The 44,856-nt window shown below is 48.2% G+C and carries 43 protein-coding genes, 1 tRNA gene and 1 other RNA gene; 42 read left to right on the top strand and 3 right to left on the bottom strand.

Annotation, left to right across the window (positions count from 1 at the left end; genetic code table 11):
- Nucleotides 1–207: 207 nt before the first annotated feature.
- Nucleotides 208–759 (bottom strand): NADPH-dependent FMN reductase, encoded by a 552-nt coding sequence (gene ssuE / locus HI950_RS33775; RefSeq protein WP_169091147.1) that lies wholly within the window; start codon nt 757–759, stop codon nt 208–210.
- Nucleotides 760–949: 190 nt separating this feature from the next.
- Here ssuE and HI950_RS33770 point away from each other — a divergent pair, with 190 nt between their 5' ends.
- From HI950_RS33770 to HI950_RS33650, 25 genes are all read left to right on the top strand, one after another.
- Nucleotides 950–1,897, top strand: coding sequence for a glycosyltransferase family 4 protein (locus HI950_RS33770; protein ID WP_169091145.1), 948 nt, complete (start codon nt 950–952; stop codon nt 1,895–1,897).
- A gap of 171 nt (nt 1,898–2,068) precedes the next feature.
- Nucleotides 2,069–3,211: a PucR family transcriptional regulator gene (locus HI950_RS33765; RefSeq protein WP_169091143.1), complete on the top strand. Its 1,143-nt coding sequence runs from the start codon at nt 2,069–2,071 to the stop codon at nt 3,209–3,211.
- Nucleotides 3,212–3,300: 89 nt separating this feature from the next.
- The gene (locus HI950_RS33760) at nt 3,301–4,422 is read left to right on the top strand and encodes an ABC transporter ATP-binding protein (RefSeq protein ID WP_169091141.1); all 1,122 of its coding nucleotides are present in this window, start codon (nt 3,301–3,303) and stop codon (nt 4,420–4,422) included.
- Nucleotides 4,423–4,567: 145 nt separating this feature from the next.
- On the top strand, nt 4,568–5,158 hold the full coding sequence (locus HI950_RS33755) for an RNA polymerase sigma factor (RefSeq protein ID WP_169091139.1): 591 nt from the start codon (nt 4,568–4,570) through the stop codon (nt 5,156–5,158).
- Complete coding sequence (locus tag HI950_RS33750) at nt 5,103–6,467, top strand: DUF4179 domain-containing protein (protein ID WP_169091137.1); 1,365 nt, start codon at nt 5,103–5,105, stop codon at nt 6,465–6,467. Before HI950_RS33755 ends, HI950_RS33750 begins: the two co-directional genes overlap by 56 nt.
- A gap of 121 nt (nt 6,468–6,588) precedes the next feature.
- The gene (gene hprK / locus HI950_RS33745; RefSeq protein ID WP_169091135.1) at nt 6,589–7,527 is read left to right on the top strand and encodes an HPr(Ser) kinase/phosphatase; all 939 of its coding nucleotides are present in this window, start codon (nt 6,589–6,591) and stop codon (nt 7,525–7,527) included.
- Between the two features lie 21 nt (nt 7,528–7,548).
- A complete protein-coding gene (gene lgt, locus HI950_RS33740) occupies nt 7,549–8,550 on the top strand; it encodes a prolipoprotein diacylglyceryl transferase (protein WP_169091134.1) in 1,002 nt (333 codons plus the stop codon).
- Between the two features lie 17 nt (nt 8,551–8,567).
- Nucleotides 8,568–9,239 (top strand): pyrophosphatase PpaX, encoded by a 672-nt coding sequence (ppaX, locus tag HI950_RS33735; RefSeq protein ID WP_169091132.1) that lies wholly within the window; start codon nt 8,568–8,570, stop codon nt 9,237–9,239.
- On the top strand, nt 9,226–9,762 hold the full coding sequence (locus tag HI950_RS33730; protein WP_169091130.1) for an acyltransferase: 537 nt from the start codon (nt 9,226–9,228) through the stop codon (nt 9,760–9,762). The genes ppaX and HI950_RS33730 overlap by 14 nt, the downstream gene beginning before the upstream one ends.
- Nucleotides 9,763–9,953: 191 nt before the next feature.
- Complete coding sequence (locus HI950_RS33725) at nt 9,954–11,186, top strand: ATP phosphoribosyltransferase regulatory subunit (RefSeq protein WP_169091128.1); 1,233 nt, start codon at nt 9,954–9,956, stop codon at nt 11,184–11,186.
- Nucleotides 11,183–11,827 carry an ATP phosphoribosyltransferase gene (hisG, locus tag HI950_RS33720; protein WP_169091126.1) on the top strand — a complete coding sequence of 215 codons (645 nt, stop codon included), beginning with the start codon at nt 11,183–11,185 and terminating at the stop codon, nt 11,825–11,827. The genes HI950_RS33725 and hisG overlap by 4 nt, the downstream gene beginning before the upstream one ends.
- 291 nt (nt 11,828–12,118) lie before the next feature.
- On the top strand, nt 12,119–13,405 hold the full coding sequence (gene hisD / locus HI950_RS33715; RefSeq protein ID WP_169091124.1) for a histidinol dehydrogenase: 1,287 nt from the start codon (nt 12,119–12,121) through the stop codon (nt 13,403–13,405).
- A gap of 439 nt (nt 13,406–13,844) precedes the next feature.
- Complete coding sequence (hisB, locus tag HI950_RS33710; protein WP_411268189.1) at nt 13,845–14,444, top strand: imidazoleglycerol-phosphate dehydratase HisB; 600 nt, start codon at nt 13,845–13,847, stop codon at nt 14,442–14,444.
- Nucleotide 14,445: 1 nt separating this feature from the next.
- Nucleotides 14,446–15,060: an imidazole glycerol phosphate synthase subunit HisH gene (gene hisH, locus HI950_RS33705; RefSeq protein ID WP_169091120.1), complete on the top strand. Its 615-nt coding sequence runs from the start codon at nt 14,446–14,448 to the stop codon at nt 15,058–15,060.
- An 83-nt stretch (nt 15,061–15,143) separates the two neighbouring features.
- The gene (gene hisF / locus HI950_RS33700) at nt 15,144–15,902 is read left to right on the top strand and encodes an imidazole glycerol phosphate synthase subunit HisF (protein ID WP_169091118.1); all 759 of its coding nucleotides are present in this window, start codon (nt 15,144–15,146) and stop codon (nt 15,900–15,902) included.
- Complete coding sequence (gene hisIE, locus HI950_RS33695; RefSeq protein ID WP_169091116.1) at nt 15,899–16,591, top strand: bifunctional phosphoribosyl-AMP cyclohydrolase/phosphoribosyl-ATP diphosphatase HisIE; 693 nt, start codon at nt 15,899–15,901, stop codon at nt 16,589–16,591. Before hisF ends, hisIE begins: the two co-directional genes overlap by 4 nt.
- Before the next feature lie 126 nt (nt 16,592–16,717).
- Entirely contained in the window at nt 16,718–17,524 is an 807-nt protein-coding gene (hisJ, locus tag HI950_RS33690) for a histidinol-phosphatase HisJ (RefSeq protein ID WP_169091114.1), read from the top strand.
- Between the two features lie 115 nt (nt 17,525–17,639).
- Nucleotides 17,640–18,590, top strand: coding sequence for a ribose-phosphate diphosphokinase (locus HI950_RS33685; protein WP_169091112.1), 951 nt, complete (start codon nt 17,640–17,642; stop codon nt 18,588–18,590).
- Between the two features lie 163 nt (nt 18,591–18,753).
- The gene (locus tag HI950_RS33680) at nt 18,754–20,505 is read left to right on the top strand and encodes a tetratricopeptide repeat protein (protein ID WP_169091110.1); all 1,752 of its coding nucleotides are present in this window, start codon (nt 18,754–18,756) and stop codon (nt 20,503–20,505) included.
- A 20-nt stretch (nt 20,506–20,525) separates the two neighbouring features.
- Nucleotides 20,526–21,473 carry a thioredoxin-disulfide reductase gene (trxB, locus tag HI950_RS33675; RefSeq protein WP_169091108.1) on the top strand — a complete coding sequence of 316 codons (948 nt, stop codon included), beginning with the start codon at nt 20,526–20,528 and terminating at the stop codon, nt 21,471–21,473.
- 185 nt (nt 21,474–21,658) lie between these two features.
- Nucleotides 21,659–22,609, top strand: coding sequence for an ROK family glucokinase (locus tag HI950_RS33670; protein ID WP_169091106.1), 951 nt, complete (start codon nt 21,659–21,661; stop codon nt 22,607–22,609).
- 133 nt (nt 22,610–22,742) lie between these two features.
- On the top strand, nt 22,743–23,630 hold the full coding sequence (rapZ, locus tag HI950_RS33665; RefSeq protein WP_169091104.1) for an RNase adapter RapZ: 888 nt from the start codon (nt 22,743–22,745) through the stop codon (nt 23,628–23,630).
- 12 nt (nt 23,631–23,642) lie between these two features.
- Complete coding sequence (locus HI950_RS33660; protein ID WP_169091102.1) at nt 23,643–24,629, top strand: gluconeogenesis factor YvcK family protein; 987 nt, start codon at nt 23,643–23,645, stop codon at nt 24,627–24,629.
- Nucleotides 24,630–24,635: 6 nt separating this feature from the next.
- Nucleotides 24,636–25,565, top strand: coding sequence for a DNA-binding protein WhiA (gene whiA / locus HI950_RS33655; protein ID WP_169091100.1), 930 nt, complete (start codon nt 24,636–24,638; stop codon nt 25,563–25,565).
- Nucleotides 25,566–25,759: 194 nt separating this feature from the next.
- On the top strand, nt 25,760–26,029 hold the full coding sequence (locus HI950_RS33650) for an HPr family phosphocarrier protein (protein WP_028609180.1): 270 nt from the start codon (nt 25,760–25,762) through the stop codon (nt 26,027–26,029).
- A 159-nt stretch (nt 26,030–26,188) separates the two neighbouring features.
- On the opposite strand, the gene clpP is transcribed toward HI950_RS33650, so the two are convergent.
- Nucleotides 26,189–26,773, bottom strand: coding sequence for an ATP-dependent Clp endopeptidase proteolytic subunit ClpP (gene clpP / locus HI950_RS33645; RefSeq protein ID WP_169091151.1), 585 nt, complete (start codon nt 26,771–26,773; stop codon nt 26,189–26,191).
- A gap of 191 nt (nt 26,774–26,964) precedes the next feature.
- A tRNA-Arg gene (locus HI950_RS33640) sits at nt 26,965–27,039 on the bottom strand.
- Between the two features lie 241 nt (nt 27,040–27,280).
- Between HI950_RS33640 and HI950_RS33635 the strand changes: the two genes are divergently transcribed.
- From HI950_RS33635 to HI950_RS33555, 17 genes are all read left to right on the top strand, one after another.
- A complete protein-coding gene (locus HI950_RS33635; RefSeq protein ID WP_169091097.1) occupies nt 27,281–28,318 on the top strand; it encodes a sugar-binding transcriptional regulator in 1,038 nt (345 codons plus the stop codon).
- A gap of 116 nt (nt 28,319–28,434) precedes the next feature.
- Complete coding sequence (gene gap, locus HI950_RS33630) at nt 28,435–29,439, top strand: type I glyceraldehyde-3-phosphate dehydrogenase (protein WP_053373234.1); 1,005 nt, start codon at nt 28,435–28,437, stop codon at nt 29,437–29,439.
- A gap of 174 nt (nt 29,440–29,613) precedes the next feature.
- Nucleotides 29,614–30,798 carry a phosphoglycerate kinase gene (locus HI950_RS33625; RefSeq protein WP_169091095.1) on the top strand — a complete coding sequence of 395 codons (1,185 nt, stop codon included), beginning with the start codon at nt 29,614–29,616 and terminating at the stop codon, nt 30,796–30,798.
- 38 nt (nt 30,799–30,836) lie between these two features.
- On the top strand, nt 30,837–31,595 hold the full coding sequence (gene tpiA, locus HI950_RS33620) for a triose-phosphate isomerase (protein ID WP_169091093.1): 759 nt from the start codon (nt 30,837–30,839) through the stop codon (nt 31,593–31,595).
- Nucleotide 31,596: 1 nt separating this feature from the next.
- Nucleotides 31,597–33,135 carry a 2,3-bisphosphoglycerate-independent phosphoglycerate mutase gene (gpmI, locus tag HI950_RS33615; RefSeq protein WP_169091091.1) on the top strand — a complete coding sequence of 513 codons (1,539 nt, stop codon included), beginning with the start codon at nt 31,597–31,599 and terminating at the stop codon, nt 33,133–33,135.
- Nucleotides 33,136–33,161: 26 nt separating this feature from the next.
- Nucleotides 33,162–34,454, top strand: coding sequence for a phosphopyruvate hydratase (gene eno, locus HI950_RS33610; protein ID WP_169091090.1), 1,293 nt, complete (start codon nt 33,162–33,164; stop codon nt 34,452–34,454).
- Nucleotides 34,455–34,590: 136 nt separating this feature from the next.
- Nucleotides 34,591–35,358, top strand: coding sequence for a sugar phosphate isomerase/epimerase family protein (locus HI950_RS33605; RefSeq protein ID WP_169091088.1), 768 nt, complete (start codon nt 34,591–34,593; stop codon nt 35,356–35,358).
- Nucleotides 35,359–35,457: 99 nt separating this feature from the next.
- The gene (secG, locus tag HI950_RS33600) at nt 35,458–35,694 is read left to right on the top strand and encodes a preprotein translocase subunit SecG (protein ID WP_169091086.1); all 237 of its coding nucleotides are present in this window, start codon (nt 35,458–35,460) and stop codon (nt 35,692–35,694) included.
- 172 nt (nt 35,695–35,866) lie between these two features.
- Nucleotides 35,867–38,794 carry a ribonuclease R gene (gene rnr / locus HI950_RS33595; RefSeq protein ID WP_169091084.1) on the top strand — a complete coding sequence of 976 codons (2,928 nt, stop codon included), beginning with the start codon at nt 35,867–35,869 and terminating at the stop codon, nt 38,792–38,794.
- A 257-nt stretch (nt 38,795–39,051) separates the two neighbouring features.
- Nucleotides 39,052–39,252 (top strand): cold-shock protein, encoded by a 201-nt coding sequence (locus tag HI950_RS33590; protein WP_028609190.1) that lies wholly within the window; start codon nt 39,052–39,054, stop codon nt 39,250–39,252.
- A gap of 306 nt (nt 39,253–39,558) precedes the next feature.
- Nucleotides 39,559–40,038 carry an SsrA-binding protein SmpB gene (smpB, locus tag HI950_RS33585; RefSeq protein ID WP_169091082.1) on the top strand — a complete coding sequence of 160 codons (480 nt, stop codon included), beginning with the start codon at nt 39,559–39,561 and terminating at the stop codon, nt 40,036–40,038.
- A 263-nt stretch (nt 40,039–40,301) separates the two neighbouring features.
- Nucleotides 40,302–40,667, top strand: a transfer-messenger RNA (tmRNA) gene (ssrA, locus tag HI950_RS33580).
- A 351-nt stretch (nt 40,668–41,018) separates the two neighbouring features.
- Nucleotides 41,019–41,657, top strand: a complete 639-nt coding sequence (locus HI950_RS33575) for a TetR/AcrR family transcriptional regulator (protein WP_169091080.1) — start codon at nt 41,019–41,021, stop codon at nt 41,655–41,657.
- A gap of 19 nt (nt 41,658–41,676) precedes the next feature.
- Nucleotides 41,677–42,426 carry a (S)-benzoin forming benzil reductase gene (locus HI950_RS33570; RefSeq protein WP_169091078.1) on the top strand — a complete coding sequence of 250 codons (750 nt, stop codon included), beginning with the start codon at nt 41,677–41,679 and terminating at the stop codon, nt 42,424–42,426.
- A 334-nt stretch (nt 42,427–42,760) separates the two neighbouring features.
- The gene (locus tag HI950_RS33565; protein ID WP_169091076.1) at nt 42,761–43,741 is read left to right on the top strand and encodes an aldo/keto reductase; all 981 of its coding nucleotides are present in this window, start codon (nt 42,761–42,763) and stop codon (nt 43,739–43,741) included.
- A 22-nt stretch (nt 43,742–43,763) separates the two neighbouring features.
- Nucleotides 43,764–44,165, top strand: a complete 402-nt coding sequence (locus HI950_RS33560; protein ID WP_223285664.1) for a MerR family transcriptional regulator — start codon at nt 43,764–43,766, stop codon at nt 44,163–44,165.
- A gap of 465 nt (nt 44,166–44,630) precedes the next feature.
- A partial coding sequence (locus tag HI950_RS33555; protein WP_169091074.1) for a site-specific integrase occupies nt 44,631–44,856 on the top strand: 226 nt, incomplete at its 3' end.

Raw genomic sequence — 44,856 nt, 5'->3', positions numbered from 1 at the left:
ATTAGCTCAGTTGGTAGAGCACCTGACTTTTAATCAGGGTGTCGTAGGTTCGAATCCTACATGACTCACCATTTTTTCTAACATTTAACTCGTAACCGGGGATCTTAGGATCTTCGGTTTTTTTGATTTTTCTATACTAATAGGAAGGGTGTACGCTTGAAAGCAATCCGTTGCTTCCAGCGTACACCTTTATTTGTTTAATAATCGTTATTTGCTTCGAAGAGAAAGCTCGCGAACCAACTCATTTACCGTTTCCGTTAAACGCAGAGTCAGCTCTTCATTTAACTCAAATACAGGAGCTTCATTAGGTTCTTGGGTACGGTTAATTTGCGAGTCAATTGCGTAAACGCCGCTAACGTATAACTTAGCGCCCATCGAGGCTAATACCGGCTTAAGGGAGTAGTCAATGGAGAGAAGATGAGCAATGGTTCCGCCAATAAATAAAGGAGCAATAATTTTCCCGTCAAGACCCTTTTGTGGAAGCAGATCCAGGTATGTTTTCAATACGCCCGTATAGGAAGCCTTATAGACAGGGCTTGCGATGATGACTGCATCAGCCTCCTCGACTAATTTATTAGCCTCAATTATAGCTGGGCTGCCAAAACGCGCATGAATAAGATCTTCGGCCGGCAATGACACGACCGTAATAAGATTGACCGAAAGCTTATTCTCGATTAATTGCTGTTCAACGTACTGCGTGATCCCATTCAAGCGTGACGAAGCATTCGGACTACCGGAAATAATAACGATATTAGGCATGTGCAGCACTCCTCTTTCGCAATCAAATAGTGGCAGATTAATATATCATTAATCCGATAAGTGTACTTTGAATAAATCGTACCATGAATGATCCATTACGGTCAAACAGGTATGAATTGTTTCTTGTATTTTATCGATATAAGGGAACAATGTATACATACGGTAATAAATAAAAAAAGGGGTAGTTGCAATGATATACGGTTTAGCGGCATTGATTAGCTTTGCGATTGTATTTGCAAGCGTACCACCGCTTCGGAAGCTTGCACTGCGCCATGGTTTTGTGGATCAACCCACTCAAAGGAAGATACATAATAAGCCGATTCCTCTGATGGGAGGAGCGGCTATTTTTGCCAGCTGCATCATTGCGATGTTTACTTTTATTGGCTTTACACCGCTCACTTGGACGATCGTTACAGGGGGTACAGTACTTGTTATCGTTGGGCTTCTTGATGATGGCGCAAAGGCGAAGGGGCGGGACTTTCCCGTATGGCCGCGAGTGATACTCTATATGGGGGCAGCCTCAATCCCGACCTTATTCCATATCGAGATTGCGGGTATCGCTAATCCGTTTACAGATCTGTTTATTTCGTTTCCTGATTGGTTCTCATGGCTGACAACGACGCTGTGGGTTTTTGGCTTGATCAATATGATCAATTTTATAGACGGTGTTGATGGACTCGCGTCCGGTGTCTGCACGTTGTCTGCACTTACGCTATTAACCGTGGCTCTCATAACAGGGCAGCCAAACACAGCTATTCTAGCGGTTATTGTTGCAGGTGCATGCTTCGGGTTTTTAGTGCACAATTTTTATCCCGCACGTATCTTTATGGGCGATGCCGGGGCGACTTTTCTGGGCTATACGTTAGCAGTCATTGCAGTTGATGGAACGTTTAAGAGAGCGACGTTTATCACGCTGCTAGTTCCGATGCTGGCGCTTGGATTGCCCATATTCGATACCACTTATGTGATGCTGCGCAGGCTCATAAGCGGCAAGGGTTTGCACCGGGCAGACAAGCTGCACACGCATCATATTTTAATGAAATGGGGGCTAAGTCAGGTACAAACGGTATCATTTCTTTACTTGATTGCGACGCTGTTTGCGCTGCTGTCAATCATTCTTTTACTCGCATTAGGCTGAATTAGGCTGGCTCTTATGGTACAATGACGAAAAAAAGCGTTATTCTACATAGAAGTAGGAATAAGCTTTTTAAACATTATCCCTGCTTTTATGGAGCTGCTAAACGTAATTGCGTGTCCTGTAAGAGGATGCACTCAGCCGCTAACGCTTGTGGAGATTGGAGATAGAGAAATGAGCACGACAGATTGGTTAAAGCCTCTGCAGCACATTTTGAATTGTCCGGTACATGCTGTTTCGAAATCGATAGCAGAGTGGAGCGATTTAGTAAGCAATGCTTCCGTGGTATGGCTAGGCGATGAAGCGCTTTCTTCATCCAATGAAGGACAGCGCGTTGAAAGCAATGGGAAAACATGGATCGTCATCTCTTCTACTGAATATGAGATTGAACTATTAGAAATCGAGAGCCAGTCGCTGCAAGCAACCGAAAAAGAATTGATCAGCTGGACGCTCCAGCTTAATAGCGGAGCTTTGGCCGAGAAAAAGACAGCGTCGCTTTCTGAAACAGAGAGACAAGCACTTAAGCTAGGCGATTGGATACAGAAGCAGCTGGAGTCGAATGAGCCTGCCTTTTCATTACCGGATCATTTGACCGTTGGCAGCCGTTTGTTCAATGAAATGATTCCATTCTTGCTCGTCACTGAACAGTCAGGCACGAAGCAAGCCACGTATACCGAGCTGGAGAAGCTGCTTCGTTCATTTATGTCTGACGATGTACTTCTTATTCCGCTTAAAGGCCAGGAGTGGCTCATATGGGGTTCGATGTCGTTATTGAAGGACGAGGATTCGGATGCTTTCGACGAGCAGGAGGAAGAGACGCTGGAGGACAGCTTAGCTTCGATTGGGCTCGGGCTCCACGAAATGCTTGCCAGTGAGTGGATCGGGGAATGCCATCTGGCTGTCGCTCATCCCACATCACCGGCTAAGGGGATGGTCGAGACGACCATGCTGCTAAGGGAAACGGTTAATCTCGGCCGCAAGTTTCATGTCGGAACGAGTATTCATTTGCCATGGATGCTTCAGCTGGAGCGTCTACTAAACGCAATACCCGAGGTGCAGCGTTCTAAATATTTGGAGCAATCGTTAAAAAGAGCCGATTTGTTCGTAGAGTCGGAAATGCTGAGTACGCTAGACACTTTTTTTATGCTGGATTGTAATGTAAGTGAAACAGCAAAGAAATTATACATTCATCGCAATACGCTATTATATCGTTTGGACAAGCTTAAACAGGAGACTGGGCTGGATGTTCGCCAATTCCGGGATGCCGTATTAGTCAAAATTATATTGCTATTGTACAAAGTTACGAAAAGAAATTAGTTTTTTTGTAAAGTATGTGCATAGTCACAGCTTCCCTAGTGGGATAAGATATAGGCATATCGAAATTTCTTTTTAGGGGGAAAATTATCATGGCAGGCGTACGTTTAGAAGGCATTTACAAAAAATACCCGGGTACTGACAAAGCATCGGTTACTGACGTTAACTTAGATATTAAAGACAAAGAGTTTCTCGTATTGGTCGGACCATCTGGTTGCGGTAAATCGACAACTCTTCGTATGATTGCAGGCCTTGAAGAAATTTCCGAAGGCAAATTGTTCATCGGCGACCGCCTTGTGAACGACGTAGCTCCTAAAGACCGCGACATCGCGATGGTATTCCAATCCTACGCGTTGTACCCGCACATGAACGTTTACCAAAACATGGCTTTCGGCCTTAAACTTCGTAAATTCAAAAAAGCAGACATCGACAAACGTGTTCGTGAAGCTGCTAAAATTCTAGATATCGAGCATTTGCTTGACCGTAAACCAAAAGCACTTTCCGGTGGTCAACGTCAACGTGTCGCTCTAGGACGCGCAATCGTTCGTGAGCCGCAAGTATTCTTGATGGATGAGCCGCTTTCCAACTTGGACGCGAAACTTCGTGGACAAATGCGCGCGGAAATCAGCAAGCTTACTAAACGTCTTGAAACAACTACAATCTACGTAACGCATGACCAAATCGAAGCAATGACAATGGGTGACCGTATCGTTGTTATGAAAGACGGTTTCATTCAGCAAACAGCTTCTCCTGAAGAGCTGTACAACCACCCTGTTAATATCTTCGTAGCTGGCTTTATCGGCGCTCCTTCGATGAACTTTATCAGCGGTTCCCTTGCAGAGCAAGGCGGCGCGCTTCGCTTCAAAGCTAGCGGCGTTGATGTTGTTGTTCCAGAAGGCAAAGCAGCAGTGCTTCGCACGAAAGGTTATATCGGCAAAGAAGTGATTCTAGGCATTCGTCCAGAGGATCTTCACGAAGAGCCAGTATTCTTGGAAGCTTCCCCACAAACAATCGTGAACGCGAATGTTGAGGTTGCTGAGAACCTTGGTCACGAAATGTATCTATACCTGAACGGTATCGGCACTGACACAGTTATCGCTCGTGTTGATGGCCGCTCCGGTCTACGTGATGGCACAAGCGTTAAGCTTGCGCTTGACATGAACAAAGTACATTTGTTCGATAAAGCAACTGAACTTAACATTTTCGAAGCTTAATAAATAGAATGAAAGAGGAACGATCGGATTATCCGATCGTTCCTTTTTTTTGTGTATTAACGAAAACCGTTTGTACGCCACGTCCGTCTAATAGAGAAAGGAAAGCTGAAGAAGAAAGTGCAGGCTCGTCACAGGGGGTAGGAGTATGAATAAAGAGGAGCTGGCTAAGGCGGCCATTAAAGGCGATGAGGAAGCTTTTTTGCAGCGCGTTGAGCTGGATAAGCACCAAATGTATGGCATTGCCTATTCCTATATGCGGAATGAAACGGATGCGCTGGAAGCGCTCCAAGAGACGGTATGTCGGATGTGGACGAAACGGCGAGATGTAAGAGAACCGCGATTTTTTACGACATGGTCAATTCGAACTTTAATACGTGTATGTATGGATGCTCGGAAGAAACAGACGCGGGAGCGTCCGACTGAGGCTATAGCACAGCAGTATGGCAACGGAATGAAAGCAGACGATGTGGATGCGGCGGCACGGCTGGATATGGCTGCACGGGTGAAGCTGCTTCCAGCTAACTATCGGATGGTCATCACATTAAAGTATTATCGGGACATGACGATTACGGAAATAGCTGAGCTGCTGGAGAAGCCGGATGGGACGATCCGAACTTGGCTGAACAAAGGCTTAAAATGCTTAAGGGCAGATATGACAGAAATGAAGGAGGAGATATGGGATGAACGCGGAAAAGGAACCGGACTACGAGATAGCCAGTCAAAGGCTGCGGAGTGACAAGGAACATGTAGAGATGGAGCTTGAGAAGCTACCTGATCAGCTGCTTGATGATGCGATTCGAAGAGGGCTTGAGCAGGGGCGAAAACGAGTGGTACGCGGAAAAAGGAAGAGAATGAGTCTGACTATGATCGTTTCCGCATTAAGTATATTTTTGCTGCTCACCGCGTTCGTGCGCGTATCTCCTGCTTTTGCAGGTATGTTGAAGGATATACCGGGGTTTACCGGATATGTCGATTTCATTCAAGGCGACAAGTCGTTGCTGTCGGCTGTTGAAAATAAGTTTTTTCAGCCCGTAAATCTCTCTGACGAGAAAAATGGCTACAAATTCACGGTAGAAGATATTTTGGCTGACGACCAACGATTAGTCATTTTGTATACGGCTGAAGGGCCTGGCATAAACAACAATACAGGTTTTCTAGATTTCGAATTAAAAACGAGCGATTGCGCCGATTTGATGGCTTCTATAGGTTCATCGCATTTTCCAAGTGATGATGCCGAGGGCGATAGCGTACCAGTACATGATTATTTGGATGTTTTATTGGGAGATAATGTTCCAATGCCTGAGAGCCTGCAATTCAGCTTATTGTTGGGTGATCAGTGGCTGAGGGTTGAGTTTCCGATTGAGCATGAACGGTTCGCAGGGATGCGGGAGGACATCTCTATCGAGCAGCCATTTGAGGTTGGCGGACAACGATTCACAGTGAAGGATGCGATCATAACACCTCTTCAAATTTCACTATCCTTCGAGGCTGATCCGAACAATAATTTGCGCGCCAATGACTTTATCAATGTAGCTCTAGTTGATGAGAAAGGCAGACGCTATGAAACGGATTCGGGTTATGGCGAACTCAACTCCTCATTAACGCGTCATTTCAAGAGCAGCTATTTCGAGCGGCCGAAAAAGCTGACTTTAGTGGCTGAAGGAGTGTTCTTATCGGAACATAATTTAAGCTTAACGATTGATACGGATAAGATGGAGACGATATCGTCGCCTGATAACAGGCTACAGTTAGTCAGCAAGGAGGAAAAAGCGGAAGGCTATGAAATCAAGCTTGATTTGCTGGGACTAAATGAGATCGACAAGAAGGCTAGCTATAATCTATTTGCGCATGAGGGCATTTTTAAGGATGCTTCTGGTGCCACGTATCCGATCTCGGATAGCCGGGGAGTGGAATGGAACTCTGATGAGGATAAAGTCACCCACGTCTTTCGGATTCCGAAAGCGGACTTCAAGCAGCCGCTAACTTTTGACATCGAGCAGTTTATCGGCTATGTATTGAAGCCAATAAGCATACCCATTAAGTAATCGTAAGGCGCTGAGCAGCGGAGGAAACGTTGCGTTCAGCGTCTTTTTCCTTTACGATGAAGACATTGGAAAATAACATACATACACACACAAACAGTTGTCATATGAGGGAGGCCCTACGATGCCGAAAAAAGTGAAAGTATCTGAGCTCGTCAAACAATTTCAGCTCGAAATTATAGCTGGCGAGGACGGAATGAAGCGTGCCATCACGGTAGATGATTTGTATCGGCCAGGCCTTGAAATGGCCGGTTATTTCCATTACCATCCAAGCGAGCGGGTGCAGCTGCTTGGCCGAACGGAAATATCGTTCTTGAATATGCTAGACAGCGAGGAACGCAAGGATCGAATGGTGCGTCTATGCAACGAGGACACGCCATGCATTATTTTGACCCGGGGACTTGAAGCGCCTCAGGAGCTCATCGAGCAATCGGGCCAGATGCAAATCCCGCTGCTGCGAAGCAACGTGGCAACGACCATTTTATCCAGCAGAATTACTGACTTCCTGGAGAGAAAGCTGGCGCCAACGGCGACGATTCATGGCGTTCTCGTTGATGTTTACGGCGTAGGCATGCTCATTACTGGCGGCAGCGGCATAGGCAAGAGCGAAACGGCGCTAGAGCTTGTCAAACGCGGACACCGGCTTGTGGCCGATGATGCGGTCGAGATCATGCAAACCTCAGACGCACAGCTGCACGGCAGCGCGCCGGAGCTCATTCGTCACCTGCTTGAAATTAGAGGTCTCGGGATCATTAACGTGATGACGCTGTTCGGTGCGGGCGCGGTACGTACGCAGAAGCGGATTGGACTAGTTATCAAGCTGGAAAATTGGCAGCAGGACAAGCAGTATGACCGCCTCGGTCTGGATGAAGAAACAACGCGCATTATCGACACGGATATTCCGCTCGTTACCGTGCCTGTACGTCCAGGTCGTAACTTAGCAGTCATTATCGAGGTTGCGGCGATGAACTTCCGTTTGAAGCGGATGGGCTACAATGCGGCGCTGCAATTTACGAATAAGCTGACGGAAACGATTGCCGATGATATGGACGAATACGATTGAACCTAAAGGGGATATAAAAGAATGAAGACATTGATACTAAATCCAATTGCCTTCACGTTAGGATCGATTGAAGTGCATTGGTATGGCATTATTTTGGGAACGGCTGCGTTAGTGGGGCTGCTGTTTGCTGTGCAGGAAGGAAAGCGATTCGGCATTAAGCCGGATTTATTTATGGACTTGCTGCTGTTAGGCGTTCCTTCTGCCATCATTGGTGCGCGAATTTATTATGTTGCCTTCAAATGGGAAGATTATAAAGGTAACTTTATTGACGTGTTCAAAATATGGAATGGCGGCATCGCGATTTATGGCGCGATTATTGGAGCCTTTATTTGCGGATTCTTCTACTTCCGCTACAAAGGCTATAACTTCTGGCGTCTGGTGGACATTTGTGTACCCGGACTGCTTGCGGGCCAAATGATCGGACGCTGGGGCAATTTTATGAACCAGGAAGCTTACGGCGGAGAGGTTAGCGAGTCATTCCTGCGCGATACGCTGCATTTGCCATCTTTTATCGTTGATCAAATGCTCGTGCAAGGCGTATACCGCCATCCTGCATTTTTGTATGAATCGATATGGAGCTTAGTCGGGATTATCATATTGCTCGTGCTGCGCCGCCAAAAGTTTTTACGTGCGGGTGAGCTGATGGCCAGCTACTTTATCTGGTATTCCATTGGCCGTTTCTTCATTGAAGCGCTGCGTACGGACAGCTTGGCATTTATGGGACCATCTTGGCTTGCTTCATTCATCAATGGGCTATGGACGCCAATGGAAGTTCTGTTTAAGCAAGGTTATTTAGATCCTGCATACGGCAATATTAGAATCTCGCAAGTACTGGCTTTGCTGTTCATTCTTGGAGCTATCGTGCTCATTATTGTACGCCGTAAGACAGGCCTTGCATCAGCACGTTACCTTGATCCAATTGTAACAACGAAGCCGGAGAGAAACGGCGGCTCAGATGCAGCAGCTAAATTGGAAGATGCGGCTACGATCAAAGAGGAAGAAGCCGGCAAACGACAAGAGTAATTCAAGGAGGTTTTACGATGACGGGCAAAATCAAAACGATGCTGTTCGACTTGGACGGCACGATTATCGACACCAATGAGCTCATCATTCGCTCGTTCATAGAATCTTTGCAGGGCGTGACGCCGGAGGGCTTCGGCAGGGAGCATATCATCCCAAGCATGGGCCAGCCTCTTACGGACCAAATGAAGCTATTCTCAGGGCTAGAGGATGTCACGCATCTTGTTGCGGCGTATCGCGAAGTTAATTTGCGCTTGCATGACGAGTATGTAAAAGCATTCGATTACGTCAACGAGGTTATCGAAAGGCTTCATGAGCATGGCATTCAAATCGGCGTCGTTACGACCAAAATGCGTCTGACAACAGAACGTGGTTTGAAATACACGGGATTGTTTGATTACGTGGATGCAATCGTCACAATTGACGATGTCGTCAATCCTAAACCTCATGCCGAGCCTGTGAGCAAAGCAATTGGGCTGCTTGGAGCAGATCCGGCAACGACAATCATGGTGGGCGACAGCACGGTGGATATCGAATCGGCGATTGCGGCCGGTGCCATTGCGGTAGGCGTAGCTTGGTCGCTTAAAGGCGAGTTGAAGCTCAAGGATGCTGGAGCGCATCATGTCATTCAAGATATGCGCGATCTTTATTCATTTGTAGGATTGGAGCGGGAGACGCTTGCGCAAAGTTGATCGATATCCAGTGGAAGGACCAAATGCGCTGTGGCAGGTATATTCGACGGTAAGCCGATGGAAGTCGGTCCGGAATTTTATTTTTATCCAGCTGGCGCGTTACTGTCCGGTTCTTCCGCTCAAAAATTGGATTTACCGCCGAGTGCTCGGAATGAAGGTCGGAGAGCATACCGCTTTTGCGTTAATGGTGATGGTCGACGTCTTCTTTCCCGAACGAATTACGGTCGGCAATAATACGATTATTGGATATAATACAACAATTCTAACCCATGAATATTTGATCAAGGAATATCGGCTCGGCAACGTGGACATTGGCTCTCATGTCATGATCGGCGCAAACACGACGATATTGCCCGGCGTTAATATTGGTGATCATGCGGTAATAGCCGCTGGCTCAATCGTTCATAAGGATGTGCCTGCTTATACATTTGTAGGAGGCAATCCGATACGGGAGATCAAGCGGAGCGAAACAGCTGCGAAGGGCGAGATGGATGAGAGCGTAAGGAACTTTTTAAACGAATAGCTGTTAAAAAAGCCTCGTCCAAACGCGTTCGTTTCGCAGCTGGGCGGGGTTTCTTTTTGGCGCGCAAAGGGCCGTGTTCAGCTTGACGAATTTAAGCTTTTCATGCTAATATTACGATTAAACTCTTTAATTTGTTAGCATGGTAACATGGTATCGCTTTAAACCACTAAAGTAAATGAAGGTGATCATATATGTCAAAACCAAAAGTTTTTGAGAAGCCGACAGGCGTAAAAGATTATTTGCCAGGCGCGGTAGCGAAGCTGCGACACATAGAACGTCAGGTGCTGGCTTGCATGCAGGGCTGGGGCTACGAGCAAATTATTACACCAACGATGGAATACTACGATACGGTGGGCGTTGCAAGCTCCACGTCGGATCAGAAGCTGTTCAAGCTGCTCAACAATCGGGGGACGACGCTGGTGCTGCGCTCCGATATGACGGCGCCAATCGCTCGCGTTGTATCATCGTTATTGAAGCAAGCTGACTTCCCGCAGCGCTTATCTTACCATTCGAACGTGTTCCGCGCTATTGAGGAAGAAGCAGGCCGCGAGGCGGAGTTTTTCCAAACGGGAGTCGAGCTCGTCGGCGACTCTTCGGCTGAAGCGGATGCGGAGGTCGTTGCGCTTGCAATCGCATCATTAAAAGCAGCAGGCGTCGAGCGCTTCAAAATAGCGATTGGGCATGTAGGCTTTCTGAACGGCTTAATGGAAGAAGCTCTTCCAGGCCAGGTGGAAGCGCAAGAGCAGCTTAAGAGCTGCCTGCTCGGACGTGATTTTGTCGGCTACCGCCAGCAGCTGCGCGAGCTGTCTATCGATGAATCGGTGCAGCAGGAGCTTGAAGGGATTTTGCGTTTGCGCGGCGGTCAAGAGATCTGCGATCAGGCATTGCAGCTAAGTGTGGATGATAACGCACGCTCATCGATTCGCCATCTATGCGAAATTTGGGATGTACTGAAGGCATATGGCGTATGCGAGCATGTGCTCATTGACCTGACGATGATTGGAGACTTCTCTTACTATACAGGCATGACCTTCGAAGGGTACGCGGCTGATCTTGGATTCCCGGTTGTGAGCGGCGGTCGTTATGACAACCTGCTGGCTCAGTTCGGCAGACCGGCGCCTGCAACGGGATTTGCACTGAAGACGACGCGTATTTTGGAGCTGCTTGGCGATCAAGCGGAGATTGAAACGGAGCGTACGCTAGTTGTCTATGATGCTGCGGGACGCGGAGGAGCGCTTGTCAAAGCGCAGGAGCTGCGCGCACAGGGGGTTAGCGTTGTTACGGAGCGGTTCGATGAGAAGACCGGCGCTCTTATAGAAGGATTGAAATCGAAGGAGCAGAGCTCATTCGCGCATAAAGGCGTGAATTATACGGCTTTGCTGACGTTTAGCGGAAACGGAATTAAAGGAGGCAGCGCCACATGAGCGGAGAGACAAAGGACATATTGAAAGTGGCGATGCCGAAGGGTCGCATTTATAAGGTGGCATCGAAGCTGTTCCGCGAGGCGGGATTGCCGATTCCGAGTGATTTTGATGATACGCGCAAGCTGATCATTGAGCTGCCCGAGGTAGGCATGGAGTTTATTATGGCGAAGCCGGTCGACGTGCCGACCTATGTAGAATACGGCGTGGCGGATATCGGCATCGTCGGCAAAGACGTGCTCATGGAGGAAAATAAGGATGTCTATGAGCTGCTTGATCTTGGCATAGCCAAATGCCGCATGTCGGTTATCGGCATGCCGGATTGGAAGCCGACTATTAATCCTCGCGTCGCGACCAAGTACCCGAATGTAGCTTCCGCTTATTTCCGCGAGCTAGGTCAACAGGTTGAGGTGATTAAGCTGAATGGCTCGATCGAGCTTGCGCCGATGATCGGACTGGCGGATCGTATCGTCGATATGGTGGAAACGGGCCAAACGCTGCGCGAGAACGGGCTTGTGGAGATGGAGTCAATCTTCGGCATTACGAGCCGCTTGATTGCCAATCGGGTAAGCTACCGGATGAAGAACGAGGCGATTCAGAGTTTGTGTGACCGACTACAAGTTACGTTGGCTGGGCGGGTTTAAGGGGCGAAGTTCAAATCGAGCTTAGTTCGAGTGATTGGACGATCAAATGTAGAGTCTTTGAGCTTAGAGTGATTGATGAGAATGATCGAATGGGTAGTCGAGATAGAGCGAGTGATAAGATAATCGAACGTGGAGTCGAGCTTAGAGCGAGTGTTTGAGACGATCCAATTCATAGTTGAGCTTAGAGCAAGTGATCGAAACATTCAAGGATAGAGCTTGACTGGGATGATACTGGGATACTGGTAAGATCACATAGATGAGTAAGGCGAGTATTTGGAAGGAGCGGATGATATGCGCATTATGCGAGCGGAGCAGTTTGGATTAAAGCGCGAGGTGGAGTATGGAACGCCGGAGCAAAATGAAGCGGCCTTAAGGATCGTCGCAGACGTAAAGGCCGAGGGGGACGCGGCGCTGCTGAGGTACACGGAGCAGCATGACCGCGTTAAGCTGGACGCAGCGTCGCTGCGCGTGACGCAGGAGGAAATTCAGGCGGCGTATGCGCTTGTCGACGCCGACTTCCTCACGGCGATTCGCGAAGCGGCCGTGAATGTTCGGAAATTCCACGAGAAGCAAATGCGGACCTCGTGGATGGACCTGCAGCAGGACGGAACGCTGCTCGGGCAAATTATGCGGCCGCTGAAGCGGGTCGGCGTATACGTGCCCGGGGGCAAGGCGGCTTATCCGTCGTCCGTGCTGATGAATGTCATTCCGGCACAGGTAGCCGGCGTGCCGGAGATCGTCATGGTGACGCCGCCTGCAACTGGCGGCACTGCTGGAATCGACCCGTATATTCTCGTTGCCGCTGCGGAAGCGGGCGTCAAGGAGATGTACCGGGTCGGCGGAGCTCAGGCCATTGCCGCGCTTGCGTACGGCACGGCCAGCATTGCTCCGGTCGACAAAATTTGCGGACCGGGCAACATTTACGTGGCGCTGGCGAAGCGCGCCGTATTCGGTGCCGTCGATATCGACAGTATCGCCGGGCCAAGTGAAATCGTCGTGCTTGCTGACGATTCAGCTGATCCCGCGTACGTAGCCGCGGATCTATTGTCGCAGGCAGAGCACGATGAAATGGCGTCGGCGATATTGGTTACGCCGTCGCAGCAGCTTGCGGAGGCGGTTGCAGCGGAGGTGGAGCGCCAGCTGTCCACGCTGCCGCGACAAGACATCGCCCGCAGCTCCATTGACAGCTACGGGGCAGTGCTGCTCGTCGATTCGCTTGAAGCGGGAATCGACGTCGTTAATCAGCTAGCACCTGAGCACCTTGAGGTGCTGACGGTGGATCCGATGCGTCTGCTCGGCTACATTCAGAACGCCGGCGCTATTTTCCTCGGGCCTTACAGCTCGGAGCCTGTAGGTGATTATTTTGCAGGACCGAATCACATCATCCCGACAAATGGCACAGCACGCTTCTCTTCGCCGGTCAATGTCGACGATTTTCTAAAGAAATCGAGCCTGATCTATTACAGCAAGGAAGCTCTGCTTGCTAATGGCGACAAAATCATGACGCTTGCTCGCCACGAGGGACTTGAAGGCCACGCTCGCGCGATTGAAATTCGTCTGCAGAAGGAACGGGAATAAAACTCTTTTGCTGAGCGATGTTTGGGACTGTTATATACATTTATGTAACATAGTGGTGCAGTGCTAATGTGAAAGTAATCACTTTATGGTCTATATGCCAGCCATGTACGGACACTTTCTCACTATGATATTCAACGGAAGCTTCTGAGCAGGCTACGTTGCAGAAAGTACAACAGAAACCTGACATGAAGCCTCATTTGGGAAGCTACGTTGCAGATAGGCAGCAGAAGTCACCGGTAGTGCAGGATTTAGACTGAAATGGGGCATTCTGTTGCACAAACTGCATTCGGAAACGCAGCTAAACATGAGCTTACGTTGCACAAACAGCAATGTAGCATAAGGAGCTCCAACCGAGCTTCAACTAATCAGATAATTATTTTGCAGAACAGCAACACAGCAAATAAAACTAACACATCAAAGAAAGAAAGAAGGAATGAAAGTGTCGGAAAATCGGGTACGCGAGGCATCGGTGGCACGCAAGACGAACGAGACGGATATTAAGCTTACATTTGCAGTCGACGGAACAGGCGAGACAAAAATTGATACGGATGTGCCTTTCCTTAACCATATGCTTGATTTGTTTACGAAGCATGGCCAGTTCAATCTTGAAGTGGAAGCGCGCGGCGACATCGACATCGACGATCACCACACGGTCGAGGACATCGGCATTTGCATCGGCCAAACGCTTCGCGAAGCACTTGGCGACAAACGCGGCATTAAGCGTTACGCCAGCGTATTTGTTCCGATGGATGAGGCGCTTGCTCAGGTCATTATCGACGTCAGCAACCGTCCGCATTTTGAATACCGTGCAGAGTACCCTTCGGCTCAGGTAGGCAGCTTCTCGACGGAGCTTGTTCATGAGTTTCTGTGGAAGCTGGCGCTTGAATCGCGCATTACGCTTCACGTCATCGTGCACTATGGCCAAAACACGCATCACATGATTGAAGCGGTGTTCAAGGCGCTTGGACGCGCGCTTGACGAAGCAACGAGCATTGATCCTCGCGTACAAGGAGTGCCTTCTACGAAAGGAGTGCTGTAGTATGATCGCGATCATCGATTACGGCATGGGCAATCTGCATAGCGTAAGCAAGGCGGTTGAACGTCTTGGCTATGAGGCTGTTATTACGGACAATCCGGAAACGATCGCTGCAGCAGGCGGTGCTATCCTTCCGGGCGTCGGTGCCTTTGGGGATGCGATGCAAAACCTGCGTGACACGAAGCTTGATGAGGTAGCCAAAGCGTATGCAGCCTCCGGCAAGCCGATGCTGGGCATTTGCCTTGGCATGCAGCTGCTTTTTAGCGAAAGTGAAGAGTACGGCAGGAACGAGGGCTTGAACTTGCTTCCGGGCAAGGTGCACCGATTCTCCGGCGACTATAAAATTCCGCATATGGGTTGGAACAAGCTTTCGTTCCTGCAGGAGCAGTCGCCGCTATTTAGCGGTTTGACTGAGGGGCATGTCTATTTCGTTCATTCGTTCCACGCGAAGCCAGAGCTTGCTTCTGACCTGCTTGCGACGACGGACTATTACCAGCAGGTGACAGCTATTGTCGGTCGCGGCAATGTATACGGCATGCAGTTCCATCCAGAGAAGAGCGGTGAGCTCGGCATGCAGCTGCTGGGCAATTTTCTTGCGCTTACAAGAACCCAAGGCTAAAGCGCTTATAGCTGTATCAACCTATTCAATAATGGCAGACATATAGATCAGGCCCGTTTAACGGGCATAAAGGAGAGGGCAACATGCTGGCGAAACGTATCATTCCGTGTCTTGACGTGAAGGATGGCCGCGTTGTGAAGGGCGTTAACTTCGTGAACCTTCGCGATGCGGGCGATCCCGTCGAGCTGGCGGCTACCTATGACCAAGAGGGTGCCGATGAGCTCGTATTTTTGGACATTTCGGCTTCCGTCGAGGGACGCGCAACGATGATTGAGGTCGTTAAGCGGACGGCTGGAGAAATTACGATACCCTTTACGGTGGGCGGCGGCATTTCCCATGTCGATGACATGAAGCGGCTGCTTCGCGCTGGCGCGGACAAGATCGCCATCAACACAGCGGCTGTATTGAACCCAACCCTCGTCAAAGAAGGCTCACGCAAATTTGGCTCGCAATGCATCGTCGTAGCAATTGACGCCAAGTTCAATGCGGAGTGGGGCGAGTGGGAGGTATACACGCACGGCGGACGCAAAACAACAGGAATCAAGGTGCTGGAATGGGCGCGTGAAGTAGAGCGTCTAGGCGCGGGCGAGATTTTGCTGACGAGCATGGATGCGGACGGAACGAAGGATGGCTTTGATATCAAGCTGACGCAGGCGGTATCGGATTCGCTAGGCATACCGGTTATCGCTTCTGGCGGAGCGGGAAGAGTCGAGCACTTTAACGATGTGTTCCAGCAGGCTCACGCAGATGCAGCGCTGGCGGCTACGATTTTTCACTATAAAGAAATGACGATCCGTGAAGTGAAGGATGATTTGCGGTTGAAGGGAGTAGAGGTACGATGACGGAAAACAACCAGAGCGAGCTTAGCTCAAAAATCAAATGGGACGACGCAGGGCTGGTGCCTGCGATTGTGCAGGACGCGCAGAGTAAAGAAGTGCTGATGATGGCTTATATGAACAAGGAGTCGCTGCAGCTTTCTGTGGAATCCGGCGTAACCTGGTTTTGGAGCCGTTCGCGCAATGAGCTTTGGAACAAAGGAGCCACTAGCGGCCATACGCAGCGCATCGTCTCGATGGCCTACGACTGTGACGGCGACACGCTGCTTGTTAAGGTAGAGCAGAAGGGACCGGCTTGCCATACAGGACGTTATAGCTGCTTCTTCAATTCGGTTGAGGTAAGCGGTAATACAGAAGCATCCTCAGAGGCTGCGGGGGCATCTAGCGACCGCTTCGGTATGCTGGGCCAGCTAGAGAGCGTCATTGCCGAGCGGTACGCAGAGCGCCCTGAGGGCTCTTACACGACATACCTGTTCGACAAAGGGGTAGACAAAATTTTGAAGAAGGTCGGCGAAGAGGCGTCGGAGGTCATTATCGCAGCGAAAAATCAAGATAACGACGAGCTTCGCAGCGAGGTTGGCGATCTGATTTTCCACCTGATGGTACTGCTTCGCGAGCGCGGACTGCCTTTTGATGATGTCATTAGCGAAATTAGCAGCCGTCACGGCAAGCCAACGACTAACAAAATGAGATAATTATATTCCTCTTTAAATAGTTCTCTTTAAGTATTTGTCTTTAAATATTTGTCTTTAAATATTTATCCATAATACTTGTCTACAAAAATTTGCCTATAAATCAATAAAGAAAGGCCGGTATGCACAATGTTTATCGACTATCATACCCACCATGCCCGCTGCGGCCATGCCGTCGGCGAGCTAGAGGAATACGTTAAGAAGGGGATAGAGATCGGACTCGTGCAGCTTGGCCTCTCCGATCATATGCCGCTGCTGCATGTTGATCCAGCAACTTACTATCCCGAAATGGCGATGCCGATGGATGAGCTTCCGCGTTATGTGGAAGAATGCCTTAATCTCAAAGAAAAGTATAAAGGCCAAATCGACATCCGAGTTGGTCTTGAAGGCGATTATATCGAGGGCTGCGAGGAGCAGATCGGATCGATCGTGAATGCTTACCCTTGGGATTATGTGATCGGCTCCGTTCATTTTCTAGGCGAATGGGATATTACCGATTTCCGCCAAACAGGCGGCTGGGAAGGCCGTGATCGCATGGCGGTGTATGAGCAGTACTACGATGCGGTTGGCAAAGCGGCTGCGAGCGGCTTCTATGATTACATCGGGCATATTGACGTGATCAAGCGTTTTGGCTATCAGCCAGAGGGCGACGTCATTCATTTGGAAAATGCTGCACTTGAGGCGGTTAAGCGGAACGGGCTTGCGATCGAGCTTAATGCATCCGGACTCCGGACGCCTGCAGCAGAGATGTTTCCGAGCCGCAGAATGCTTGAATATGCACGGGAATTGGGCATTCCGCTGACGGTAGGATCGGACGCTCATCAGCCTGAGAGGCTGGGCCAATACCTGGATCAAGCGTACGCTGTGCTCAAAGAAGTCGGATATACGCAGCTAGCGACATTTAATTGTCGAAAATTAGTGATGATTGATTTTTGAAATATCGTAAATTCCATGTATAATATAGATGATCAAACAAGCTTTGTCGAATGATCCGACAAGGACGAGTACTTGTTCCGTAAAATTAATTGGTTTTAACGCTCAGGAGGGTATCATGTTAAGCGACAAGGTGCGTATTTTTTCGGGTTCGTCTAATCCGGTATTGGCTCAGAAAATTAGTGCGGAGCTTGGTCTGACGCTAGGCGCGATCAAGATGTCCCGTTTCAAAAGCGGTGAGATTTACGTGCATTACGAAGAAACGATTCGGAATTGCGACGTTTTCCTCGTGCAATCATTCTCGCATCCGATCAACGAGCATTTTGTCGAATTGCTTGTTATGATTGATGCGGCGAAGCGTGCTTCCGCAAGAACGGTCAACATCATCATGCCGTATTACGGCTATGCGCGTCAGGAGCGCAAAGCAGCACCTCGGGAGCCGATTTCAGCGAAAATGCTGGCGGATGTGCTCACGACAGTTGGAGCGAACCGCGTTATCACAATCGACCTACATGCTCCAGCTATTCAAGGCTTTTTCAACATTCCAGTCGATCATATGACTGCGCTAGATCTTATCAGCGATTATTTGAAGTCCAAAAACATCAAGAACCCGGTTGTTGTATCGCCGGATGCAGGCCGCGCATCAACTGCAGAGAAACTAGCGAACTACTTGGATACATCGTTTGCGATCATGATCAAGAAGCGTCCAGCGCACAATCAATCGGTTATTACACACGTAATCGGGGATGTCGAAGGCCAGACTCCGATTATTATCGAGGATCTGATCGACACGGGATCTACGATTGTCAACGTTGTTGAAAGCCTGAAGGAGCGCGGTGCAGAGGATGTATACGTATGCGCTACGCACCCGTTATTCTCCGGCTCGGCCATTGAGCGTTTGGATCATCCCCATATTAAAGAGGTCATTGTTACCGACTCGATCAGCTTGCCTGAATCGACGCCGGAACGATTCAAAGTGCTTTCCGTTGCGCCGCTTCTTGCTGAAGCAACACGCATTATTTTGGAAGGCGGCTCCATCAGTACCTTGTTCAAAAGCAACGGCGTTTAAGTATTCAGCTTGATTGCTCCACATGCGAAATGAATAGTTATGCCGCGAAAATCGCGGGTGGCGCTTCTGCCATCCGCGATTTTCCCACATTTCTTTCGTGTTCTGATGGGTATGGCTATGGTATAATCGTAGAAAATCGGAAGTAACGGGAGGTGCCTTGCCAGTGAAAGAGAAGAAACGAGTTGCCGTAGATCAACAGACGAAAGTCATACCGGTTCAATGGGACGCTACGTTTTTTTTCGAACGTGCGGTTCGGTCACTAGATCGATTCCATTATGACAAGGCACTTAAATATTTTCGTCGCGCCGTAGAATACGAGCCGGAAAACCCGGTAAACCATTGCAATATGGCCGGCATTCTTTCTGAGCTTGGCAATTATGAAGAGTCGAATCGTATTTTAGGCTGGATTGTGGATGAACTCGATCCAACCATGACGGAGTGCCATTTCTATATGGCGAACAATTTTGCCAATATGGAGCAATATGAAGCGGCCGAGGGCTCGCTTATCAAATATTTGGAAGAGGATTCCGAAGGGCAATTTCTTGATGAAGCGGAAGATATGATGGATCTGCTGCATTTTGAGCTGGAGCGCCCTACGCGCCTGACGAACATTAAATCGCGTGAAGGCATGGTTGAGCATGACCTAGCCCGGACGCTACTCGAGGAAGGCAAATTCACCGAGGCCGTTCGCATTTTGGAAAAAATAATCGAAGGCCAGCCGGAATTTCTCGCTGCGCGCAACAATTTGGCGTTAGCCTATTACTACATGGGCATGTTCGATAAAGCCATGGATACGATTCATGAGGTGCTGGAGATCGAATCCGGCAATCTGCATGCGCTTTGCAACCTTGCTATTTTCTATCAGCATAAGAATGATGAGCAAAGCTTGCAGCCGCTTGTTGAGCTGCTTACGAAGACGGTGCCGTTTCATCAGGAGCATGTGTTTAAACTGGCAACCACTATGGGCATCTTAGGAGAGCATGGAGCTGCTCATAAGCACTTCACCAGGCTGCTGAAAGACTCGGAGCAGACTTCGGATCCTAGCCTGTACCATTATGCGGCTGTCGCCGCCTGCAATATTGGGCGTTTGCAGGAAGCCGAGCGGCTGTGGAAGCAAACGATCAAGCTCGATCCGACATCGGGCATTCCTCATTATTATATGGAGCAGCTGGAGCTTGTCCGCAGTGGAGAGCAAACGGCGTCCATCAGCTATCACTACCATCTGCCCTTTGAGGAGCAGTTCAAGCTATGGGAGAAGTCCTCGGACGGCATTCCCGATCATCTCAAGCGCGATCCGCTGGTACGCTCATCGTTTTTCTGGGCATTGCGCCACGGTGACCAGCATACGAAGCTGCAGGTCATTCAAGCACTCGGCATGATTGCCGACAGCGAAGTGAAGGATGTGCTTCAGACGTTCCTGCTGGAGCGGGATGAGGATGATTATTTAAAGCGCATAGCTATTTTCGTCCTTCGCACGATGGGTGTTCAAGAGCCCTTGCGTGTAGTGCTCGAAGGGAAAGAAACGGTCATCGAGCCGAATCGCGTACCTTCAAGACTGCCTGTATGGGAAGATAAATGGCAAGCTGTAGTCGAGACAGCTCTTGGCCGAATGAGCAAGCAATATGATTTGGTTCAGCAGCATGATCTGATGACTTTGTGGGTGGAGTTCTTGTCGCGGGTGTACCCTGACGTTCCGAAGCTGACTAAGCCGGAGGGCTGGGCCGCGGCTTTAGAATATTTGACGGCAAAGATGCACCGCAGAGCCATTTCTTATCACGAGGTTTCGGTGCGCTATGGCACGTCGATTGCTACGGTCAGCAAGAACGTCAAGATGATTGACGAGGTTTGCGGCATCAAAGAGAAGATGAAATCAATCAGCTCTGTATTCGCTACTCAGGAATTGCAGGACGAATAAACTTTTACGAGGTGAAGGTTATGTACAAATCCATTATTATCGGTACCGGCCCTGCCGGTCTTACAGCGGCTATTTACTTGGCTCGCGCCAACATGAGCCCGCTTATTATCGAAGGTCCTGAGCCAGGCGGACAGCTGACGACAACGACAGAAGTCGAGAACTTTCCTGGTTTTCCTGAAGGCATTATGGGTCCAGAGCTTATGGAGAACATGCGTAAGCAAGCGGAGCGCTTTGGCGCTAAATTTATTACCGGCTGGGTGAACAGCGTGGATATGTCCGAACGTCCTTTCAAGCTTCAAGTGGAAGGCCACGGCGAACTGGTTGGGGAGAGCATTATCATCTCTACGGGGGCATCGGCTAGATATCTTGGCATCCCAGGCGAGAAAGAAAATGTAGGACGCGGCGTCAGCACATGCGCGACTTGTGATGGATTCTTCTTCCGCGGCAAAAAGATCATCGTTGTTGGCGGCGGAGACTCTGCGATGGAGGAAGCGAGCTTCCTTACACGCTTTGCCTCGAACGTTGAACTCGTTAATCGCCGGGATGAGCTTCGCGCATCCAAGATCATGCAGGATCGCGCTCGCGATAACGAGAAAATCAGCTGGAGCCTGAACCGCACGCCGGTCGAGGTTGTAGCAAGCGGCATGGGCGTTACTGGACTTAAGGTTCGTGACAATGCGACAGGAGAAGAGGACGTTATTGAAACGGACGGTATCTTTATCGCAATCGGTCACACGCCGAATACGAAGTTCCTTGCCGGACAAATCGATACTGACGATCACGGTTACATTGTGGTGAAACCGGGCACTTCCGAAACGAACGTACCAGGCGTATTCGCATGCGGCGACGTGCAAGACAGCAAATACCGTCAAGCGATCACAGCAGCGGGAAGCGGCTGTATGGCTGCTCTGGATTGCGAAAGATTCCTTGAAGGCGCAATTACTCATGATTGGAGCAAATCGCTTTAATTATTAGCGGACCTGCTTCATAGGATAAAGAAGGGGCTATACCAGCAGAGCGATACGCTTGACGGTATAGCCTTTTCAATAGCCGAGAGCGCTTGATTTACAAGCATTACGCTATCTTGACCAGAGGATGAAGGTCGCTTATAGTGTTACAGAGAAGATTAACATATTGATGAGGTGGACTAGTGATGTCTGAAAAGATTTACGTTGGAGTCGATGTCGGCGGAACTGCTATTAAAGTGGGCATTTGCAATGCGGATGGACAATTGCTTCATACGTATGAAGGGCCGACGGAGGCGAGTAAAGGAACGGACACTATCCTTCAAAATATTGCAAAATACGTGCGGCAAATCGTAGCCGAATCAGACTATGATTGGGAGCGGGTTGACGGGGTAGGCGTCGGTATTGCAGGCTTCCTGGACATTCCAAACGGAATTGTGAAATTTGCGCCAAACTTGAAAATTGAAAATGTCAATTTGAAGGCTTACTTGGAGCAAGAGCTGGACAAAACGGTTAAAGTTAATAATGATGCAAATGTTGCCGCATTAGGCGAAGCTTGGGGCGGAGCGGGTAAAGGCATTGGGCACTGCGTATGCTACACGCTCGGAACAGGCGTAGGCGGCGGTATTATTATAGAAGGTAAAATCGTTGAGGGTTACATGGGCATGGCAGGCGAGCTTGGCCATATGGCAATCGTGCCTGATCTAGAAGCGATTCAATGCGGCTGCGGGAAGATGGGCTGCTTGGAAACCGTTTCCTCGGCAACGGGCATTATCCGCATGGCGAAGGATGCTGTGGAACGCGGCGACCGTACATCGCTCTCGCAGGTAGAGGATATTATGGCGAAGGACGTTCTTGATGCAGCGAAAGCTGGAGATGAAGTAGCGACACGTATCGTTAATCGCGCAGCTTATTATTTGGGTAAATCGATGGCGATGATCGCGATCGTGCTTAACCCGCAATATTTCATTATTGGCGGCGGCGTATCGAAAGCAGGAGATTTCCTGTTCGATCAAATTCGCGAAGTATTTGAAAAGCACACGCAGGATCAAGCTAAAGAGAACGTAAAAATCGTTGCCGCAACGCTTGGCAACAATGCTGGTGTTGTTGGCGCGGCAGGTCTTATTCTAAGAGGTTAGTTGTATCTTTAAGAAGTGACTTTGCATTCGCAAACCTTAGGCATATCCTTACGAAGTGACTTTGCGTTCGCAAAGTCTAAGCATATCCTTACGAAGTAGGTTTGCATTCGCAAACCTTTTGGGAGGTTTATTCATGGAAACGACAGCAGCAGTAGCAAAGCTTGTCATTATAACCGGGATGTCTGGCGCGGGCAAGACCATTGCTGTCCAAAGCCTGGAGGATCTCGGTTTCTTCTGCGTAGATAATTTGCCACCTGTTCTTATACCTAAATTCGCAGAGCTGATAGAGCAGTCGAACGGTAAAATCGGAAACGTAGCGCTCGTAATTGACTTGCGCGGACGAGAATTTTTTACGGCGCTGTCCGAATCGCTAGCTTACATCAAAGAGCATTATACGCTTAGCTGCGAAATATTATTTTTGGATGCAACCGATGCAGTGCTTGTTCAGCGCTACAAAGAGAGCCGTCGCCGCCATCCGCTGGCTCCTGACGGCATGCCGCTTGAAGGCATTCGCAATGAACGCCGCCTGCTTGAGGATTTGAAGGGCTGGGCATCACAGGTTATCGATACGAGTATTTTGAAGCCAGCTCACTTGAAGGAACGGATTATTTCTCACTTCACGAATTTGGAGCAAAACAGCCTGTCGATAAACGTAACCTCCTTCGGCTTCAAATACGGCATTCCGATTGATGCTGACCTCATCTACGACGTCCGCTTTTTGCCTAATCCGCATTATGTCGAGCATCTGCGCCCGAATACCGGCCAAAACCCCGATGTTTACGATTACGTCATGAAATGGCCCGAAACTCAGCAGTTTCTTACAAAACTGCTAGACATGCTGCAGTTCCTTATTCCGCTGTATCGCAAAGAAGGGAAAAGTCAGGTTGTTATCGGCATTGGCTGTACGGGTGGCAAGCATCGTTCCGTTGCTATTGCTGAATATCTGGGACGCATGCTCGGCAGCAGTGATACGGAACGTGTGCGTGTCAGCCATCGCGATGCCGAACGTGACAAGCATTGACGGGGTGAGAGGATGCAGAGTAGACACAAAATTTTGAGACGTCCGAAGATCGTCGTTATTGGCGGCGGTACCGGACTCTCTGTCATGCTGCGAGGGCTGAAGGAAAAGCCGCTCGATATTACGGCTATCGTGACGGTTGCCGACGATGGAGGCAGCTCAGGCATTTTGCGCAATGAGCTGCAGATTCCTCCTCCTGGCGATATTCGAAACGTGCTTATGGCACTGGCTGATGCAGAACCATTGCTCACCGAGGTGCTGCAGTATCGTTTCAAAACGGTGCCAGGGCTTGCGGGACATAGTCTCGGCAACCTCATGCTTGCAGCGATGACTGATATTTCCGGTGACTTCGTCACCGGCATTCGCGAGCTAAGCCGTGTCCTCGCCGTTCGAGGGAGAGTGCTTCCCGCAGCGGGGCGAGCGATTGTGCTTAAAGCGGAAATGGCCGATGGTTCCTTTGTTACCGGGGAATCGATGATACCGAAGGCGGGCAAGGTAATCAAGCGAGTATTTCTGGAGCCTGCCGACGTGGAGCCGCTGCAAGAAGCAGTGGAGGCCATCGAGCAGGCAGACGCTATTTTGATCGGGCCTGGCAGCCTGTATACGAGTATCATTCCCAATTTGCTCGTTCCTAAGCTTGCGAATGCGATTGTGGAATCAGAGGCCGTTAAGTTATTTGTCTGCAATGTGATGACCCAGCCCGGTGAGACTGACAATTACTCGGTTGGCGATCATTTGGATGCGATCCATGCTCATATCGGCCATCATTTATTTGATTATGTCATTGTGAATGACGGCGAAATTCCGCCGCAAATCGAAAGCAAGTATGCTGAGAAGGGCGCGAAAGCCGTTCATTTGGATCTGGATGCGGTTACGCAAAAGGGTTATGAGGTCATTGCGGATCGACTTGTTTTATTTCGTACTTTTTTAAGGCATGATGCTGAACGTTTAAGCCATCATATATATAAGCTGGTAGAGAATTGGATGTTACGAAAGAGGTGATACACAATGTCGTTTGCGGCACAAACAAAGAAAGAGCTGACATTAATTGAAGCGGACAGCTGTTGTGAGAGAGCGGAGCTATCTGCACTCATACGGATGAATGGTTCGGTTAGCGTATCTAGCCGCAAAGTCGTATTGGACATCTCAACGGAAAATGCCGCTATCGCCAGAAGAATTTATTCCCTGCTCAAAAAGCATTATGAGCTGCATGTTGAGCTGCTAGTCCGCAAGAAGATGAGGCTCAAAAAAAATAATGTCTATATTGTCCGTATACCAGCAGGCGTACAGGAAATATTGAGCGAGCTCAAAATTGTATCCGAAGGCTTTATGTTCAATCTTGGCATCGACAAGGAAATCATTCGCAAGCCATGCTGCAAGCGTTCTTATTTGCGCGGCGCGTTCCTTGCGGGCGGTTCCGTTAACAATCCGGAAGGCTCATCTTATCATCTGGAGATTGCGTCGATGTATCAGGAGCACTGCGAGGCGCTCGTTGACCTCGCGAACAAATTTGATCTAAACGCTAGATGCATTGAACGTAAAAAGGGTTTTATCTTCTACATCAAAGAGGGCGAAAAAATAATCGAGCTCCTCAATATTATTGGCGCGCATCAAGCTTTATTCAAGTTTGAGGATGTCCGAATCATGCGCGATATGCGAAACTCGGTAAACCGAATCGTCAATTGCGAGACCGCCAATCTGAACAAAACGATTGGAGCAGCTGTTCGTCAGATTGAGAACATTAAGCTGCTGCAGCGTGAGGTCGGCTTGGATAGCCTGCCTGATAAATTGAAAGAGGTAGCCGAAATTAGGCTGCAGCATCCGGATATGAATCTGACAGAGGTTGGCGAAATGCTTGGAGGAAAGGTCAGCAAGTCAGGCGTGAACCACCGTTTACGCAAAATTGACGAACTTGCGGAAAAAATCCGTGGGGTCTGAGCTTTTATCCTAGTGCATCAGCTGGTATAATGATATAATAATTTAAAATGACTTAATTTAAAAAAGATAAGAAAGCCAAACTATACTTATCTTTGACCGGAAACGAGCTTTTACAGCCAGAAGACGGCAAATCGAGCCGTTAACGCTTTTGCCGCATGCTAATGATTGAGTAAAATATAGGGGGTATGGTTTCCATGACAAGGCTTCCGGTTGTTGTTCGTCTTAAGACGGGACTACATGCAAGACCTGCAGCATTATTCGTACAAGAAGCGAACAAATTTTCCTCCGAAGTATTTGTAGAGAAAGACGACAAAAAAGTGAATGCGAAATCCATAATGGGAATTATGAGCTTAGCAATCAGTTCAGGCACTGAGGTATCCATTAGTGCAGAAGGTTCGGATGCAGAACAGGCTGTAAACGCTTTAGTCGCTTTGGTAAGCAAAGAAGAGTTGGAAAACCAATAAGAAAAAGGGAGAAGTCACGCAGGTTCGTTTCTTATGAGCTTGCGGCGACAGCTCTTTTTTTTGTATAAAAGGGTAAAGATTGTGATACAAAAGCAAAAAGAGCAGGTACGGAGTTTCCTCCGACCTGCTCTTTTGTTTATTCGCGTTGCTAATTTACAATTAGGCCAGCTTCTCGATTACTTTGTCGACCAAGCCGTACTCTTTGGCTTCAGCCGCGCTCATGAAGTAGTCGCGATCCGTATCCTTCTCGATACGCTCAAGCGACTGTCCGCTGCGCTCTGCCAAGATGCCGTTCAGCTTGTCGCGCATGCCGATGATGCGTTTCGCGCGAATGGCGATATCGCTAGCTTGACCCTCTGCGCCGCCAAGCGGCTGGTGAATCATCACTTCGCTATTCGGAAGCGCATAACGTTTGCCGATCGCGCCTGCTGTAAGCAGGAAGGCGCCCATGGAAGCGGCCATGCCGACACAAATAGTGGACACGTCCGGTTTAATGTACTGCATCGTATCGTAGATAGCCATGCCTGCCGTAATCGAGCCGCCCGGGCTGTTAATATAAAGAGAAATGTCCTTTTCAGGGTCGTCAGCTGCCAGGAATAGCAATTGAGCGATGATGGAGTTGGCCACCACGTCATTTACACCTGAACCTAGAAAAATAATACGGTCCTTCAATAGGCGAGAGTAAATATCATACGCACGCTCACCTCGATTGTTTTGCTCAATAACCATAGGAACGAAATTCATATCCAACGTAAGCCCCCTCCTCAAAAACAATGAATGGTTAAATCGTATTCTCATAATAACGGATGAAATGTCAAAAGTCAAAGATAGTCAAACAACTCTGTCCATCCAATAAAAAAACCGTTCCAGTGTATAGGAACGGTTAGTCTGTATCATTATAGGAGTTGCAAGCCTGAATGGCTGATTAGTTGTAATGGCGCGCCCGCAAGGAATCGAACCTAGATCTCAGCCTTCGGAGGGCTGCGTCATATCCATTGGACCACGGGCGCATATGCGTAAAATAGTCGCAAAAATGATTATATGATATTACAGATATTAAAGCAAGGGGCGTTCAAAAATTAAATTTGTGAAAAATGTGTCGGTAACCGTTTTCAAAAGGAAAACCGCTATTGCTTCCATCGTATATTTCCGATAAACTAAAGGTGGGACTTGAAATGATACCGCGGGACATTATAAGTCCAACGTGTTTGAACCGAATACGCTAGAGGCCGATGGAGTGAAGGATGAGAGATGCGTCAGATCGTTGAACTGCAGCAGCAGCTTGTGCCTGATCTGCTCGACGTCATGAAGAAACGGTATTCGATCCTGCATCAGGTGATGCTGTCGGATTTAATCGGACGTCGAACGTTGGCGTCGACATTATCAATGACGGAGCGCATGCTTCGTGCGGAGACCGATTTTCTGAAATCGCAGGGACTGCTCGAGATTCATTCGGGGGGCATGCGGATTAGCGATTCAGGAAAGCTTTTATTAGAACAGCTTGAGCCTTTCTACAAGACGATGTTCGGATTATCCGAGCTCGAGGAAACGATACGACATCATTACGGATTGACGCAGGTCGTCATTGTAGCCGGCGATTCCGAGACGTCCGCTCAGACGAAGCGAGAGCTTGGTCGTGCAGGAAGCCAGGTGCTTAACAAGGTTATGCAGCCACATGACGTTGTGGCGGTAACAGGCGGAACGACGATCGCGCAAGTAGCGAATCAATTGGTAAGCTCCTCGCAGCTAAAAACGAACTGGTTTGTACCGGCTAGAGGCGGCCTTGGAGAGAGCTTGGACTATCAGGCCAATACGATTGCTTCTATGATGGCAAAGCGTACAGGAGCGCAATACAGGCTTCTACACGTTCCTGATCATTTGGGCGAGGAAGCGTTCGCGTCCATCATGCAGGAGCCTAATATTAAGGAAATCGTCGATGTCATCCGCAGTGCTCGCATCGTTGTACATGGAATCGGAGATGCTATGGTCATGGCAAGGCGCAGGCGGCTTGACCGCGAGATCATCGATGCTATGGAGGCTGAAGATGTACTTGCAGAGTCGTTCGGGTTTTATTTTGACCGCAAAGGCGCTGTCGTGCACAAAATGCAGACAGTGGGGTTACGGCTCGAGGATATTGTGAACACTGAAGTTGTTATTGGCGTAGCCGGCGGCAAGAGCAAAGGCGAGGCAATAGCGGCGATTATGCGCTTTGGACACAACGATGTACTCGTTACAGATGAAGCGGCAGCATTGGAAATAATAGCTTTAATCGAGCAAGAGAAGGATTAAGCAGCAAGCAAGCCAGTGGAATCATGATGATTTGCAAGGTGCTATGCTCGCAAACCAGCAAAACATCTTGAAATATATTTTATTAATCTTTTAAAAACGCTTAGGAGGAAACAAAAATGGTTAAAGTTGGTATTAATGGTTTTGGTCGCATCGGCCGTAACGTATTCCGCGCAGCACTGAACAATCCTGATGTTCAAATCGTAGCAGTAAACGATCTTACGGATACTGCAACACTGGCACATCTTCTGAAATATGACACAACACACGGTCAACTTGACGGTACTGTTGAAGCAAAAGAAGGCGCGCTTATCGTTAACGGACGCGAAATCAAAGTTTTCGCAGAGCGTAACCCTGCAGACCTTCCTTGGGGATCCGTTGGCGTTGAAATCGTAGTTGAATCAACTGGTATTTTCACAGCTAAAGAAAAAGCTGAGCTTCACTTGCAAGGCGGCGCTAAAAAAGTTATCATTTCCGCTCCAGCAACGAACGAAGATATTACAGTAGTTATCGGCGTTAACGAAGATAAATACGACCCTGCGGCACACACCATTGTTTCCAACGCTTCATGTACAACTAACTGTCTTGCTCCTTTCGCAAAAGTATTGAACGACAAATTCGGAATCGTTAAAGGTATGATGACAACTATTCACTCATACACAAATGACCAATCCGTTCTTGACGTTCCTCATAAAGACCTGCGCCGCGCTCGTGCTGCTGCAGAAAACATCATTCCTTCTTCAACTGGCGCAGCGAAAGCTGTTTCACTCGTTCTTCCAGAGCTTAAAGGTAAATTGAACGGTATGGCTATGCGTGTTCCTACGCCTAACGTTTCCGTAACTGACCTTGTTGCTGAGCTTAAAGTTAACGTAACGGTTGAAGAAGTTAACGCTGCATTCAAAGAAGCTTCAGAAGGCGCTCTTAAAGGCATCATGAACTACAACGAATTGCCGCTTGTATCAAGCGACTACAACACTGATCCTGCTTCTTCCACAATCGATGGTCTTTCGACTATGGTTGTTGAAGGCAACATGGTTAAAGTTATTTCTTGGTACGACAACGAGTGGGGCTACTCGAACCGCGTAGTTGATCTTGCTGCTTACATTGCTAGCAAAGGTCTGTAAGCAAAGAAGGCGGACGGACCGTTGCTTTCGCGCATGCGGAGCACAAGGTCTTTGATTTGCGGCTTCTAGGAGTCGTGAATCATGGGGGCGTTTCTTCTTTGAAGGAACGCCCTTCTTTTTTTTGTGGTCCTATATCTATACCTTTCCATAACACAGATTCGGGAGGTTTCATTGATGAATAAGAAAAGTGTACGTGATGTAGCAGAGCTAGCTGGTAAACGGGTATTTGTTCGCGTTGATTTCAACGTGCCGCTTGAGGATGGTAAAATTACGGATGACAAACGGATTCGCGAGACGCTTCCTACGATTAACTTCCTTATTGAAAAAGGCGCTAAAGTCATTCTTGCAAGCCACCTTGGCCGTCCGAATGGTCAAGTAGTAGAAGAGCTTCGTCACACAGCTTCCGCAGTACGCTTGTCCGAGCTGCTTGGCAAGCAAGTAACGAAAGCAAACGAAGCAATCGGCGAAGCGGTAGAAGCACAAGTTGCAGCACTTAACAACGGAGATGTGCTTTTGCTTGAAAACGTGCGTTTCTACGAGGGCGAAGAGAAGAACGATCCGGAACTGGCAAAAGCATTCGCTAAGCTTGCTGATTTGTTCGTAAACGACGCATTTGGCGCTGCTCACCGCGCTCACGCTTCGACTGAAGGCATTGCGCACATTCTTCCGGCTGTATCTGGCCTGCTTATGGAAAGAGAGCTTGAGGTACTAGGCAAAGCGCTTAATAACCCTGAGCGTCCTTTCACGGCAATCGTTGGCGGTTCCAAAGTAAAAGACAAAATCGCGGTTATCGATAAAATGCTTGAAATTGCGGACAACGTAATCATCGGCGGCGGCTTGTCTTATACGTTCTTCAAAGCACAAGGACATGAAATCGGCAAATCGCTCGTTGACAACAGCAAGCTTGATTTGGCGCTTGAGTTCATGGAAAAAGCGAAGAAGCTCGGCAAAAACTTCTTGATCCCGGTTGATATCGTAGTTACGGACGATTTCAGCGCTAATGCGAACACGCAAATCGTTGACGTTGACAGCATCCCGGCTGAATGGGAAGGCATCGACATCGGACCGAAAACACGTGAGCTTTATGCGGATGTCATCAAAAACTCCAAATTGGTTGTATGGAACGGACCAATGGGCGTATTCGAAATCGAGCCATTCTCACACGGTACACAAGCGGTTGCCCGCGCATGCGCGGAAACAGCTGGCTACACCGTAATCGGCGGCGGCGATTCCGCTGCAGCAGCTGAGAAGTTTGGCCTTGCAGACAAAATGGATTTCATCTCGACAGGCGGCGGCGCTTCCCTAGAGTTTATGGAAGGCAAAGTGCTTCCAGGCGTTGTAGCTCTTAACGATAAATAATAGCTTTATCCCTATACAAAGAATGAGGAGGATTACGCATGAGCACTAGAACACCAATTATTGCTGGTAACTGGAAAATGTTCAAAACGGTATCCGAGGCTGTTACATTTTTCTCCGAAATTAAAGGCAAGGCTGAGGTTGACGGCGTAGAGAGCGTTATTTGCGCGCCATACACGACGCTTCCGGCGCTTGTTGAAGCAGCAAAAGGAACTTCGATCGCGATTGGAGCTCAAAACGTTCACTTCGAAGACAACGGCGCATTCACAGGAGAAATCAGCGGCGTTATGCTGAAGGATCTTGGCGTAAAATACGTCATTATCGGCCATTCCGAGCGTCGCGCTTATTTTGCGGAGTCGGATGAGATCGTGAACAAGAAAGTCCACGCTTCCTTCAAAAACGGCCTTCTGCCAATCGTCTGCGTAGGCGAGAAGCTTGAAGAGCGTGAAGCAGGACAAACGAAGGACGTATGCAAAGTGCAAACGGAAGCGGCTTTCCAAGGCGTATCTGCAGCACAAGCGGCTGATGTTGTTATCGCATATGAGCCAATCTGGGCAATCGGTACAGGCAAATCGTCAACTTCCGAGGATGCACAGGATGTTATCGGTTATATCCGCGGCGTGGTTGCAGATCTATATGATCAAGCTACTGCTGATGCTGTGCGCATTCAATACGGCGGCAGTGTTAAGCCAAACAATGTGGCTGAGTACTTGGGCCAAAAAGATATCGACGGCGCGCTTGTCGGCGGCGCTAGCCTAGAGCCAGCTTCGTATATCGCACTGGCCCGGGGGGCCAAGTAAGATGGCTGCTCCGAAACCTGTAGCGCTTATTATTCTTGATGGCTTCGGTTTACGCGATGATGTGACAGGCAATGCGGTCGCACAAGCAAACAAACCAAACTATGACCGTTACTGGTCAACATATCCGCATACGACACTGACGGCATCTGGCGAGGCTGTTGGCCTGCCGGAAGGTCAAATGGGCAACTCTGAGGTTGGCCACCTAAACATCGGCGCAGGACGCATCGTGTATCAGGATTTGACTCGTATCAGCAAGTCGATTCGTGATGGCGAATTTTACGAAAATGAAACAATTCTCGGCGCCGTTCGCCATGTGAAAACAAATAGCAAGAAGCTTCACCTGTACGGCCTGCTGTCAGACGGCGGCGTGCACAGCCACATCGAGCATTTGTTCGCTTTGCTTGACCTAGCGAAGAAGGAAGAGCTCAAGGAAGTGTACATTCATGCTTTCCTAGACGGCCGCGACGTGTCTCCGGACAGTGCGAAAGGTTACCTAGAGCGTCTACAGGCGAAAATTGAAGAGGTTGGCGTAGGCCGCATTGCAACGGTACAAGGACGTTACTATGCGATGGACCGCGACAAGCGCTGGGAGCGTACAGAGAAGTCCTACCGCGCTATGGTATACGGCGAAGGCCCTCAATATTTCGATCCGATTCAAGCAGTAGTTGAATCCTACGAGAAATCGGTTTATGATGAATTCGTTATGCCAACGGTTATTGTTGACGGAGCAAACAAGCCAGTAGGTCTTGTTGAATCCGAGGATGCCGTTATTTTCTTCAACTTCCGTCCTGACCGTGCGATTCAATTGTCGCAAGTGTTCACGAATGAGGATTTCCGCGGTTTTGACCGTGGCGAGAACCATCCGGTTAATCTGTATTTCGTCTGCTTGACGCTATTCAGTGAAACCGTTGGCGGATTCGTGGCGTATTCACCAAAGAACCTTGATAATACGCTTGGCGAAGTGCTCGTGCAAAACAATAAGACACAGCTGCGTACAGCAGAAACCGAGAAGTATCCGCATGTAACGTTTTTCTTTAGCGGCGGACGCGATCATGAGCTTCCTGGCGAAACTCGCGTGCTTATCAATTCCCCTAAGGTCGCAACTTATGATCTGAAGCCGGAAATGAGCGCGTATGAGCTTGCCGAGTCGACCGTTCGCGAGATTGAATCAGACAAGCATGATGCAATCATTCTAAACTTCGCTAACCCGGATATGGTTGGGCACTCCGGTATGCTGGAGCCAACGATCAAAGCGGTTGAAGCGACGGATGAGTGCCTTGGCAAAGTCGTTGAAGCAGTGCTCGCCAAAGGCGGCGTTTGCATCATCACAGCTGACCATGGCAATGCTGACATGGTATTCGATGAGAATGGCCGTCCGTTTACGGCACATACGACGAATCCGGTTCCGCTTATCGTAACGAAAGCAGGAGAAACGCTTCGCGAAGGCGGCATCCTTGCTGATATCGCGCCGACGCTTCTTGATTTGCTTGAGCTGGCTAAACCGGAAGAAATGACTGGCGTTACTCTTATTAACAAATAAAAACTTTTAAAGGAGTGTTTTCTCTCATGTCAATTATCGTTGATGTATACGCACGCGAAGTGCTTGATTCCCGCGGGAATCCAACTGTTGAAGTAGAAGTTTCTCTTGAGTCGGGCGGCAAAGGCCGTGCAATCGTTCCATCCGGCGCTTCCACTGGCGCTTACGAGGCTGTTGAGCTTCGTGACGGCGACAAATCCCGTTACCTTGGTAAAGGCGTTTTGAAAGCAGTTGAAAATGTTAACACCGAAATCGCTCCTGAGATCATCGGCCTAGATGCTCTTGATCAAGTAGCAATCGACCGCAAAATGATCGAGCTTGACGGTACACCTAACAAAGCTAAGCTTGGCGCTAACGCGATTCTAGCTGTATCGATGGCAGTAGCTCGCGCAGCTGCTGACGCGCTTGATGTACCTCTTTATACTTACCTAGGCGGATTCAACGCTAAGACGCTTCCAGTTCCAATGATGAACATCATCAACGGCGGCGAGCACGCTGACAACAACATCGACGTTCAAGAATTTATGGTTCTTCCTGTCGGTGCTGAAAGCTTCAAAGAAGCGCTTCGTATCGGCGCTGAAATCTTCCACAACCTAAAAGCTGTATTGCATGACAAAAACCTTAACACAGCTGTAGGCGACGAAGGCGGCTTTGCTCCTAACCTTGGTTCCAACGAAGAAGCAATCACAACAATCATCTCCGCTATCGAGCGCGCAGGCTACAAGCCAGGCGTTGACGTATTCCTCGGTATGGACGTTGCTTCAACTGAATTTTTCAAAGACGGCAAATACGTGCTTGCAGGCGAAGGCAAATCGTTCACACCTGCTGAGTTCGTTGACCTTCTTGCTTCATGGGCTGACAAATACCCAATCCTTACAATCGAAGACGGCTGTTCCGAAGACGATTGGGATGGTTGGAAATTGCTTACTGAGAAGCTTGGCGGCAAAGTACAACTCGTTGGTGACGATCTGTTCGTAACGAACACAGAGCGTCTATCCGATGGTATCGACAAAGGTGTAGGCAACTCGATCCTGGTTAAAGTTAACCAAATCGGTACGCTTACTGAAACGTTTGACGCAATCGAAATGGCTAAGCGCGCTGGTTACACAGCAGTTATCTCTCACCGTTCAGGCGAGAGCGAAGACAGCACAATTGCTGACATCGCAGTAGCTACAAACGCTGGTCAAATCAAAACAGGCGCACCGTCCCGTACGGACCGCGTTGCGAAATACAACCAATTGCTTCGCATTGAAGACCAACTTGGTTCAACTGCTCAATACGCAGGCAAAAAAGCGTTCTACAACTTGAAAAACTTCAAATAAGGCGCTTTTAGCGGCTTATCGAGAAGGGTGTGTCCCATTAGGGCACACCCTTCTTTTTTTTACAGGGATAGATCGCTGCCGCTCGTCGGACATTAACAGAAAGCAAAGCATTAAAAGCGATTAGGCGGTGTCTTGCGTGGCGAAACCGGTAATAGGCATTTCGATGTACTCGCTTAGAGATCAGACGGAGATTGATTTTTTGGGGACGCTTGAAAAAGTGGCAGAGCTTGGTTATAAGGCTGTGGAGTTTGTAGGCTATTTTAAAACGCCGGCTATTGAGGTGAAGAGTAAGATGGGCGAGCTCGGTCTTATCGCATGCTCTGCCCATGTGCCTCTTAACTATAGCGATTCAAAGCATATGGAATCCGATTTTGCGGGTCAGATCGAATTTGCGAAGGAAATTGGCATCCCTTATGTCGTTACACCGTGGGCACCACTTCCAGAGAAGCCGTCGATGGATGATGTGCTGCATCTGGTCGATGTTTTTACGAAGTGCGGCGAGCAAGTAAAGGCCTCGGGCATGCAGTATGTTTACCATACGCATGATTTTGAGTTTAAGCTGGTTGATAAAATGCCTATAATCGATCATATACTGGCACGGGTATCGCCTGATCTTATGAAGGTGCAATTCAATTTGGGCTGGATGCATATGGCTGGCTATAAGCCAGCTGATTATTTAAAAAAATATAAAGGCCGCGTCCCCTTGGTGCATATGAAGGACTTTTTCAAAGGCCGCAAGGATGCGGAAATTGGCAAGGGCGAGGTTGGTTTTGATCGGCTTATGGAAGAATTCGAGCCAGCGGGAGTAGCATTCCTGATTGTGGAGCAAGAGCAGTTCAATGTGAGCTCGCTGAAGAGCGCAGCAAATAACTATCAATATTTAAAGTCATTCGGGTTTGCATAATTATTGGTATGTACAGGTCGTCCTATTGTAATTAGTGCCCAGCTATGGTACACTCAGACTACGTGTTTTTACGGAGCTCCTATGCTGGAGGTGGAATAAATGGAAATCTTATTGAAGATCGTGCTCGTTATATTTTCTGTCGGCCTGATTGCTGTTGTTTTGTTGCAAAAAGGTAAGAGTGCAGGCTTGTCCGGAGCAATTACGGGCGGCGCTGAGCACCTGTTCGGCAAACAGAAAGCGCGCGGTTTGGATTTGTTCTTGCAGCGTTTAACAGTTGTTTTAGCAATCGGCTTCTTCATATTGGCGCTTGTTGTCTCTTACTTCGTAAAACAATAATCGATACACACACGCAGAAAGCGAGGATAATCCTCGCTTTTTTTGTATTTTCATCATAATCGCGGATGCGCGACTGACATTTCGTGTATACTACATGGTATATGATAATCTATCAACCTGTTGCAAAAGACAATCGTGTACGATCACAGGTTTATGAGGAGAAAAAACAATAATGGCCAACTACGAGCAGCAACTGCTTGATTTTATGAGAGAAACGGCTTATAAGCCGATGACATACCAAGAGCTGGAAAAGCATTTTGGTATTGAAGGTGCAGCGGAGTTTAAGGAGTTCCTTAAACTGTTGAATAAGCTGGAGGATGAGGGCAAGATCATTCGTACGCCTAATGATCATTACGGTGTGCCGGAACGAATGAACCTGCTTCGCGGCAAGCTGCAATCACATGCGAAGGGCTTCGGCTTTTTAATTCCGGATGAGAAGGAGCATGGCGACGTTTATCTGCATGCCAATGATCTGAAGAGCGCGATGAATGGCGATATTATTCTCGTTCGCGTCACTACCAGAAGCGAGCATGGCGGACGCATGGAGGGCGAGGTCGTCCGAATTGTGGAGCGCGCCGTTACGCAAATCGTCGGAACGTTCGAGGACCATGATGTATATGCCTTTGTCGTGCCGGATGACAAACGGATTAACCGTGATATTTTTATTCCAAAGGGTGGCTACCAAGGTGCGGTATCCGGCCAGAAGGTAGTCGTTAAAATTGTTTCGTATCCAGAGGGCCGTAATGCGGCTGAAGGGGAAATTGTCGAAATTTTGGGACATAAGAATGACCCTGGTGTCGATATCCTGTCGATTATTCGCAAGCATCAGCTGCCAGAGGGCTTTCCGGATGAAGTAATGGCTGAAGCTGAAGCAGCGCCGGATTCGATTACGGATGAAGAGATTGTGCAGCAGGGCAGACGTGACCTTCGGGGCGAGGTTATCGTAACGATTGACGGCGAGGATGCCAAGGATCTGGATGATGCGGTTCATGTGAAGCGTCTGGAGAACGGCAATTATTTGCTCGGCGTACATATCGCGGACGTCGGCTACTACGTTAAGGAAAATTCCGAGCTCGACCAAGAAGCATACAGAAGAGGCTGCAGCGTTTATTTGGTTGACCGTGTAATACCGATGCTGCCGCATCGTTTGTCGAATGGCATCTGCTCGCTCAATCCGCAGGTCGATCGCCTAACGCTCTCTTGCGAGATGGAATTTGATGCGGATACGCTAAGACGTGTACGACATGATGTGTTTACGAGCGTGATTCGTACGAAAGAGCGAATGACCTATACGAATGTGAAGAAAATTTTGACGGCAACGGAAGAGGAGCCGCAAACCGAGCTTAAAGAGCGTTATGCAGATCTGCTCGGCATGTTTGGGCTCATGGAAGATCTCGCGATGCGTTTGCGAGGCAAGCGCATGAAGCGCGGCGCGATTGACTTCGACTTTCAGGAATCGAAGGTTATCGTTGACGAGAACGGCAAGGCAATTGATATCATAAAACGCGAGCGCTCGGTGGCGGAGCAAATTATCGAGGAATTTATGCTTGTGGCGAATGAGACGGTTGCCGAGCATTTTCACTGGCTGCGCGTACCTTTTCTTTACCGTATCCATGAAGACCCGAATCAGGAGAAGCTGCTTAATTTCGTACAGTTTGCGGCTAACTTCGGCTATACGGTAAAGGGCAAGGGCAATTCGGTTCATCCGAAGGCGCTACAGACGCTGCTTGAGGAAATACGCGGCACGAAGGAAGCGACCGTTATTTCAACCGTTATGCTTCGTTCGATGAAGCAGGCTAAATACGATGCGGAGAGTTTAGGGCATTTCGGCCTAGCGGCTGAGTTCTATTCGCACTTTACGTCGCCGATCCGTCGTTATCCCGATTTAGTTATCCACCGCGTGATCCGCGAGGTGCTGGATGGCGGAGGAATGCTTAAGGAAGCTCGTCATGAGGCGTTAACAGCGCGTATGCCGGAAATCGCCACGCATTCATCGGAGCGTGAGCGGGTGGCGGTTGATGCGGAGCGCGATACGGAGCAGCTGAAAAAATGCGAATTCATGCTCGATAAGGTTGGCGAGGAATTCGAAGGCATCATTAGCAGCGTAACGAGCTTCGGCATGTTCATCGAGCTGGAGAACTCGGTTGAAGGCTTGATTCGCTTAAGCGACATGTCGGATGATTACTATAACTTCCACGAGCAGCATATGATCTTGGTCGGCGAGCGTACCTCTAAAGTGTATCGGATTGGCGATGAAGTGAAAATCCGCGTGACTCGTGTCAGCATGACGGAGCATACGATTGACTTTGAGCTTGTGGATATGAAGCCGCGCAGCGGCTTTAAAGGCGTACCCGGAGCTGGCTTTGGCAGCAATGATCGCGGAGGCAAGAGACGCGGGGGCCCAAGCGATCGTGGTGATTCTCGTGGCGGCGAACGCGGAAAAGGCGGAGCAGCCACAGGAGGACGCGGCGGAAAAGGAGAGCGTACTGCAGGTGCGGGAGGCAAGGACCGTGGTGGGAATAGCCAAGGAGCAGCAAGCGGAGGCAGTCGCGGCGGAAAGGGCCGGGGCGGCAAAAGCGGAGGCGGCCGAGGTGGATTTGGCGGCGGCGTAGACCGCAGCGTGGTCGGCATTGTCGAGCAGGCGAACCCTTGGCGGCTCGATGCTCCTGACAGCGGGCGCGGCGGAAGCAAGCGGCGCGGCCGGGGCGGCGCAGGCGGAGCCGGCGCTGACGTGAACGACGGCGGGGCTTCGCCGGCGGAGCGTGGGCCGGGGCAAGAGGCGAATATGTCGCCGGGCCAAGGCAGTGAGCAGCCGCGCGGAAGCGGACGCGGTGCGCGCACGGATATGTGGGGCTTGCCCATCCGCGGAGGCGGCGGGCAAGGCGGCAATGGACGTGGAGCCGAGAAGCGGCGGAGCGAGGATGGTGGCGCGAGGCGGAAGAATGCGGCGCCGAGCGGTGTGTTTAGCGGCGGCGACCGGAAGGCGGAATCGCCAAGCGTAGAAGCCAGTGAAAGCGGCGGTCAAGGCAAGAGCAAGCGGAAAAAGAAAAGCGGAGGCGGGAACGCTACAGCGGCTTTTGTACGCAAAAAACGTAAATAAATAGGGGTCGGCGACTTCCGTTCTATGGAATAATTGGAAGTCGCCGAGTTCTGGATGATAAGGGAAAAGATATTTAAGCTCGTCACTTGCTTTTTAATTCTGGGTATAGTACACTCAAATCAATCGATAATATGAACCTGAATTCACATATTGAAAAGGGTGTCATTATAGTCATGAAACCCTTTCCAATGTGTGAATTTTTTGTTTAAAGACAAACCAGGCGCATATTAATATTATTTTTTTGGAGGTTTTTACACATGCAACAAGGTACAGTTAAATGGTTTAACGCAGAAAAAGGTTTCGGCTTTATCGAAGTTGAAGGCGGCAACGATGTATTCGTACACTTCTCCGCAATCACTGGCGAAGGCTTCAAAACTCTTGAAGAAGGACAACGCGTAGAATTTAACGTTGTTCAAGGCAACCGTGGACCACAAGCAGAAAACGTTGTAAAGCTGTAGTAGCTTAAGAACGTTGATAAAACCGCCTTTGACCTTCTGGGTTGAGGGCGGTTTTTTTTGTTTCTTAATTAGTTTGTGCCATTATTTAGTTATAGCATGTCCTTTAAGTTGCTTGAGTAATCGCTAATCGCTCATTTGATTAGCGGTCTGAGCTATTATACAGGGGAAGGATCATTCCGTTCCTGTCTGGTACATCTAGTGAGGCACGCAGCAGCTACAGCCTTGATTTCCGCTTCAGAAGTTGTTACAATGAACACCAGTATATGTGAACAAATATTTTAGCTTAATAAATTCGAGGTGACTAGCATGGGTAAGAAAAGTGACGGCAAGCAGCTCGCCCAGAACAAGAAGGCTTCCCATGACTATTTCATTGAGGAAACGTTCGAAGCAGGCATGGTGCTGCTGGGTACTGAAATTAAATCGCTGCGCAATGGTCGAGCAAACATAAGCGATGCGTTTGCGACGATTCGTAACGGAGAAATGTTCATACACAACATGCATATCAGTCCGTTCGAGCAAGGGAATATTCATAATCCTACTGATCCAACACGTGCTCGTAAGCTGTTGATGCACAAAGCTCAAATTCATAAGCTGTTTGGCTTGTCCAAGCAAGAAGGCTATGCAATTGTGCCCTTGAAGATTTATGTGCGCAATGGATATGCGAAGCTGTTGATTGGACTTGGTAAAGGTAAGAAGCAATATGATAAGCGTGATACGGCTGCTAAGCGTGATGCTCAGCGCGATATCCAGCGTGTCCTACGCGAGAAGCAGAAGGTTGCACGTTAAGCTGAAATATTGCCATGGAAGATAGCACCCAATGCTGCCAATAACATTTGTGCACAGAAGCTATCCATTCGTGTTATACTAAAGCAGTAGCAAAGGCAATACAAATAAAGCAAGTGCATTCGTGCTAAACAATCGGACAGCCAACCAGATGTTAAATTTGACGGTTGCTGATCCTTAATCCTAAAGCTTCAATCGAGCTAAACATTAGTGCAGAGCGTCACTCTTAAGGGTGTTGATCAGCAGCTAATTGTTTATGCAAAATTGGGGGCGTTTATGGATTCGACGGGGATTGTACGAGCGCGGGTTGCGGGTAGCAGGGAGTCGTCTGCTTCATCAACGCTAAAGCCTATTAAACGGCAAACAACAAACAAACTACGCTTTCGCAGCCTAAGAAACTGTGTGCGTGCTTCTACCCAGCATCGTCCATGTGACTGGAATAGGGGCTAACAAGTAGTGGAATACGCTGTCTCATCTCCGCCTGCGGTGAGCTGAAGAAGACAATCAGGCTGACCTTGGAAGAAGCCGGTTACGGGGCGTCCTCCTGGGTGACATCAAAACTGTGACTACACCCGTAGAAGCCTGTGTGGCGTGATCTTCGGACAGGGGTTCAAATCCCCTCGCCTCCACCAATACCATGAAAAACCCGACCTCGTGAGGTCGGGTTTTTGATTTCTTATTCATGTTAAGGCACTTCTTTTGTTAAGCTAACGGGGAACGATAGTTCAATAAAAACATGGAAGCAGCCGACCACAATGATCGGCTGCTTCATTACGCTAACGGGCAGGTTAGTTCCAATATGTGTTGGAAACCGTTTCTATCCTATGATACTTTCTTGAAAAAAGGCAAAAATAGCCCCCCCCCCTTTCCCTTATCATCCGAAAAAAGATATGTCTTTATATAAGTTCTGATAGTAAGTGCAAACAATATTTTTTAACGACCGTTCGTTAAATTATTGACCTACATTGGTTTCTGCAAGTATAATGCTTCTTATAGGCTTGGAATGGAGGAGATGTCTTATTAAAAAAAAAGAAATTACATCAACACATCTTATCGAAATGTCTTTTGAGCTGTTTGCCGAGCATGGCTTAGAGAAAGTCAGCTTAGGGATGATTGCAAAAAAAGCAGAGATGACCAAATCGTCCATCTACTATCATTTTGCAACAAAAGAGGAATTGATTAGCGCAACCTTTGATCATATGTTCAAGGAGCATCAATTTTCTACCTATTTTCAAATCCATCTTGCCACGAAAGACAATTATGTAGAATTTCTGTTCCAAGGCGGGTTAAACATGCTGCCTAAGCAAGATTCGAACCATCGTGCCTCTCTTCGTGTATTAAACGAATTTATGACACTTGCAGAGCGCGACGAACAGTACAGACAGAGAATTATGAACATTCAGAGTGATTTTATTAACGGATTCCGCCAACTGGTGTCGTTGGGAGCGGAGTGGGGTATTGTCCCATCAGATCACGTAGAAGATAAAGCAACCTTACTAGCCCTTACAATTGATCAGTTGTCAAGATGCATGATGCTTAAGTTCGAACTAGACTATCCTTCCATATGGAAAGAAGCCGTTAACAGCTTTCTTTATCTTGACAAGCAAACCAATTCATTTTAATTGTAATGGAGGAACTACGATGAAGGCATATATAATTACAGGCACTTCGAGGGGCATTGGAGAAGCCCTAGCGGAGCAATTGCTCATGTCTGAAAATAGCGTATATTGTATTTCTAGAAGTGTAAATGACAAGCTGGAAGAATTAGGTGCCACACGGGGAGCCAAGCTGAGTTATTACACTTACGACTTGAACGAGCTAACCGGCATTGACCATTTAATGAAAAAAATTGTAGGTTCCATTAAACTGGAGGAAGATCTGGAGGCCATCTATTTGATCAACAATGCAGGGATGCTGTCTCCCGTCATGCCTATTGAACAATGTGATACGGAGCTAATTATCCAGAATGTAACGATTAACTTGCTTGCTCCAATGATACTTACTTCACGCTTTATCGAGATGACAAAGGAGCTAGCCGTGGACAAAAGGGTTATGAATGTGTCCTCTGGTTCTGCTAAGTTTTTGCTACCCGCCCAGAGTTGTTACAGCACCGCAAAAGCTGGAATTGATTCGTTCTCTAAAAGCGTTCATCTTGAACAGCAACATGCACTCAATTCCGTTAAAATTGCGTCCGTATATCCCGGAATGATTGATACTCATATGCAAGCCGAAATACGTTCCACAAGTAAGGAAAATTTCCCGTATGTCGACCAATTTATCAAGATGGCGCAGGACGGATTACTTCAGACTCCTGAAAATACAGCTACAAAACTGCTGGAGCTACTATTGAGTGAACATTACGGGCAATCACCGTTGGTTGAACAATTGTAATACCCCACGATTAGTATCATGTACTATGAAAAGGTTTCAAGACAAACTTAATTTTAGCCATCACTAGCTAAAAGCAACAGAGGCTTATCATATGGCACCAAACAAGCCCTCTTTGTAAACCATTATATAAAGTCTCCGTCGTTAAATTTTGCTTTCCATGAGACCAAAAATTGATTCAGCTAACGGGGAACGATAGTTCAAATGACGAAGGGCTGCCACGTGGCAGCCCTTCGCTCAACAAACTGGCATGATAGCTTGACTTGGAGTTAACTCCAAGAAGTAAACTAAATTTAAAGGAAACAATGTAACTGTTAGAAAGCGAGGAATCAATCAAATGGAATATGTGAAACTGGGGAATACCGGTTTGGATGTGTCCCGCCTTTGTCTTGGCTGCATGGGTTTTGGTATAGCAGAGCGTTCGTTTCATCAATGGGTACTTGATGAAGAGGGCAGCCGTCCAATTATTAAAAAAGCACTGGAGCTTGGAATCAATTTTTTTGATACGGCGAACGTATATGCTGATGGAACAAGTGAGGAGATTCTTGGAAACGCACTCAAGGATTATGCCAAACGAGATGAAATTGTCCTCGCGACAAAAGTTAATGGCCGCATGCATGAAGGTCCCAATGGCGCCGGACTGTCTCGAAAGGCAATTATGAGTGAGATTGATAAAAGCCTAAAGCGTTTGGGAACAGATTATGTGGATCTGTACCAGATACACCGTTGGGATTACGATACACCAATCGAAGAGACAATGGAAGCCTTGCATGATGTAGTGAAGGCAGGGAAGGCAAGATACATAGGTGCTTCAGCTATGTACGCATGGCAGTTTTCGAAGGCCCTGCACGTAGCTGGGAAAAATGGATGGACCAGGTTTGTGTCGATGCAGAACCATTACAACCTCATCTACCGTGAAGAAGAAAGAGAGATGCTTCCGCTTTGTAAGGATGAAAAAATAGGTGTGATTCCATATAGCCCGCTTGCGGGAGGAAGATTGACAAGAGATCCGCAGGAAAAAACAAATCGTTCCGAAAGCGATCAAATTGCTAAACAGAAATATGATGCGACTGCAGATACCGATCGATTGATCATCGATCAGGTCGCGGCTATCGCAGAAAAACATGGCGTTACACGTGCCCAAATCGCAATTGCCTGGTTGCTGCAAAAAGAACCCGTCACAGCTCCCATTATCGGCGCTACGAAAATATTGCATCTCGAGGATGCGGTAGCTGCTCTTTCGATTAGCCTGACACCTGAAGAAATTGTATCGTTGGAAGAACCGTATGTACCTCATCGTATAGTTGGTCATCAGTAATGAGTAATAGCAGGTGCCCTCAATGATGACAATCGCAAAAGTAAGCGAAAAATTTAATCTTTCACAGGATACACTCCGCTATTATGAACGCATCGGACTTATTCCGCGTGTGAATCGTAATAAGAGTGGAATCAGGAATTATACGGAGGAAGATTGCAGATGGGTTGAACATGTAAAATGTATGCGAGGAACAGGTCTTCCAGTTGAATTGTTGATTGAATATGTTAGTCTTTATCAACAGGGTGATGAAACCATCGAAGAGAGAAAAGAACTGCTATTCGAGCAGCGTAAACAACTCATGATTAAATTGGAAGAGATGAAGAAAGTACTGGGACGTATGGATGATAAAATTGCAACATATGAACAGACAATACTTGAAAAAGAAAAAAAACTTAACAGATCATTGTATGTTCCATTGAACTAACGGGATACGATAGTTGAATAACAAACATTAATGAGCAGGCGCTGCGGCGGCCTGCTCATTGTATTAAGATAACGGGCAGGATAGTTCCAATACGTGGTAATATTTAGGTTAAGATTTATTTGTCGGAGGTGCAGTTTGAAAATAAAGATTGTGAGGAATGAAAGGCAAATCATTATTGATGATTACTTTTGTATCGGCGGGGCCCCCGAACCAAATAAATATTGTGATACATGTAACAACGGGCTTTACTACTATGATAGGTATGATGCTACCTTCTGTGCGCATTGTAATGTATGGGTTACCCCAAATTGCGAAAAAGAGGACTGTTTTTACTGCAATACTAGACCTAGCACTCCGCTTGAAATTAAAACGTTAGATTAATCATTAAGCTAACGGGAAACAATCGGTCTAAAACCTTCTATTAGAAGCAAACTAGAATTAATTGCTCTAATAGGAGGTTTTATTATGAATTTAAGCGAACTTTGGCGTCATTATGAGGCGGACAAGCGAATCCAAGGGTTTAGTCCAAACACATTAAAAGCTTATGCCCTGCAGCTTAATATGCTGGTTACGAATTTCGGAGATTTAGATATTTCTGAAATAACTCTGAATCAGCTTAAGGAATACCTAGCTAAGCATTCTGATCGATTGAAGCCAAGTAGTCTTGGGCACCGCATCCGTTTTGTACGTT

The sequence above is a fragment of the Paenibacillus sp. PL91 genome (assembly GCF_012935325.2).
GTDB lineage: Bacteria > Bacillota > Bacilli > Paenibacillales > Paenibacillaceae > Pristimantibacillus.
The sequence above is the reverse complement of the archived record's forward strand: the minus strand, read 5'-3'. Positions and strand labels throughout refer to the sequence as shown.

Excerpts from the sequence above, each read along its gene's own strand:
- HI950_RS33560 (WP_223285664.1), top strand. The coding sequence starts at position 43,764 with ATGATGACAATCGCAAAAGTAAGCGAAAAATTTAATCTTTCACAGGAT.
- smpB (WP_169091082.1), top strand. The coding sequence starts at position 39,559 with ATGGGTAAGAAAAGTGACGGCAAGCAGCTCGCCCAGAACAAGAAGGCT.
- HI950_RS33590 (WP_028609190.1), top strand. The coding sequence starts at position 39,052 with ATGCAACAAGGTACAGTTAAATGGTTTAACGCAGAAAAAGGTTTCGGC.
- HI950_RS33565 (WP_169091076.1), top strand. The coding sequence starts at position 42,761 with ATGGAATATGTGAAACTGGGGAATACCGGTTTGGATGTGTCCCGCCTT.
- gpmI (WP_169091091.1), top strand. The coding sequence starts at position 31,597 with ATGGCTGCTCCGAAACCTGTAGCGCTTATTATTCTTGATGGCTTCGGT.
- hisJ (WP_169091114.1), top strand. The coding sequence starts at position 16,718 with ATGTTTATCGACTATCATACCCACCATGCCCGCTGCGGCCATGCCGTC.
- hprK (WP_169091135.1), top strand. The coding sequence starts at position 6,589 with ATGCCGAAAAAAGTGAAAGTATCTGAGCTCGTCAAACAATTTCAGCTC.
- secG (WP_169091086.1), top strand. The coding sequence starts at position 35,458 with ATGGAAATCTTATTGAAGATCGTGCTCGTTATATTTTCTGTCGGCCTG.
- HI950_RS33760 (WP_169091141.1), top strand. The coding sequence starts at position 3,301 with ATGGCAGGCGTACGTTTAGAAGGCATTTACAAAAAATACCCGGGTACT.
- HI950_RS33570 (WP_169091078.1), top strand. The coding sequence starts at position 41,677 with ATGAAGGCATATATAATTACAGGCACTTCGAGGGGCATTGGAGAAGCC.
- lgt (WP_169091134.1), top strand. The coding sequence starts at position 7,549 with ATGAAGACATTGATACTAAATCCAATTGCCTTCACGTTAGGATCGATT.
- eno (WP_169091090.1), top strand. The coding sequence starts at position 33,162 with ATGTCAATTATCGTTGATGTATACGCACGCGAAGTGCTTGATTCCCGC.
- hisD (WP_169091124.1), top strand. The coding sequence starts at position 12,119 with ATGCGCATTATGCGAGCGGAGCAGTTTGGATTAAAGCGCGAGGTGGAG.
- HI950_RS33770 (WP_169091145.1), top strand. The coding sequence starts at position 950 with ATGATATACGGTTTAGCGGCATTGATTAGCTTTGCGATTGTATTTGCA.
- HI950_RS33755 (WP_169091139.1), top strand. The coding sequence starts at position 4,568 with ATGAATAAAGAGGAGCTGGCTAAGGCGGCCATTAAAGGCGATGAGGAA.
- HI950_RS33575 (WP_169091080.1), top strand. The coding sequence starts at position 41,019 with ATGCTTCTTATAGGCTTGGAATGGAGGAGATGTCTTATTAAAAAAAAA.
- HI950_RS33725 (WP_169091128.1), top strand. The coding sequence starts at position 9,954 with ATGTCAAAACCAAAAGTTTTTGAGAAGCCGACAGGCGTAAAAGATTAT.
- ssuE (WP_169091147.1), bottom strand. The coding sequence starts at position 759 with ATGCCTAATATCGTTATTATTTCCGGTAGTCCGAATGCTTCGTCACGC.
- HI950_RS33635 (WP_169091097.1), top strand. The coding sequence starts at position 27,281 with ATGCGTCAGATCGTTGAACTGCAGCAGCAGCTTGTGCCTGATCTGCTC.
- hisIE (WP_169091116.1), top strand. The coding sequence starts at position 15,899 with ATGACGGAAAACAACCAGAGCGAGCTTAGCTCAAAAATCAAATGGGAC.
- hisF (WP_169091118.1), top strand. The coding sequence starts at position 15,144 with ATGCTGGCGAAACGTATCATTCCGTGTCTTGACGTGAAGGATGGCCGC.
- ppaX (WP_169091132.1), top strand. The coding sequence starts at position 8,568 with ATGACGGGCAAAATCAAAACGATGCTGTTCGACTTGGACGGCACGATT.
- whiA (WP_169091100.1), top strand. The coding sequence starts at position 24,636 with ATGTCGTTTGCGGCACAAACAAAGAAAGAGCTGACATTAATTGAAGCG.
- hisH (WP_169091120.1), top strand. The coding sequence starts at position 14,446 with ATGATCGCGATCATCGATTACGGCATGGGCAATCTGCATAGCGTAAGC.
- HI950_RS33650 (WP_028609180.1), top strand. The coding sequence starts at position 25,760 with ATGACAAGGCTTCCGGTTGTTGTTCGTCTTAAGACGGGACTACATGCA.
- gap (WP_053373234.1), top strand. The coding sequence starts at position 28,435 with ATGGTTAAAGTTGGTATTAATGGTTTTGGTCGCATCGGCCGTAACGTA.
- HI950_RS33685 (WP_169091112.1), top strand. The coding sequence starts at position 17,640 with ATGTTAAGCGACAAGGTGCGTATTTTTTCGGGTTCGTCTAATCCGGTA.
- HI950_RS33750 (WP_169091137.1), top strand. The coding sequence starts at position 5,103 with ATGAACGCGGAAAAGGAACCGGACTACGAGATAGCCAGTCAAAGGCTG.
- hisG (WP_169091126.1), top strand. The coding sequence starts at position 11,183 with ATGAGCGGAGAGACAAAGGACATATTGAAAGTGGCGATGCCGAAGGGT.
- HI950_RS33670 (WP_169091106.1), top strand. The coding sequence starts at position 21,659 with ATGTCTGAAAAGATTTACGTTGGAGTCGATGTCGGCGGAACTGCTATT.
- HI950_RS33765 (WP_169091143.1), top strand. The coding sequence starts at position 2,069 with ATGAGCACGACAGATTGGTTAAAGCCTCTGCAGCACATTTTGAATTGT.
- tpiA (WP_169091093.1), top strand. The coding sequence starts at position 30,837 with ATGAGCACTAGAACACCAATTATTGCTGGTAACTGGAAAATGTTCAAA.
- rnr (WP_169091084.1), top strand. The coding sequence starts at position 35,867 with ATGGCCAACTACGAGCAGCAACTGCTTGATTTTATGAGAGAAACGGCT.
- rapZ (WP_169091104.1), top strand. The coding sequence starts at position 22,743 with ATGGAAACGACAGCAGCAGTAGCAAAGCTTGTCATTATAACCGGGATG.
- trxB (WP_169091108.1), top strand. The coding sequence starts at position 20,526 with ATGTACAAATCCATTATTATCGGTACCGGCCCTGCCGGTCTTACAGCG.
- HI950_RS33660 (WP_169091102.1), top strand. The coding sequence starts at position 23,643 with ATGCAGAGTAGACACAAAATTTTGAGACGTCCGAAGATCGTCGTTATT.
- HI950_RS33625 (WP_169091095.1), top strand. The coding sequence starts at position 29,614 with ATGAATAAGAAAAGTGTACGTGATGTAGCAGAGCTAGCTGGTAAACGG.
- clpP (WP_169091151.1), bottom strand. The coding sequence starts at position 26,773 with ATGAATTTCGTTCCTATGGTTATTGAGCAAAACAATCGAGGTGAGCGT.